This window comes from Desulfovulcanus sp. (genome assembly GCF_982781345.1).
In genome coordinates this window covers 1-57,671 of record NZ_CEYAEZ010000003.1, presented here as the reverse complement: position 1 = coordinate 57,671, position 57,671 = coordinate 1, and the positions used below count along the sequence as shown (strand labels likewise).

Below are 57,671 nucleotides of genomic sequence, written 5' to 3'. Positions count from 1 at the left end.
ATGGAGGGAAGCCTCAACCACAAGGCCAGGGTTATATGTCCCGGTGAGATTAGGCCTGGTGTGGAGATTAGTATTGGACCAGCTTATTATAAGGTAGATGATTTCTTACAAGATGTCTGTTTTTACTTTGAAGATGATGAGGTTAAATTAAAATCACCGGCGATGGATAACTAGTTGATAGTTGATGCTTAAGTACTAAGGGTTAAACTATGGATATAGGGACCTTAATCGGAATTCTATTGGGATTTGGCCTGATTATCGGCTCAATTATTTTGGGTGGAAGTCTGGGGGCGTTTATTGATGTTCCCTCTATTTTAATTGTTGTTTTTGGTACTGTAGCGGTTACCTTTATTATGTTCCCCATGGGCACAGTGTTCGGGGCTATTAAGGTTATGTTAAAGGCCTTTTTTGCCAAACCCCCGGATCCGAAGGCCATGATTAAAACTATTATTGATCTGGCTAATATTGCTCGCAGGGAAAGCTTAGTGGCTTTGGAAAAGGCCTCGGTTGAGGATCCCTTTTTAAAAAAGGGAGTACTTATGGCTGCTGACGGTACAGAGGAACAAACAGTACGGTCAGTTTTGGAAATTGAGATAGCCTTTATGAAGCAAAGACACCAGATGGGCCAGGAAATTTTTAAATCCATGGGCACTATGGCTCCGGCTTTTGGTATGATAGGAACCTTAATTGGTTTGGTTAATATGCTTCAGAGCCTAGATGATCCTTCTTCCATTGGCCCGGCCATGGCAGTGGCCCTTTTAACCACTTTTTATGGCGCGGTTTTGGCCAATGTTGTTTTTTTACCTATCGCTAAAAAACTTGAACAAAGAAGTGCAGAAGAAGTTTTGTTTATGGAGATAGCTGTTGAAGGAATCATTTCTATTTTGAACGGAGAAAATCCGCGCATTACTCAGGACAAATTAGAAGCCTTTCTGGCCCCTGCCTTGCGTGAGGGTAGTGATAGTTAGTTTTTAGAGGCAGTAAGTAGTGATTGGTTAAAGTTTGAGTTTTAACTAGTTGTTGGGAGTGATTACGTTTTATGCCCAGAAAGCAGGAAGAATGCAAATGTGAAGAAGGGTTGCCTGGTTGGTTAGCAACTTTTGCTGACCTTATGTCCCTGCTTTTGACTTTTTTTGTGCTTCTCTTATCCTTTGCCAATATGGACATACAAAAGTTTCAGGACATGTTAGGTTCTATTAAGGATGCCTTTGGTGTTCAGGTGCAAAGAAAGCAAGCTGATTATATAGCCTTTTCGCCCTCCCAATTTGAGCGTAAGGATATTTCTCTGGACCAAAATGCCCGATTGCTCTTGGGAATGGTCTTGCGAATCAAGGCCATGCTGGATGAAGATAGAGTTCTTAAAAAAAATGTGGATGTAACCCCCGACGATCAGGGGGTGCTTATACGGGTGAACAGCGGGCTTATGTTTGAGCCGGGGAGTGCCAAGCTTAAGCCAGAAGCAGCAAAGGTGTTGGAACGGGTGATCAAAATTTTAAAGGAGTACAATTTTGATCTTATAGTCCGCGGCCATACTGATGACCGGCCGGTTCGTTCAGGTAAATATCCGTCTAACTGGGAGCTTTCTGCAGCACGAGCAGCAGCAGCCTTGCGATATATAGTGGAAAAAGGCGGTATTAATCCTTCCAGGTTAAAAGCTGTTGGCTATGCTGACACCAGGCCTCTTGTGCCCAATAATTCCGAGAGTAATAGAGCCATAAATCGGCGAGTAGAGTTTTACTATCATCGACCCAAGGTTGAAGGATGGTAAGTCTAAAAAAGGATATGATATTAGGTGGCAAAGAGATAGAAAAAATTGTCTCGATTTATTAGGCTCTTTACTTTTGCCCTTTCGTCTAATCCCAACAAAAGCAACAAACTCAATGAACTCGACAAACCCAACAAACGCAACAGACTTTGACATTGTTGTTGATACTGGTGAGCAAAAGGTCTGCTTATTAGGGCCTTATGGATTTAAGCGGATGGAAGAAGAAGTCCGGCAGCTTGTAAAGCAAAAACAGGTGTTGCCTGTTTTGGTTGGCTCCGGCACAAAAGAAATTTTGCATACAATTTTAGAGTCTTGGTCCGGGCCTGTGGCAATTGTCGATAAAGAAGAAAAGATTCTGGTTCAGACTAAAGTTTTTGAGGAGTTTGGACAAAAAAAAAACATTTTTTGGGTACGCGAGCATAATGCTTCCAGAGCCTTAAAAAAATTGACCGCGTGGCAGATGGACCATGGCGGCCTCCCTTTTTACCCTCTGATAATACCTGCCTACTTACGTATTGATCCGAAATATTACAAACAAGTTGTGTCTTTTCTTAAAGCAAGCCAGCAATTTAATTTTTGGGAGAGAGTAAGATATAAAAAGTTTGCCAACGATCAGCCCAGGCTTCTGCTGATTACCAGCAAATATTTTTTAATGGGAGAAGTGATTGCGGCCTGTAAACGGCTTGGTATTCCCCATTATCTTTTGCAACTTGAGGACCAGAAGCTGGGGTGCGAAAAGTTTGTAAAGGATTTTTTACAAGCGGTTGTTGAATTTAAGCCTGATTTTGTTTTTACAATAAATCATCTGGGAGTTGATAGAGAGGGTATACTTGTTGAACTTTTAGAGAGGTTAGAATTACCTCTAGCTTCCTGGTTTGTAGATAATCCTCATTTGATTCTGTATATGTATAATAATCTGACCAGTCCATGGACGACTATATTTACATGGGATGCGGATAATATTGAGGAATTAAAGAGAAAGGGCTTTGAGCGTGTTTACTATTTGCCTCTGGCTTCTGATATTTTCCGTTTCAGGCCTGGGATAGCCAGCAAAGATAATCGTTGGCAAAGCGATATTTCTTTTGTTGGAAATTCAATGGTAGCCAAGGTGAGAAGTAAGTTAAAAAAGATAGCGTCTTTTCAAGGCCTGCTCAACGGATACCATAAGGTAGCAAGGGCTTTTCTGGAGAGTAAAAAGCGATCTGTGAATCTTTTATTAAAGTTAGAATTTCCGCACCTTTATAAAGAGTGGCAGAGATTGCCTGATATTGAAAAAAAACTTGAGTTCGAGGCCATGGTTACCTGGGAGGCAACGCGTATTTATCGTAAGCTATGCGTAAAGGAAATTCTGCCCTTTTCTCCTTTAATAGTCGGGGATAAGGGGTGGCAGGAAACATTTGGGAGCAATGACTGGCAATGGCATCCAGAACTTAATTATTACCATGATCTGCCCCAATTTTATCCCTGTTCTAAGATTAATTTTAACTGTACCAGTGCACAGATGAAAGGCGCAGTTAATCAAAGAGTTTTTGACGTGCCGGCTACCGGTTCTTTTTTGCTTACTGACTACCGCTATCAGATTGAAGATTTGTTCGTCCCTGAAAAGGAGGTTGTTTTTTATAGAGATGTTGGAGAAATTGGGGAAATGGTGAGGTTTTACCTGGCCAGGCCGGAAAAGAGAGAAAAGATTGCCAGGGCTGCTTATCTGCGAGTAAAAAAGGATCATACTTATGAAAAACGCATACAATTTCTTTGTGATAAAATGAAAGAAATATACAAATAGGATCAGGGGCTAAACTTTAAACTTGTTTATGGTTAAACCAATTTTAGTTTTACAGATGCAGCGCATGGGGGATTTGATTTTATCTTTCCCCCTTTTTTTATGGCTCTCCCGAACTTACCCCCATACTCCGGTATGGACTGTTGCCGAAGAGGATTTTTTTCAGGGTCTGATGCCGATTTCACCTCAGGTAGTATATATTCCGTGGAATAATTATTCTCATGTTTTAAAGAAAAAATATTCTCTGGTCATAAATTTAAGCCACAGAAAAGAGGCAGCATGGCTAGCCGGGCAGATAAAGGCTGACGAAAAAATCGGTCCTTATCTGGACAGGGATGGTTGCCAATATATTGCAGGAAAGTGGCAACTATACAGGGCGAGTCTCGTCCAAAGTAACAGGCATAATCGTTTTCATTGGGCAGACTTGAATGCCCTGGATGTGATTCCTTTTGATTTAATGCAAAGCACAATTTGGCCTGAGCCTAGGATATTACCTTCGAAGGAAAACAAGGTGGGTTTATTTTTAGGTGCCAGTGAGCGGAGTAAGCGCCCTTCAGCAAGGTTTTGGAGTCTTCTGGCTCGGAGGCTGATAGAGTATGGCCTCAGACCTGTATTTTTGGGCGGGAAGGCTGAGGTTGAACTGGCTAAAAAGGTCAAGTCTGACTTGGATGTCCGGGTCTTGGATTTGACCGGGCAACTCAGCCTGGACCAACTAGTCAGGATCGGCCAAACTTTGCAGCTCTTAGTTACTCCTGATACAGGCCCTATGCACCTGGCCGCATGGACAGGTTTAAGAGTACTAAATCTGTCCATGGGCCCTGTAAATCCGTGGGAAACAGGTCCGTATCAGCCAGGACATTTGGTGTTAAGAGCTAACTTAAGCTGTAGAGGATGTTGGACGTGCAAGTTTACTGAACCAAAATGTGGACAAAAATTTGATCCTCGGAAGATAGCTTTTCTGATTAAAGAAATTGTTTTCTACGAAACAAGCAGGCTGGGTAAAACCCGAATTAACGGTCTGGAATTATTTACTACCCAAAGGACGGGAACTCTTTATCATTTGCTGGCGATACACCAAAGATTCACCTTGTCAGACCTGTCTGGGCAGCTCTGGCGTTCTTTTTGGGGCTATCATTTTGGTTTGTGGGCCAGAGAGGAAGTCTTTTCTATTGCTAAAGAGATCAGAGCACAACACCCACTTTTTGCAAAGTCTTTTCAAGAAGGTCTGTTTTTAATATTAGATCAGATAAAAAGGGTAGTTAGAACAAGACAGATTCCTGAACCGGATTTCTGGTCCAACTCCCCTCCTATGCTCAGACCCTTGACCAGCTATATTCATCTCTTTTGGCAAAATACAAATTTTACTCCTGCCTCTTTAAAAAAGTCCTTGGATTTGGTGGAAGAGTTCTATTCGATGTTTGATGTTGGGTTCTAGGTGCTTGGGTAATGTTGTTCGAGTTAGTCCCTAGTTAATTTTTCCTGCCTTCCCCCGCATTTTCACTTTTCACTCAATTGGAACAGTAATTGAAGTCTTTGCCCTCAAGGAGGTCAGAGATGCAATTTTTTCCTCATATTTCCGCTTCAGAACAATCGTTTTTGTCTGGTATTCCGACAAAAGAGCTTCGAGGTCTAGGGCAAGGTTCTCAATTTGATCAAGTCTTTTCTTCCCTTGTATCTTCTGAAAATAATTGTGAAAGCTTAGCTCATTGCAGGGAGCAAACTTGTAGGGATGTTGAGCCAAGAAAGGATGATGCACAAAGGGGAGAGGATAAGAGAGTTTTTTGGTCTGACAAGCTGAGTGAGGAAGATTTTTCCTCTTTAAAAGATGTTTTGAAAAATTTTGGTGTAGAAAAGGAAAAAATTCAGGTCTTGGAGAAAAAGTTTCGGGAAAAGGGGCTGTCTTGGAAAGATGTAGTCCTTTGTCTGGGACTTGGTAGTTTGTTGACTAAGGATATTGGACACTTAAATGCAAATTTAAAAAGAGGATTAACTTCTTTTTTTCAGAAGATAAATTTCACTCCGCAAAAGAGTCAAGAACTGGTAGCTAAGCTTGAACAAAATAAAAAAATGGAAGTGTGGAAAGAAATTGCTGAAAAGCTCAAAGAAATGCCACAGGGGCGAAAGATATCTTTAACTAAGAATGAGATAAAAAGTCTTAAGGTGGCTTTTGGGGTAGAAAAAGACCAGTCTTTTTTATCTGGTTTTGCAAATAAAGAGTTAAGTTTGGGAGAATTAAAGAATTTATTGGCTGTAATAAAAAAAGAGGCAATGCGAACAGCACCTGAAATCAATGAAGATGTAATGCGGTCAGTCTCTGAGGAAAGAAAAGCGATAATGGTTGATGGCCAAAGTAAGGAAGTTTTGATGTTGAGGTCAATAAGGCAACTCGCCCAGAAGACAGAGAAGAAGGGTTTGAATAATGACCAAGGCAAAGAAGGCATAGAGAACAATACTTTGCTCAAGGCTAAGGACAATGGGGTACTACATCAAGGACGGCGTCACGAAGGCAAGTCACCTAATGTTAATAAAGAAAAGGAAAAAGAGAATAATGATGACCAGCGAAATTTCTTGGAACAACGTGTTAAAGTAAAAAACGGTAAAGATGCTCAAGGACAGTTTCACAAAGCAAATAATGTTCATGATGAAATAAATGTTTTTCAGGTGAAAAACGAGAGTGATTGGCAGACAAAATTTGGGGGTGGCAGGGAAAAGATATCGAGACAGGTAATGGAGCAAGTGCAAAACGGGGTGGTTCAAAATTTAGGTAACGGCCGGCGGCAGATTAGATTGCAATTAAGCCCACCTGATTTGGGACGGTTACATGTTGTTTTACAGGTCAAAAACAACGAGGTTAAGGCGCTTATCAAAACCACAAACCATGATGTCACTCAGATTGTTAGTGAAAATTTGAATCAATTGAAGACCAGTCTGGAACAGCAGGGGTTAAAAGTAGGAAAGTTAGAAGTGCAGACTCAGCTCCTTGATGGCCAGATGAGTACGCCCTGGCAGGGCTCTGACAAACATAATCAGGCTCAGGAGCATCTTCGTAAAGGAATAAACCTGGCCAGGTTACGGGGACTTAGTGAGAGCCAGGAAGAAAATTTGGCCCATGATGTGCAGAATATAGGGCATGGAGAAAATATTTCCCAGTCAGGGATAGATTTATTTGCCTAGCGAGGTAGAAAATGCAAACTAATGGTCTTGATTATTTGCTTGGCGGGTATGAGCGAGATTTCACTGGTCAGACTAGCAAAACTGGTGATGCCGCTCCTATGGGTAAGGATGAGTTTTTAAAACTTTTAGTTACCCAATTAGAGCACCAGGATCCATTGAATCCCATGGATGATCGTGAATTTACAGCCCAACTGGCACAGTTTTCCAGCTTGGAGCAATTGACTAGTATTTCTGAAGGTATCAAGAGCCTAAATGAAGATAGGGCCAGGCAGGAAATGCTTGGTGCGGTGAGTTTTATCGGCAAGGAAGTGCGTGCAAGTGGTGATAGTTTGAGTAAAGAAGGCAATAATGTTTCTACCGTGTACTATCATTTTGATGATGTGGCTTCAAAGGTATACATCAATATTTTTGACTCCTTTGGAAACCTTGTGCGCTCGGAAAACTTAGGCTCAAGGCAGCCGGGTGATTATGAGTTTGTCTGGGACGGTAAAACTTATACTGGCAGTTATGCCCCTGATGGTGTTTATTCAGTGAGCATTGCCGCAGAGGGTATCAATGGTCAACCAGTATTGGTTGACACTGAGGTCAGTGGCAAGGTGGCTGGCGTACAAAATCTGAATGGACAATCATACCTGCGCTTAGAAGATGGGCGACAGGTTAACTTTGTAGATGTTAAAGAGATTGTTAACCCTAGTAGCGATGATAGCCAGAATAGCTAGGAGGTTTGAATATGGGACTTTCAGCAGCATTATATTCAGGAACCAGCGGGCTTAGGGCTCATGGAGAGGCCATGTCTGTTATAGGCAATAATATTTCCAATGTGAGCACAATCGGTTTCAAAGGGTCTAGAATGCATTTCGAAGATGCCCTGAATCAGGAAATTACTACTGCAGTTGGAGTAGGACAGGTTGGTAGGGGGGTGGCTATAGGTACTGTTATGACAGATTTTGCTCAAGGTTCTCTGGAAACTACCACAGAGTCCACTGATTTGGCCATAGGTGGCAATGGATTCTTCATTGTTTCCCCAAAGGATGAAGAAACGCAATACTATACCCGGGCAGGAAATTTTCGTTTTGATAAAGATGGTTACCTGGTAGATCCCCACGGTTATGTGGTCCAGGGCTGGGAAGTGCTTCAGGAAGATACGTCAGCAGCAGCTACAGTTGAGCAGGCAGCTAGTCAGACTACTAGTATAAAGACAAAAGGAGTGCCCACTGATATTCGCTTGGAGAATTTTCAGTCTCCTCCTCAGCCTACATCTCGAGTTAGTATGGTTGTCAATCTGGATTCACAAAGTGAAGATAGGTCAACAGATACTAAGGATCCGTTTTTTGCCATGTTTAAAAAATGGAATGCTAATGCCAGCGTTCCTATTGGAGACACGGCTTATGCATATCAAAGTACTATTAAGGTTTATGATGAAAACGGCACATCACATAATTTAACAGTTTATTTTGATCCGGTCAGGGAAGATATTGCTGATACGGGAGGTAAACAGTATTGGGAATTTATGGTTACTGTTCCTCCGAGTGAAGATAACAGATCCTTTTGGAGTAGTAGCGTGACCAATACTGATAAAAAGGGAGTGTTAATGATAGGTTCCTTGACATTTAATACCGCCGGAGAAGTAGAAAATATGAGCGCGTTCACGTTGAATAACAACAACGTGACTCTTTCTAACCCCAGCAACCTAGATGAGTGGGAACCCGCTTTGTTTTCACAAAATGGATACCCCATATGCACGGCTAATTTTTTGGCTGCAACAAGTGCGGATTTTACTGATGAGACTAATGCCAAGAATATTGAGATAAATTTTGGCATTCGCAATAAGGATTTAAGCGATCCGGACGGTACCGGCCCTAAATATCCTGGTTGGTATGACCCTGATACCACCAATTACACTGACCCCAGCGAAATTGGCACAGATCAGACAAGATTAATTAGTTTTTTAGACCCTGAATACGGTGCTCTCTCGACAACTACCTATAGTACCGGTTCGACAACATTGTATCAATCTCAGGATGGCTATACGGCCGGATTTTTACAAAATATTAGTGTGGACCGTGACGGGGTGATAACGGGAAGATACTCTAATGGACAGATTTTACCGCTCTATGTTCTTACTCTTGCTGATTTTAACAATAAATATGCCTTGCATCGTGAAGGGGGCAATTTATTCTCACAGACGAGAGAATCCGGTCCTCCTTTGACGGGTTTGCCCGGTACAGGAGGAAAAGGTACAATAGCCTCAAATTCTCTGGAACAATCTAATGTTGATCTGGCGAAGGAATTTGTAAAGATGATTACAACTGAGAAAGGATTTCAGGCTAATAGTAAGACCATAACTACAACCGACCAAATGCTTTCCGTGCTTATTCAGCTAAAACGATAATCAATTCGTTTCTAAACAAAAAGCCCCGCTTAGCGGGGCTTTTTGTTTTATAGTGAGCGGTTTATAAATACTCCAACCATTTTTTCAATTGACGCGGCCAGGTTAAGCAGTTCATCTGGTGGAATTTTACGGATGATTTTATTGGTTTCCGGATTCACCACATCTACCTGTAACCTGTTGGTTTCCTTGTGGATATGAAATTTAAGTTTAACACCTAATGAATTGATATAATCTTCTATGGACCTGGCAAGGTTTTCTATTTTTTCAAATTCGTTTTTTGGGAGTTTATCAGTCTTCTCCCTGTTTCTGTTTATACTTTTTTCTATATTCTGTCCGTGAGAGTCAACTTTCTGCGGGTCCGGACGATAGTTGCTCATATCCTGATTATTAAGATTCAGTGTATCTTGGACTTTCATTTTTTTCTCTCCACATTTTTCTCTTCTTCCCTATCCTTATCGGAACTATTTTTAAAAACTTTAGCCTACTGTTGAGACTAACTAAAATTTCTATTTTAATCTTTTGGCTAACTTAAGTTGGTGCCTATGTGATTTACTAGGAAAAAATTGACAGTTTTTTTTTATAACCGGAAAAATTTGCTTGTTTTGATTTTGTAACATGCTGAAATGTTAGTATAAATTATTAATGGTACCTTGTTTGAAAGATAATAAAAAAAATAGGAGGTAAAGCTATGTCTTTGGTTGTCAATCATAACCTTATGGCCATGAATGCGTCTAGAAATTTGAGCATGGCCTATGGTCGACTGGGCACGTCCACGCGTCGTTTGTCCTCGGGGCTTAGAGTTAGCACTGCTGCTGATGATGCAGCAGGTCTGGCAATTCGCGAACTTATGCGGTCAGATATATCCGCTCTGCAGCAGGGAGTCAGAAATGCCAATGACGCTATTTCGCTGATCCAAACGGCTGACGGCGCATTACAGGTCATTGATGAAAAGCTTATTCGCATGAAAGAACTGGCAGAACAGGCTGCCACCGGAACCTACACTTCAGATCAGCGTTTGATAATTGACTCTGAATATCAGGCCATGGCGTCAGAGATTACTCGTATTGCCAATGCAACGGACTTTAATGGTATCTATCTATTGAATGGTAATTTGTCCGGTGCAGGCGGAGATCAATCAGCCTGGATCGATTCTTATAATGGTAGTGGCTTGGACAGTGTAGGACCTCTGCATGTTCATTTCGGAACAGGTAATGATTCAGCAGAAGATTATTACTATATTGCGATTGGCGGCGCCACTGCCTCTGCGTTTGGATTGGGCAATAATGCAGACACGTCCAGGTCAGACTATGTTGGCGGAGCTTCTATTTCCACACAGAGTTTGGCTCAGCAGGCCTTGGAGGGCATCAAACAGGCAATTGTGTCAAAAGACCATATTCGGGCCAGTCTAGGTGCTTTGCAAAACCGACTTGAGGCAACGATAAGCAATTTGACTATCCAGGCCGAAAACATGCAGGCAGCAGAGTCTCGCATTTCTGACGTAGATGTGGCCACAGAGATGACAGAATTTGTTCGGAATCAGATTCTGACTCAATCGGCAGTGGCAATGCTTGCCCAGGCCAATTCTCTGCCAAGGATGGCAATGCAACTCATTCAAGGGTAATGGCTATATATCATAATAGGCGGATTGGGAGTAAGCAGTATGAAGGAGAGAGTTCTTTAAAAGAACACTTTTTATGAGTTCCTGCTCGTTACTGCTTACTCCCAACTGCCTATTAAAACTTCATAGCCTTTCTTGGAGAAATTTAAGTCCTAGTTGGGCAGCCTTTTGTTCTGCTTTTTTCACACTGGTGCCCGTGGCTTTTAGGTTGGTCCCATCAGGAAGGCTGACCTGGACAAGATAGATTTTTGCATGTTCCGGGCCTTGGCTATCAACCAGGGTATAAACAGGGCGTTGCTTGAAAATTTTTTGGGTTAATTCTTGAAGTCTGGTTTTGTAATCCTTTGTGATTTTTTTGAGAGATATTTTTTTGGGCCAAAAAGGGCTAAAAATTTTATTTATGCTGGTCTTGACCTGTTCATAGCCTCCATCCAGAAATATGGCCCCAAAGATAGCTTCTAATGTGTCACTAAGCACCGAGTCCCTGTCTTTACCGCCCTGCATTTCCTCACCTTTTCCTAATAAAATATATTGGCCAAGCTTTAAAGATCTGGCTATTTGTGCTAGTGATACTTCATTGACCATACTTGCTCTAGCTTTGGTCAATTCTCCCTCTGATGCCATGGGAAATTGTTCATAGAGGGCTTTGGAGATACATAATTCAAGTACTGCGTCTCCTAAAAACTCCAATCGTTCATTGTTTTCCAGGCCATGTTCATTGGCAAATGAGCTGTGAGTCAAGGCCTGGCGGAGTAAAGCTTTATCATTGAATTGGTAAAAAATGAGTTTTTCCAGGTTGTTAATTTCGTGAGCAGAGAGAAAGTTTTTCATCCAGGTTATCTCCTGATTAAAGTTTAGGGCATTGAGTTTAAAAGTCAGAATTCAGAACTTTTAAAGAGGGGGCTAGCAGGGGATAAATTTTCGGTCAATCCCAACCAATTAATTCCCAAACTTTTCACCCCCCAACCCTCTTTACAATACATTTACATTGGTTTGGAATTATGTTTTAATAAATAAACTATGCTACTTCAACTAATGGTATCCTTTAGCGGATTCCTTTTACCGGCCAATTTGGCCCTTTCGCCAATAATCAGGTGAAATCTGGCCTAGTCGATTAATTTAATCTTTTTACCATGAATGAACACGAGAAATTTTAAAAAACTTTAAACTTTCCAGGAGGATAAAATGGTTGGAGTTTATATTGGCTCAACTGCAGGATATTCTGGCAAAAATATGATCGCTATGACATTAGGTCTTAGATTCCAAAAAGACGGATACAAGGTAGGGTATATGAAGCCCGTTGGAGCCATGCCTAAAGAAATAGATGGTAAGCTTGTTGACGAGGATGCTTTTTTTGTCCAGGAAATATTGGGCCTTTCCGAAGATGCAGAAAAAGTTACTCCGGTGGTTGTAAATCAAGATTTCAAAGTAAAAGCCTTCAAAGGTGAATATGAAAATTTAATGGATAAGATCCAGCAGAATTATGCAGAATTGAGTCAAGATAAAGATGTGATGATTGTGTCCGGTTCAGGAAGTATGTATTCTGGAAAATACTGCAGTGTTGATGGGGTTAGGGTGGTCAAGACTTTAGGCCTGAAATCATTGGTCATAGACCGTTATACCAAAGAGCTTAATTATGACTACCTGCTCGCTCTGAAAGAGACCTTGGGCGATCAAATGATCGGTGCAATTTTAAATGATATTCCAGACCATTTTATGGATGAACTGAACAACATGCTTGTGCCTTGTCTAGAGCGTAATGGTGTAAAGATTTTGGGTGTCATTCCCCACGATTCTCTTATGGGCGCAATAAAAGTAGCAGACCTGGCCGAGCGTCTGGGAGGAAGGATCATAGCTGGCTCAGATAAGGCAGACCGGGTCGTAGAGAGCTTCCTTATAGGTACCATGCAGGTAGAAAACTTTATGACCCATTTTAAGCGCCATAAGAATTCTGCGGTTATTGTTGGTGGAGATAGGTCAGACGTCCAACTGGTGGCTCTTGAAGGTAAATGTCAGTGTTTGATTTTAACCGGCAACCTTTATCCTAATGATATAATCATGAGTCGGGCCGAGGTATTGGAAGTGCCTATTGTTATAGTCCGCGATGATACTTATACTGTGGCCAAGAAAATGGAAAACATCCTTTCCAGGCATAAATTGAGGGATGTAATCAAGATTCAACACGGTGCACAGTTAGTTAATTCTGTACTTGACTATAATTATATTAAAGAGTCAATCGGCCTGAGTTAGTTGTAAGTCCTGTAAGGCAGAAAATTAAAGTCTAAAAAAAGGCACCTCTTTGGTGCCTTTTTTAATGTCTTGAAGATGGAAAGATTTATATAGAGCCTGTGGCCGAACCTCTTTATCAACTTAACTTCTATGGTTTATTCTAGTCTTGGTTTCTTTCATGCTGGGACAAAGACTAGGACTCATCTAAAACTTGCTTGCGGACAGAGCATAATGGGATACTTTGGGTAAACAAATATTCTTTTTATTATCGATAGTTATGGTCAACATCGCAAAGTGTTTAGCCCTTTCATCCCGATGCTCTGTTTTTCCGCAAGCTTCGTCAAGTTGGGTTACCCAAGCCGTTTGTAATGCATTCCATAAACCAAGACTTTCAATCGGCGGTTAAAATGGGGTTTGGCCACAGGCTCTATAATATATAATAAAAGTCTTGTTACCTTTTCCCGTCATTCTGAGCGGAGCGAAGAATCTCAGACAAAGGCGGGGTAAAGAATGACGTTAAGAGACGCAAGGGCAACGTCTTCTCTGATTCAACCAACATAATTGGTATCAATTAGCAAATTATCACTCTGAGCGGCCTGCTTGGCCAGGAGGTCGCACCTTTCGTTTTCTTCATCCCCGTTGTGACTTTTGATCCAGTGAAAATTAACCTGGTGTTTGTTTAAAAGAGGAAGAAGTTTTTGCCACAGGTCCAGGTTTTTGACCTGTTTTTTGCCGGAAGTTTTCCAGCCATTTTTTTGCCATTTTTTTATCCAATTCTGGGTGATGGCATTCGATACGTATTTTGAATCTGTATAAAGGTCCACCTGACATGGAAACTTCAATGCTTCCAGGGCCTTGATAATGGCCAGGAGTTCCATGCGATTATTGGTAGTTAGCTTAAACCCTTGGGAAAGTTCTTTGCGTTTGTCCTTATACTTTAAAATTGCCGCCCAGCCACCCGGTCCAGGATTTCCCAGGCTGGAACCATCCGTATAAATTGTTACCTTATAAGGCTGCTTATCCATTTTCGATTTCCATAAGTTTTTGGCCAATTAAACTTAATGCTTCACCTAAACCTTGGGGCCAGTTACCGTTTTCAAAATAGGGAACAAAGTGTTGCTCCTGCAGGTAACGCAGGAACTCTACACCCAGGACTTTCTCCACCAGGGGGGGAAACCTCACGATGACCTCTTTATACTTAGGGCTTAAGCCGATAAAAATAGTTTTGGAATCCAGCTGGGGAATGTATACTCGTTCTTTGGTTATTTTAAGCTGTAGGGTCAAACCATACCTTTTTTTTAGCAGGGCAGAAAAATTATAGATACTTTTTTTCTGCTTATCGGTTAAAGTTTTGGTCTGATCCCAAATGGACTGTCTGGACTGAATAGTTGTGATGGTACGATCATAATGTTTCCAGAAAAGTACTCCTACTGCCATGAATACGGCTACCAGGGCCAGGCCGCGGAAAATTTGCATGAAAATATTATCGTTTCTGCGTTTTATAAACATCTTCTTTTCCCGACTCTGTAGTTTTCAATTTCTATAATTTCCATACATCTACCCCATTAAGCTTTATTTACTCTTAAGCGCAGTAATGGGATTAAGGTTAGCTGCCTGGTTGGCTGGTTTTAGTCCAAAAATTAGGCCAATTAAAAGGGCCGATAGGCTCGATATCAAAAAAACTTTTAGAGAAAATTCTATTGGTATAATGCCTAAACCTGACAAAATTTGTCCTGTAAGTGTACCCAGGCCAAAGCCGCATATAGCACCCAGTATAGTTAAAATAACTGCTTCCGTCAAAAATTGGACTCTTATAGCCAATTTGTTCGCGCCCAGTGCTAATTTAAGTCCGATTTCATTTTTGCGTTCGTCAACACTTAAATAAAAGAGATTGGCCAGGACAAATCCGCCGACTATTACAGCTACCGCGGCAGTCACCCCCAGGAAGATTACCAGGCTCCCCTGGAGCATGGCAAGAAATTTTAAGATTTCTTTGGCCGATAAAATAGTAAAGTCATCTGCCTGACCTGGTCCTAGATTGTGCTCATATCTTAAAAGAGCCCTTAAGTTTTGTACATGCTCATCCATAAGTTCCGGGTGAAAAAATTTAACTCTTAAAGCTCGAAAATATTTACGGTCTAAGTTGAATCTTTGTGTTAAAGTTGTAATGGGCATGATAATGCGGTTGTTAATGGATCTTCCCCCTCCACCTGTAAAGTCTCGATAAGCCAGAACACCAATGACCTGGACAGCTAGATTATTGATAAGGATGGTTTTGCCTAATGGGTCGGCATCGGGAAAAAGTTGTTTGGCTGGTTCATCACCTAAAATGCATACTTTGCGTGCCCTATGTACGTCGTCATTGTTTAAGTCTCTGCCTAGGGCTAAGGGCCAGTTCCATCCCTCTGCATAGTTGGCTGTGGAACCAACAACTACAGAGACATTAATGTTTTTATGTTGAGCTTTTACCTGGACATCGTGAACAGCTCGCATGGGAATAACCATATAAGCTCCGGGCAGAGACTTTTCAATTTTTTTGGCATCAGCCCAGGTCAAGGTATTTACCCGTTGGCCAACTGCCCGGCTTTTAATGTCTCCCCCTAAGACAAAGACAGCGTCAGGGCCAAACCAGTGCACTACTTCCCGGGCTTTTTTCTGGGCTCCATCAATGGAGGAGATAATGATAGTTAAAGCTGCAATGCCTAAACTGATGGCCAGGACGACAAAAAGACTGCGTAGTTTATAGGCCCACACTGCTTTTAAGGCCAGTTCAAAATTACGCAGATAAATAATTGAATTATGTAGTTGCGATCTGTCCATCGATAATCTGGATGGTCCGCTGAGCAAAGTCAGCAGTAACCGGATCATGGGTGACCAGGATAATGGTTTTTCCCTGGGCATGAATTTTTTTGAATAAGAGCATGATTTCCTGGCTGGTTTTGGAATCCAATTGCCCTGTGGGTTCATCAGCAAGGATGAGCTGGGGATCGTTGATCAGGGCCCGGGCCAGAGCCACACGTTGTTGCTGTCCGCCGGAGAGTTGGCTTGGCTTAAACTTCATACGCTCTTTCAGGCCAAGCTGAGTTAGAAGCTCTTTGGCCCTTTGTTCCAACTGTTTTCTTGGCGTTTTACTGTATAAGCCGGGCAAAAGCACATTATCCAGGGCTGTTATATAGGGAACAAGGTAGAAGCTTTGAAAGACAAACCCTATGAGTGAGTTTCTAAGCTTACTTAATTCATCGTCGCTTAACTTGGACACATCTTTTCCCTGTAAAAGATATTGGCCTGATGAAGGAGCATCAAGAAGTCCGATGATATGCAAAAGAGTTGACTTGCCTGACCCGGAAACTCCCTGCAAGGCAACAAATTCGCCCTGCTCAATGTCCAGGTTAATGTCTCTTAAGACCTGTATTTCGTCTTGACCCTGGACAAAGTTTTTGTGGATATTTTTTAATTGAATAAGCATTCAACTCCTTAATTTCACTGCGCAATCAGCCAACTACTTAGCTTTCAAAACAACTTGGGTGGCAACGACATCACCCGGTTTTAGTCCGGAAATAATTTCTGTATAATTGAGTCCGCTTAATCCAAGTCTTGGCTTGACCTGTGAAACAGTACCATCAGGCCTTTGTACAAAAATAACCTGTTTCCCCTTGATCCATTTTAGGGCTGAATTAGGCAGGGCCAGAACATTGTTCTTGGTTTTTACCTCAATCTGGCAATGAGCGGTCATTTCAGGTCTTAAAAATCTGGCTTGTTCAGGGGTAATTCGGACTAGTGCCTGATAATAGACAATATTATCCCTTATCTCTGGTTGGGGATAGATTGTGGCTATTCGGCCGGTAAAGGTTTTGTTCGGGTAGGCATCTACGTTAAAGGACACCTTTTGTTTGGGGCGGATTTCACCCATGTCTGTTTCATCTATATATATCCACATTTCAAGGCGTGTAGGGTCTAAAACAGTAATCAGATTGGCTACCTGGAGGCCAGCGACAACAGTTTCTCCTTCTTGGGCTGTAACCTGGCTGACATAACCGGTCAGAGGACTGTAAATTTTAGTGTAGCTAAGCTTAACCTTTAAAGCATCTAGTTTGGCCTGGGCTTCTCTAACTTCTGCCCTGCTTTTTTTTGTTTCAAAAGCAAATTCCCTGTTTAACTCATTTAATCTGGCACTAGCCTGGTTAAAGTTTTGTCTTTCAACTGCTAGTTCTTTTTGGGCTCGCTCAAACTCATCTTGAGAAACAAGTTTTTCTTGAAAGAGTTTTTCGAGTTTATGGAAATTCGATCTGGTATAGTCTAATTTGGCTTTGGCTTGGTGCAACATGGCTTGGGCCTGAGCTATTTTTAATGGATAGGTGGCCTTGATTTTCTCCAGGGCCAGGCGGGCCTTTTCCAGCCGGGACTGTGCTTCAACCATGGCTGCCCTTATCTCTCGGTCATCAATTTCCGCCACAAGCTGAGCCTTTTGTACTTTATCGCCTACCTTGACCTTCATCTTGGTAATGACGCCGGTGGCTTGGGCCCCGATTTTGACTATGGCTCCTACCTGAGGTTTGATAATCCCGGTAGCCTCCAGGACTTTGCGCACCTGACCTTTTTTCAGGGTGGCTGTGGCCAGAATTTTAGGGCCTTGGTATGAATTTTTTTTCTTCCACCACCATCCTCCCCCGGCGATCAAGACCAAAACTAAGGTGAGAAAGATAAGTTTACGCATCTTGGGTCAGTTCCAGGATCCATTTCTTTAAAGGTTGTTCGATTAGAGCGCGAATTTCTTCCAGCCGTTTTTCCGATTCAGCCTCAAATCGAAGGACCAAAACCGGCTGGGTATTGGATGCGCGTAGCAGCCCCCAACCGTCATCAAAGATAATGCGAACACCATCTACGTCGACAATATTGTATTTTTCTCGAAAATAGGCCTGGGCTTTGCTGACAACCTTAAATTTAATTTCTTCCGGACAATCCATTCGAATTTCCGGGGTATTAAATGTCTTGGGCCAGTCAGATAAATAAGAGCTCAAGGGCATATCCGGCTGTTTGCTTACAATTTCTATCAGACGGGCAGCAGCATAGAGGGCATCGTCAAAGCCATAGTAGCGATCAGCAAAAAACATATGTCCGCTCATTTCCCCGGCGAGCAGGGCCCCGGTCTCTTTCATCTTGGCCTTGATCAGGGAGTGGCCTGTCTTCCACATTAGAGGCTTGCCCCCATGCTTTTCTATATCTTTAAACAGAAGGTGAGAACATTTTACTTCCCCGATTACGGTGGTGCCAGGGTTTTCTTCGAGTACCTGGCGGGCAAAAATGGCTAAAAGTTTATCTCCATAGACAATATGGCCTTTTTCATCTACAACACCAATACGGTCTCCATCACCGTCCAGGCCGATTCCAAGGTGGGCTTTTTCTTCTGTAACGATCTTGCTTAAATCCGTGATATTTTTAAGGACCGTGGGGTCTGGATGATGGTTAGGAAAGTCACCATCTGGCTCGCAGTAGAGGGGAATAACTTCTGCCCCAAGTCTTTTTAATAGTTCAACACAAACAAGCCCCGCGCTGCCATTGCCGCCATCTACAACCACTTTGATCGGGTTACTTAGTTTGGCCCGTTCGGATAGATGTTCCAGGTAGGCCGGGACAATGTCCAATTGACTGGCCATGCCTTCACCTTTAGCAAAATCGCCCCCCACCATTATTTCATAAATTTTTTGGATTTCTGAGGTATGGATAGTGCTTTCACCGGCCCAGACCTTGAATCCATTAAAATCAGAAGGGTTATGGCTGGCCGTGATCATGACACCGGCATTTAAGTTCAAGTTTTTGATGGCGAAATAAAATAAAGGGGTAGCCACCATATCCAGAAAAGTAACATCAACTCCGGTGGAAAGGAGGCCATCCATAAGTCTTTTCTGATATTCCGGTGAGCTGTGTCTACAATCATGTCCGATTACGGCATGGGTGTAGCCCAGAGATAGAAAATAAGTCCCGCAGGCTTTGCCAAGGACTTCTACCCAGTCACCATCAAAGTCTTTATCTACAATGCCGCGGATGTCGTAAGCGCGGAAAATTTCTCTTTTAATCTCTTTCATTGGGCCCTCCGTTTTTTGAAGTTTGGATTCTTGAATTTAAAGTTTGGAAATAAAAGTTGAAGGATATAATTTCTATTTTTAATTTTATCAATATGGGGAGAATAAAGAAAAGATTTACACTTGTAAAATCTTTTAATAGGTATATAGGTAGTGTTTCTAACGTACGAATATTTAGAGTTTAGAGTTTTTGTACTTGGTAACTATCATGTCATGCTCTAGGCTTTATATTTTGGGGAGGTTGAGTAAGTTTATGAATTGGGATTGGGATAAATTGCAAGAACGGCGGCAGAGACAAAATCCCGGGGGTGTCCCTGGGCCTGATTTTGGAGATTTTAATCAAAAATTGAAGCAGATCAAAGGAATAAAATTGCCCGGGGCCAAGGTCGTGGTCCTGGTGGTCATTGCCTTATGGGCCTTAAGCGGTATTTACATAGTTGATCCGGATGAGGTGGGGGTTGTTCAGCGTTTTGGTGAGTTTAACCGCATTACCGGGCCTGGTCCACACTATCACATTCCTTATCCCATTGAAAAAGTGCAAACGCCTAAGGTTACACGAATTAGAAGAGTTGAGATAGGTTTTAGGACTCTGCAGAAAAAGACTACTTTTGCTACCAACCAGTATCGATTGGTTCCTGAAGAGTCTCTCATGCTTACTGGCGATGAGAATATTGTTGATGTGCAGTTTATTGTACAATATCAAATAAAAGATCCAAAAGATTATTTGTTTAACATTTCTCAACCCGTAAAGACGGTCAAAGACGCGGCAGAGGCAGCCATGCGTGAGGTTATTGGGTATAATAAAATAGATTCTGCCCTGACTACTGGAAAGTTGTCCATTCAAAATGATACACGGGAGCTTTTGCAAAATATTTTGGACCGTTACCAGAGCGGTATAAAAGTAGTGGCCGTACAACTGCAAGATGTACACCCACCCAAGCAGGTGGTTGATGCGTTTAAAGACGTGGCCAGTGCTAAAGAGGATAAAAGCAGGTACATTAATGAGGCGGAAGCCTATCGTAATGACCTTCTTCCCAAGACTAGAGGTGAAGTGGCCAGAATCATCAACCAGGCCTTGGCTTACAAGGAGAGTGTTGTACGCAAGGCCAAGGGTGAGGCGGACAGATTCCTCGCTATATTGAAAGAATATAACAAGGCTAAGGATATCACTAAAAAAAGAATATATATTGAAACTATGGAGCAGATTTTGTCCAACCCCAGTGTGCGCAAGATGATTATTTCAGACAAGGCCTTACAAAGAGTTGTTCCTTATTTACCTCTAAATATGGAAGGCCTCAAAGGAAAATCAACTTCCCCAAAGGGTAAAAATGTAGGAGGGAAGAAGTAATGCCTTATAAAAAGAGCTCTGTGCTGGCTATAATTTTCATTATTTTGCTTTTGGTTGGTTCGCAGTGCGTGTTTACAGTTGATCAGACCCAGAGGGCCATAGTGCTCCAGCTTGGAAAACCTGTGGGGTCTGATCTGGGCCCCGGCCTGCATTTTAAATTGCCCTTTGTGCAGAATGTTATTTATTTTGATCGTCGGGTTTTGGAATATGATGCCCCGCCGGCAGAAGTTTTAACCAGAGACAAGAAAAATCTTGTGGTGGATAATTATTCCCGGTGGCGGATCAAAGATCCCCTGACTTTTTACCGCAGTGTCCGCACTATTTCCAGCGGTCTCTCTCGATTGGATGACATAATTTATGCTGAACTCAGGGTAGCCTTGGGTCAGTACTCGCTTACTGAGGTTGTTTCTTCCAAAAGAAGCGAGATAATGAGCCAGGTGACAAAAAAGTGTAATAGGCTTCTTCAAGAATATGGCATTGAGGTATTGGATGTGCGTATAAAAAGGACTGACCTGCCCCCGGAAAACCAGAGGGCCATATATGGTCGGATGCGAGCGGAAAGAGAGCGCCAAGCCAAGCAATACAGGTCTGAAGGTAGGGAGGAAGCGGTTAAAATTAGGACCACTGCAGATAAAGAGCGGAGCATTATGCTTGCCGAGGCCGTGCGAAAGGCTCAGGTGTTGCGTGGACAAGGTGATGCTGTAGCCACGGCAATTTATGCCCAGGCTTTGGCTAAGGACCCAAATTTTTACCAGTTTCTGCGCACAATGGAAGCATATAAAAAAGGCGTAAACGATAATACTAGTTTTGTGTTTACTCCGGATAGTGAGTTTTGGAGATTTTTAAATAAAAGTAGATAGGTTAAGAGGGCTGAAGTCCGAGTTTTCAAGGATAATATTGTATATTCCACAACTTAACAATTCAACTTTCGGATTTAAGCTACGAGCACATTTTCTTCAATGCTACCAAAGACTTGGATACATCTAAGGCTTGCTTGCGGGCTGTGCATAAAGGGGTTTTTTAGTTAAATGTTATTCAAAGTATTTTCTGTATTCATGATATATCTCGCAATTTTTGTGGGGTAGTCTCCCTATGCACATCTTTTCCGCAAGCTTCGCCAAGATGTGTTGCCCAAGCCGTTTGTAATGCATTTCAGAGAATGTGCTCTTCAAAAGTGTTGAAATTATAGTGAGTTAGACAACTCCGAAAGTTGAGTTAACAAGACGGAGCTAACATATGCGAGATGATGTTTCTTCTTTGACTTTGTTGGGGAAAAGCAAGACTGAGTATCCAACCCGGGTTGACCCTGGGATTCTGGAGACGTTTCCCAATAGATTCCCGGAAAGAGATTACCTTATTACCTTGGTTAGTGATGAGTTCACCTCTCTTTGTCCTATGACTGGCCAGCCAGATTACGGAACAATCATTATAAAATACATTCCTGATAAAAAATGCATAGAGTCCAAGTCGTTAAAGTTTTATTTATTTAGCTATCGCCAAGAGCCAACTTTTATGGAGACAGTGACCAACCGAATTTTAGACGATCTGGTCAAGGCTTGTGAGCCCCGGCAAATGACAGTTGTAGGTAAATTCAAGGCCAGGGGCGGCATAGTGATTGAGATTGAGGCAAGTTATGTTCGCTCAGATACCTAGATATTCTAAACGCCTGCATAGATAACCTTCCTTATTAAATGTATAGTGTTTAAGGTAACCTTAGACACTATATATTTATCTTAAATCTTTTATAAGAATAATGCACTTAGCCTATCACCGATCAACTTGCTTGAAACGATTGCCTAACATGCAATCTCATGGGTGAGTTGAGGCAATAAAAATCGGAGGAACTTATGATAGAGATGAATTTAGACAATCTGGAACAATTTTTAAACGATATTTTACCAGGGGAAGTAAAACTCACAGGTATAGGAGAGATTGGCTCTTTAGATGAGCAAGGAATGAAGGATTTCGGCTATGGAAAACCTATGCTTATTAGCTATGAGCAGGATGGTCAGCTCAAAGAGGCTGTTATCTCAGCAATGCGCGGGGATAAATATGGGCACCAATTCTACTGGGATCGGGCGGCTATTTTAATGTTTCAGTATGAAACCGGGGGCAAAATGGAGCGGCATGTTCGGCCCATTGCTTTGGGGTATATAGATAAGCAGGGTAAGCTTATTCCGGTCCGTGAGCCAAAAGAATTTGTTATTGTCAATGAAAAGGTCGAGGGCAGAGATTATTTTTTAGACCTGGAGCGAATAAAAAAAGGTGATTTTCGCCCGGAAGATCTTGAATTGGCTAAAAAGTTCGCCAGGTGGCTGGCACGTGTGCATAAAGAAAAAAAAGATGATGTAGATCTTTACCTTCGCCGGGTCAGACAGCTAATTGGCGATTCTGAATGTATTTGGGGACTAATCGATGCTTACCCTTATCCTTATGAGCACTTTAATGAACAAAGGTTTATTGCTCTGGAAAAAAAACTCATTGACTGGCGCTGGAAGTTCCGCAAGTTTACCCATCGATTAAGTGTCGTGCATGGAGACTTTCACCCCTGGAATGTGTTGGTCAGAAAAGGGGGAGAGTTTTCTGTTCTGGACAGGAGCCGCGGAGAATGGGGAGAGCCTGCGGATGATGTGTCCACGATGAGTTGCAATTATCTTCTTTATGGCCTCTATGATCAGCCTAAACTTGCTGGTCCATTTGAAAAACTTTATTTGACCTTTTGGGAAGAGTACCTAGAATATACAGGAGATGAGGAAATTTTAAAGGTTGTTGCTCCATTTTATGTGTTTCGGGGATTGGTTATTGCTTCACCAGAATGGTATCCCAACCATCCGTTGCAGGTAAGAGAGGGCTTATTTCGGTTTATAGAGAATGTGCTCGAAGACGAGAGTTTTGATTATAGGAATATTAATAAGTATATGAGTTGAGTGAATCGTTGTGCTTCGTGAGCCGTGACCAGTGAAGAGGGAAAGGTAAGAGCGAACTTCTAATCTTGTAAGGGTAAACATGTTACAATCTACTCAAAAAAATAATTCAACATCCAACATCCAACATTCAACATTAAAAGAGGGTTGGGCTGTCTGGTTTGTTGGGCTTCCCGGCTCAGGTAAGAGTAGCATTAGTAAGAGGGCGTACGAATATTTGCGGGATAAGGGGTTGGATGTGATCTATTTGCAGATGGATGAACGCAGAAAAGTATACTTCCCTAATCCAAAGTACACGCCTGAAGAAAGAAGAAAGGCCTATGAGCTCTTTGCCCTGGAAGCGGCTGAGTTGGTTCAAAAAGGGCATGGAGTCATTTTGGATGGCACTGCGCCTAAAGTGGAGATGCGCCGTCTGGCCAGAAATAAGATTGATAAGTTTGCGGAAATTTATGTTTCCTGTTCCCTTCAGACGGCCATGGAAAGGGAGAGCAAGAGGCCTGAAGGACTGGTTATGGCCGGACTTTATGCCAAGGCCCTGGAGCGGAAAAAAACAGGGAAAGAGTTTCCAGGTTTGGGACAAGTTATAGGCGTGGATATCCCTTTTGAAGAAAATCCACAGGCTGAGCTTGTGGTGAAAAATGAGGGGATAAGTTTGAGAGAGGCTGTTCAGGAGGTGACTAGGTTTTTAGATGGATGGCTTGGTCTATGAGTAAAAAAATGAAATTTCATATCTTTACCTTTGGTTGTCAGATGAATGTCTGTGATTCTGATTGGTTATGCAGGTCGCTGACAGCCATGGGTTTTGAACAAGGCACGGAGGAGGAAGCAGATCTGTTTCTAATTAATACTTGTAGCGTGCGAGAGAAGCCAGAACAAAAGATATATAGTTTGTTGGGACGGCTTAAATCTTATTGGAATAAAAACAAGGATGTCTTTGTTGGTGTCGGGGGATGCGTGGCCCAACAGGTGGGGAAAAAATTTTTTCAGCGTTTCCCGCATGTACGTCTGGTCTTTGGCACGGATGGCATTGCTATGGTCCCTCAGACCATTTTAAGGCTTATCAGTGAGCCTGAGCTTAGAGTAAGCCTTCTGGATTTTGAAGACTACTATCCGGAGAGGGAGAATAACTGGCCAGAAAAGATGCCTGCTCAAGCCTATGTAAATATTATGCAGGGTTGTGATAATTTCTGTGCCTATTGTATAGTTCCTTATACCCGGGGCAGGCAAAAATCGCGTTCAAGCAAAGCCATTTTAGACGAGTGCAGGACCCTGGTTAATTTAGGAGTTAAAGAAATCACCTTGCTCGGTCAAAATGTAAACAGTTACGGGTTGGACAAGTTTGGAGATGGAGTAAGTTTTGCCGAACTTCTATATCAGGTGGCAGCCATTGATGGACTCAAGCGTCTACGATTTACCACCTCTCATCCCAAAGACATTGCCGATGAGGTGATAAAAGCCTTTGGAGAACTTCCTTGCCTATGTCCGCAACTACACTTGCCTTTGCAATCCGGCTCCAACCGTATTTTAAAACTCATGGGCAGAAAGTATACCAGAGAAGAGTATCTGGATATAGTTGATAAGTTGCGCAAAGTTTGTCCGGATATTGCTCTGACTACAGACCTGATTGTTGGTTTTCCCGGAGAGACAGAAGAGGATTTTAAGCAGACTTTGGAAATGATCGAATTGGTGCGTTTTGAAAATTCTTTTTCTTTTAAATATTCAGATAGACCCGGGGTGCGAGCGGAAAAAATGCAGCCCAAGGTCTTAGAAGAAGTTAAGGTTAGGCGGCTTGCTGTTTTACAAGAGTTGCAAGAGGAGTTGACCAGAGCGAGTTATGCCGGGCGAGTGGGCAAAATAGATGAGGTGCTTGTTGAAGGTCTAAGTAAAAAGCAGGGTAAAGATACGAAATTTTGGCGAGGAAGAGATTCAGGTGGTCGGGTGGTAAATGTCCCCAGTTCAAGCGATAAAGACCTCACAGGAGAGATAATCAGGGTGAAAATTGTTCAGGCCAAAAAGCATTCGTTGATGGGTGAATGGGTTGATGAGTAAATGGGATGAAGAGTGAATGGGATGATTGGTGGATGAGTAAGAGACAGAGTTTTCTGCATGCCAGCACTAGTGCGGGTGGCGGGAGTTTATGCTCCCCCCCCCATACATCCTCAAGATTAACTTAATAAAATAAATCCATCTTCCCAAAGGAGAGGTAATATATGATGGTTGAAATGGAAGTGGTAGGTCTGGCTGTGGATGAAGAGACCAAGATGCCCTTAATTATTTTAAAAGATAAAGAAGAAAAATATATTTTGCCCATCTGGATCGGCGCATTAGAGGCGATGGCAATTTCTATCCCCTTAAACGGCATAAAAATGTTAAGGCCCATGACTCATGATCTGTTTTTGAGTACTTTAGAAAATCTGGGAGCAAAGCTTGAACATATCGAAATAACAGAAGTGAAGGATTCCACTTACTATGCGGAGGTTGTTCTTTTAAAAGGTGACGAGAAACTGCGTATTGACAGCAGGCCCTCCGATGCCATTGCTCTTGCCTTGCGAGCGAAGGTGCCGATTATGGTCAGCCAAAAGATTCTGGATGAGATTGAGGTGGAAAAGCGAGAAAAGTATCAGGTTGTTTTGGAGGATGAAGAAAGTAAGAAATGGGCCGAAATTCTAGAAAAATATGATTTAGAGGATATTAAATATAAGATGTAGGGTAGCGCACTATTTGCCTGTCCCACAAACCGGTGTTTGTCAAAGGAGATGTCGCCTGAGTTGGTTTTAAGAGCTTGTAGCCAAACCTTTTTATCAACTTAATTTGTTTATTCTAATCTTGCTTTCTTTCTTGCTGGTACAAAGACTTGGACCTGTTTTCAAAATTTGCTTGCGGCCAGAGCATAATGGGATATTTTGGTGAAGCAAATATTCTTTTATTACCGATGATGCAACTGCAATAATTAAAATTTTACAGTTCTGACAAACAACTTCACCTTGCAACCTATTCAAATAATTCAACATTTATCATTCAAAATTCAACATTGCCTGCAAAAAGGGACTTTTTGCAGGCGCATCATCGATAGTTATGGTCAATATCGCAAAATACAAGTTCATTCATCCCGATGCTTTGTTTTTCCTCACAAGTTGTTAACCGTTTTTAATCCTCAGGCGTGCAGATCTGTTTTGATGAGATCTTTGGTTGGAAGAAGGATAGTAAGGTTTTGGTGTTTACAAAGAAAAAAGCCTCTAATGAGTAAAGACGTTTTAAAACAAATTGCCAAGCAAAAAGTGCCAAACACGTTTTTAGGTGTTTTTATTTTTGGCATGACTAGTTAATTTTATTGGCAAAACATAACATTTACTTCCTGGCAATAGGCATACGCCAACCGGTGCCAAAGGCGCGGTCAGTGATTTTTAGTCCTGGCGGGGCTTGGTAGCGTTTGAATTCAGCCTTTTTAACCATATCAGCGATGCGTTTAACAAGTGACAGGTCAAATCCTTGGGCAGTTATTTGATCTATAGAGTGCCCTTTTTCAATATAAAGGTGCAGGATTTTATCAAGGATACTGTAAGGAGGCAGACTATCTTCGTCTTTCTGGTCGGGTTTTAATTCGGCCGAAGGTGGTTTTTGGAGTACAGAGGCGGGGATAGTGTCTTTGCCCTCCTGTTTGTTTAGCCAGCGGCAGAGGCGATAAACCATTGTTTTGGGTACATCGGAAATAACAGCCAGTCCGCCGGACATGTCCCCGTAGATGGTACAATAGCCTACGGCCAGTTCTGATTTATTGCCGGTGGTAATGAGCATGGCGTTATATTTATTGGATATGGCCATGAGCAAGTTTCCTCTTATGCGCGACTGGATATTTTCTTCAGTCACATCGGGAGGCAAGCCGGCAAAAACAGGTTGCAGCGTTTGATCAAAGCAGCGCATTAAATTTTCTATGGGCAGGGTTATGGTCTTTATGTTTAGATTATTGGCCAGGTCCAAGGCATCACGAATGCTTTGCTTGCTGGTGTATGGTGAGGGCATAAGCACTCCGAGAACATTTTCCGGGCCTATGGCATGGGCAGCTATGGCCGCGCATAAGGATGAATCTATGCCCCCGGATAGTCCGAGAAGAACATTTTTAAATCCGCATTTGCGTACATAGTCTCTGGTTCCCAGAACCAGGGCCTGCCAGGCCTCTGCCTCGGGGCTAAAGTCATCCTCCTCAATTCTGTTTTGCGTCCAATCTTCAATATTAACCATAAGGATGTCTTCGGCAAATGCTTTGGCCCTGGCCTGAAGCCGACCCTCATGATCAACTGCACAACTCCTGCCGTCAAAAATGAGGTCATCATTGCCGCCGACCTGGTTACAATAAAGGAGCGGCAGTTTATATTTGCTGGCTAGAGCTGCAAGTATTTTTTGACGGACGATTTGTTTGCCCAAGGTGAAAGGAGAGGCAGAGAGGTTGAGAATGATATCCACACCTTGCCCTGCTAGGGCCTCAACCGGATCATAAGAATATTTGCGTTCCTGCCAGAAGTCTTTGTCGTTCCAGATATCTTCGCAGATGGTTATACCAAGCTTTATTCCTTTAAAATTTAAGAAACCCGGTTGTGGATAGGGCAGAAAATAGCGTTGTTCATCAAAGACATCATAGTTGGGCAGAAGACTTTTGCCAAAATTTTGCCTGGGTTCTCCCTGGGAAATAAAAACAGCGCCATTGTATAGTTTATCTCTTTGTTCACTTTTTATAGGCAACCCCAGAATTAGAGGACAAAATTTTTCTATTTTCCTGGCAATTTCTATGGTTTTCTCCCAACAATTTTCGATTATACTTGTATTGAACAGAAGGTCTCGAGGCGGATAACCTAAAAGGGACATTTCGCTGGAAATACAAAGGTCAGCGCCATTTTTATAGGCCTTTTCCACAGAGGAAATAATTTTTTGGCTATTTAATTCCAGATGATTGACAGTTGGATTGAGCTGTAACAGGGCGATTTTCATAACAATATTTAAAACTTAGAAGTTAAAAAAGTTTAAAGTCCGTTTCGTATACGATTTTACTCTCATGATGCAGTGAGTCAAACTTGAGCGCTTAGTAAAATTACGAACCACTAGTGACGAATTTGTCAAGAACTTGTTTTATGGTCTCGCTGGTAAACGGCTTGAACAGAATTTCATTGACTCCTGCCGCATAAGCAGCTTCATTGTCCTGGACCTCATTTTGAGTAGTGACCATGATTATGGGTAAGTCAGATTTGCGGTAGATAGATCTGGTTTTGGCAATAAGGTCAATTCCGGTAATTTCTGGCATGTTAAGATCGGTAAACATGATTTGAGGCTTATTGTTTTTAAGCCACTCAAGGGCATCGGCCGGTTTATCGAAGAGAATGGGGTCACATCCCAATTCATACAGTGTTGACTTGTAGATATTTAAAATCATTTTAGAATCATCAACAGCCAGAGCCCTGATTTTGGCTTTATGAGTTGCAACTTCTTTACTCAGTTTCTGGGCCAGGTCTTTATAGCCATGTTTTTCCAAAAGTTTTTGAAAATAAGCGCGAACGTCCGGTGTAGCTTTTTTTTGGAGAAAGTTGATGACTAGTTCTTGAAAAACGGGTTCTTCTATGAGGGAAATAAAGATATTTGAGGCTTGGGCATTGATAATGGAGCGGATAATTTTAATTGTGTCCTCGTCTTTGTGGCGGACCATGTTTTTTATGCCTGCCACCAGGATTTCATTCAGGCTGCGGTCAATGGCCGAGGCAGCGGCTACCCGTACGTGCTCTTCCTCGTCTGTGAGTCCGGAAGCCAGTACATAAGCTCCTTTGTCTATGGGCAGCATCCCTAAAGCTTCGTAAGCTGCAAAGCGAACATTAGGATCATCGGGGTGATTGTGTAATAGTTTGCGGATAGGCACTATGGTAGAAGGATCGCCTATTTCCCCCAAAACATTTAAGGTGTGGATTAAAAGATCCGGGTCGTCATAGACTAGGTTTTGGATCAAGAGAGGAACAGCCTTGGCTCCGATTTGAACCAATTTACTTTTGGCATAGTTGCGCAAGTGAGCATAGTGTGAGCCAAGAGTTTCATTCAATTTTTGCAGGCTTATATTATCCTGGACTTGAGAAAAAATATCTAAGATGAGTACATCTAATTGTGGGTCTTGGCCTAGTTTTTCAGCCAGTCTTTGCATAGCAGTGGGCGTGCCAATTTGTCCCAGAGTTTTAATGGCCGCTATGGTCAGAGCCTTATTGTTGGAGTACAAAAATTCGCTTACAGCATTTGTGGCTTTGGGGTCCCCAATGAGTCCAAGGGCGGTAATGGTCTCTTTTAATATACTTTCATCTTTGGTGTTGACCAGAATTTTGATCAAGACGGGCAGGGCCTGTTCTAACCGGATTTCTCCGGATATTCGGATAAATAATTCCTTAGGTTGAATAGCATCGTTTTCTATAATTTTGAGCAAAAGTTCAGGAGCTTCCAGAGCCTTGGCAATTAGGGCGTTCTTGATTTCTGGGAGTTCATTTATCAAACTGGATTTTTTTTGAATTAAATCAACGATGAGAGGTATGGAAAATTCAGCAGGGCCCTGCTCCAGGATACGTACCAGTTCTTTTTGCGTATTTTTATCTACATCAAAGAAATAAGACAGGACAATATTTGCCTTGATTTTATCCTGTCGCTTAACATTATATCGCAGTTCATCAATTAAATGTTTGGGATTTATTTCTGTCATTAATTCAAGTCCCCTTTTTGTCGTTTGACTATCAGTTGGAGTTTATTCTTGGAATAAGATCTAAAAGGAGCGTGCTTAAAATCCTGTTTGCCTTCTTTGCCTGAGACAGGATTTCCTCATGTGAAGTTTCAGCCATACAGTCGGGCAGGTTTTTATTGGTCAGGCAGGAAAGGCCCAGGATGCGCATGCCCATATGCTTGGCCACAATGGCTTCCATAACCGTGGACATGCCAATGGCATCTGCTCCTAGAAATCTAAATGCCCTGGTTTCAGCAGGAGTTTCCAGGCTTGGACCGGGAATACAGAGATAGACGCCTTTTTCCAGTCGGATTTGCAATTTCTTGGCAGTGTCCAGGGCAAGTTGCTGGAGTTCAGGAGAGTAAACTTGACTCATGTCGGGAAAGCGAGGTCCCCACTCATCCACATTTGGACCTGTTAAGGGGTTGTTGCCGGTCATATTGATGTGGTCGGTAATGAGCATCAGTGAGCCGACGTCAAATTGGGGATTTAATGCCCCTGCAGCATTGGTTAAAATGATGTTTTTCATCCCCAGAACTCCAAGAACGCGTGTGGCAAAGGCTACTTCATAGGGGGAGTAACCTTCATAGAGATGTACCCGACCGGATAAGATAGCGAGGTTAATCTGGTCTACTTGACAAAGGTAAAAGATACCCTGGTGCCCCTTGATGGTCGACAGGGGAAAATGCGGGATCTGGCTGTAAGGAAGTTCGAGCATCGGGTTTAGGGACTGGATAAAGTCGCCCAGACCACTGCCTAGCACCAGGGCTACGTCAACGTGTTCAACCGGAAGATTTTCTTTAAAAAAATTACAGGTTTGATAGACCTTATTTTCTTTTTGCATAATTTTAAGATAATCGTTATTAAGGTTTTGTTCGGTTAAACTGTCAATGTATTTGTAAAAATAAGGTATTAGTTGAAAGAAAAGGCGAAGTCAGAAGATTGGTTTTGTGTAAAATTATTCGAAGCATTATCTTAGACTTTTTGTTGTGTAGTGGCGTAAAATTGATAAATCGATCGTACCCTTAAATCTTTATTTAAAGCGGAATTATGGATATTGCAACTTTTTTTGGGATCATTGCAGGGTTTTCCCTGGTTATCGGGGCCATATTTTGGGGTGGTGCCGTTGATGTGTTTGTTAATATACCGGGGATGATGATTGTCCTGGGCGGGACTTTTGCAGCAACCTGTATTAATTTTCCCGTGGAGGATATTTTCAAGGCTTTTCGGGCGGCCTTTTATATTTTTGGAAGTAGAAAAGTGACTTCCAACGAAGTGGTAAACACTATGGTCAGGGTGGCTGAGATAAGTCGGAGGGATGGTCTTGTGGCTTTAGAAAATGTCAAGACCGATAATATGGTGTTGAAAAAGGCCTGTCAGTTAATTGCTGATAATGCTGAACCACAAATGATTACCGAGACGTTGCGTATAGAAATTTCATCCATGCGTAAGCGCCATGCCATAGTTCAGGATGTCTTTAAAAAAATGGCGGCTTTTGCCCCTGGCTTTGGTATGATCGGGACTCTAATCGGTTTGGTTCAGATGTTGACAAGGTTAGAAGATCCTAAGGTTATCGGACCGGCCATGGCAGTGGCCATTTTGACGACTTTTTATGGGGCTCTGTTGTCCACTCTTGTTTTTCTGCCTATTGCCGGAAAGCTTAAAAGCCGTAGTCTGCAGGAAATCATGCATTTGGAAATTATTTTTCATGGGGCGAAATCTATTTTGGAAAACAATAACCCCGTGTTTGTCTACGAAAAGCTTTCTTCCTTTGTTGCTCCAGGAGATCGAAAATATGAACGAAGATAATTGGGATATAGAAGAACTAGAAGAAGACGAAAGTACGGCTTGGATAACCACTTTTGCGGATATATCCATGTTGTTGCTCGTTTTTTTTATTCTTCTCTTTTCCATGTCTTCCTTAAACGATGAGAAATTTTTGAAGTCTATCCATTCTGTGCGTCAGGCACTTGGTGGCAAGAGTGTTATTCCAAGCAGTGTAAAGATAGAGACAGGCAACGAAGGCGTGTTAGTAAATGAAGTAACAAAATTTCGGCAACTGATTAAAGCTCAACAAAAGATTTTTGCTGATCTCCAATATTACTATACCCAAAAGGGACTGGAAGGAATTGTAGGTGCCTATTTGGAATCGGGCAAAATTACTCTACGTCTTCCAGCCTCGGTCCTTTTTGATTCTGGAAAGGTGGAACTTAAGCCAGAGGGGAAAAAGGTGTTGCAGGAGATGAAAGATTTTTTTATCCGTCATCCGGACCAGAAGATCAATATCCGTGGTTATACAGATGATCTCCCACCAAGAGCGGGGTCTAGGTTTAAGGATAACTGGGAGATATCAGCCTTGCGGGCTATTAATGTGCTGCGCTATCTAATTTCCATTGGTATTGAACCTGAAAGACTAACTGCTACTGGCTTTGCTGATCTTAACCCTCTTTACCCTAATAATAGTGATGAAAATAGAGCTAGGAATAGGCGTGTGGAATTTGTCCTGGAAAAGATGATAGGAGGCTAACGGGCAATGCCTGATGATTTTTTAACCGATTATTCTTTGGAGTATCCTGGAGAACAAAATCAAAGGCGCCAAGCATATAGAGTTAGAGTGCCCGGGCTGAAGGTCTCTATTGGGGAAAAAGGTGAAGAACTTTTTTTTCCCGTTCTTGACCTTAGTGTAAAAGGAGTCGCTTTTGACCCTGTTGAATATGTGAGAGAGTTTGTCGAAGACACGGAAATTGAGCTTAGCTTATGGTTGAGGAATAAATTATATTTGTCCTTGCTTAAGGCTAAGGTAGTCCGAGTGGGAAATGGAATTGTAGCTTGTCAGTTTCAAAATTTGGATTATCGGCAAGAGTTGTGTTTGGATAAACTTGTTTTAGAAGTTCAGAAAAAAAATATCAGCCTTATAAAAAAGAGGAGAAATGCAAAAAATAAGTAATTTGCGAAGAAGGCATAAGGTTCTGATTGCTAATAGAGGCGAAATAGCTATCCGTATTCTCCAGGCCTGTAGAAGTTTAGGCCTGGATTTTGTTTGTGTGTACACTAAAGAGGATAGGGAATCGGAACATTGTACCCTGGCCTTGAAATATGGTGGAAAAAAGGCTTTGTACCGGATTAGCTCTTATCTTGATGCCAATGAGATTTTTGCAGTGGCTGATGATGCTGGAGCAACGGCTATTCATCCCGGCTATGGTTTTTTTGCAGAAGACTTTCGTTTTGCCCGCCGCGTGGTGCAAAGAAGTCGTAAGTTGATTTTTATTGGTCCTTCCTGGCGGGTAATCAAGGAGCTGGGTGATAAGATTAACACTAAAAGATTGGCCAGGAGCCTGGATGTTCCAACTGTACCCGGATCGGATAAACCTATTTTTAATGATTTAGAAGCAGAAGAACTGGCTCGTTCCCTATTCGAGTTTCAAGAGAAGCAGGGTATTGAAAATCCTGTTATTTTGGTCAAGGCCTCAGCCGGGGGCGGGGGAATGGGCATTGAAGAAGTAAATGATCTGGACAGATTCCGTACGGTCTTGCGTCGGATAAAAAGCTACGCCAAGCGTCAGTTCCGTGACGAAGGCGTACTCATTGAGCAGAGAATTTTTGATTTTAATCATCTTGAAGTGCAGATCGTAGCTGATCGTAATGGGAATGTCGTTCATTTCGGAACCCGGAATTGCACGATCCAAAGTATTGGTCGGCAAAAGCGTATAGAGGTCGCACCAGGATTTTATCCGGAGAAAATCCGCTATGCTTTTGACGCCAATAAAGTTCTTGACGATATTGTTAAATATTCTCTGCGAATGGCGAAAGAAGTAGGTTATGACAATGTAGGCACGTGGGAATGGATTGTCAGTCCCACTGGCCAGCCTTTTTTAATGGAAGTTAATGCCCGGATCCAGGTGGAGAATGGGGTATCGGCCATTATCTCTAAAGTTAGAGATAAAGAAGTGGATTTGATCCGGGAGCAGATTCGTTTAGCCTTGGGAGAGCCTTTGGGATATACTCAAAAAAATATTAATTTTGATGGAGTGGGGATAGAATACAGGATTCTAGCGGAAGACCCTGAAGATAGATTCACTCCTTGGGTGGGGCGCATTGAAAAATTTTCATGGACAGAGGCTCCATGGGTCAAGGTGTATACTCAAGTCCCAACCAACAGACCTTATGAGATCCCCACAGAATTTGACCCCAACCTGGCCCTAGCCATTATCTGGGGTAAAGATCTGGATCAGGCCATTGAGCGAGGAAAAAGGTTTTTAAACGACCTGGTTTTAGAAGGAAAAGACAAGAATGGACAGCCATTGAAGTCAAATATAAAATTTTTGTTGTCCAAGACAGATGATTTGCTCAAATTTTAGTGTTTGAGGGTATAGGAGTTTAGAGTCTGTGATGTAGGCACAGGTTAACTCGACAAACCTAAATAGACTCGGTCTCGCCTATGGTGGGACAGGTAACTTAATAATAAACCCAATAAACGCAGACTACTATGATAGATATCGAAAAACAAATTCAGGATTTACAAGAACGATTAAAATATATTGAAGATATATTTGGTTCAAAAGAAAATGCCAATATTGCCCTTTTGCGTTCAAAATTAAGTGATTTTATAAAACGTTATCCTAAATTAGAACTCAAAGATTGTAAGCGTCAAATTGCTTCGCTGTTGGATTTGTTCACTTTTTTGGAAAAGAAGCTGGAAAAACAGCTTACGCCCATGGACAAGGTGCGTATTGTCCGGCATCCTCAACGTATCTGTCTTAAAGATATTTTGGAGAATGTTTACGATAATTATACTGAGATTGGCGGCCAGGACGAATATAGCATAGACCCGGCTATGATTATTGCCCGCGCCTATATAACCCGTAAGGTAGGCAATAAAGTCTATAATCAGCCGGTTATGGTCATTGGTCAGGAAAAGGGGCATGGGCAGGAATTTAGAAATGGTGGGTCAGTAAAACCTTGGGGTAATGCCAAGGCTTTGCAATATATGAAAGTGGCGGAGACAGAAAATATTCCTATTCATACCTATATTTTTACACCTGGGTCATATCCGATTGAAGATTACCCAGGGGCTGCTCAGCAAATAGCCCGTAATCTATATGAAATGGCCGGAATTACTGTCCCTATTATTACGGTTATTTCTGAAGGAGGATCAGGCGGGGCCGAGGCTATTGGCTTGGCTGACATGCGATTGATGCTTTCTCATGGTTATTATTCAGTCATTTCTCCTGAAGGAGCAGCGGCTATAGAGGGGCGCATTAAGCCCGGAATGAGCACTACGCCGGAACTGGTGGAAAAGTGTGCTGCCCAGCTAAAGATTACTGCGGAAGATAATCTGCGAATGGGCTATATTGACCGCATTATCAAAGAGCCACCTTTAGGCGCTAGACCTGAAGATTATGATTTTTTTAAGCGGTTGCGTCAGGAAGTGATTCGTGCCACGGACGAGGTGGTGTTGAATGTGCGGGGAATAAAGTTTTTTCGTACTTTTGCTTTAAGAAAGTTAAAGAATCCAAATATTTATGTACGCTGGACTCTGGGTGCAAAATCTAAAGAACGACTCATCTGGAGACGGTATCGAAAATTTCGGGGGTTGAGCCAGCATGCATATATAGATAATCGACCTGCGTGGAAAAAGGTTCTCTCCAAGGGCATGGATTTAGCTTGGGCTATTTATTCATTCTTTCGTTATGATATCTTGGGACGTCATCAGCGCAAAATTTCTCAAGTTGTCGAAGATGTCCAGGGAGAGCTCCATGCTGCGTTGGGGAAAACTATACAGCAGGTTTCAAGGATATTACGTGAACTACCTTTTTTAAAAAAGGAAAAGGGTGAAACTAGCGAGTTAACCAGTTTGTCAACCTGGGAAAAGGGCACTTCCTCTCCCACGGATTGGATCTACATCAGCCCTCAGGCCAGGCAAGATCGGGCCATTACCTGCCCCAACTCTGAGAAGTACGGTTGTTTGGATCTCTGGGCCCCGGATCTATTTGGTGATTTTGCAGGTGTGTGCAGTTATTGTGGCCATCACTTTCCCATGGAGTATGAATGGTACTTATACAATGTCTTTGATCGTCGTTCTATTCACGAGTTTAATGAGGAAATAGAAGCTACGAATCCTTTAGATTATGAAGGGTTTGAACACAAGCTGGAGCAGGCCAAAAAAATGACCGGACATAAAAGCGGATGCATGACTTTTGAGGCATCTATAAAAGGCATCAAGGTGGTCGTGGCCCTGCTTATGGCTAAGTTCCGTGGGGGTAGTGTGGGGGCTGCTGAAGGAGAGAAATTTATCCGGGCTGTAGAACGAGCGAGGCTAAAGCACATGCCTTTCCTGGCCTATGTACATGGAACAGCGGGAATTAGAATCCAGGAGGGAACAAATGGAGTAATCCAGATGCCCAGATGTACCATGGCTGTGCGTAGATATCTGGAGGCCGGTGGACTGTATGTGGTCCTTTATGATACCAACTCTTATGCCGGACCAGTAGCCAGCTTCTTAGGTTGTTCACCTTATCAATTTGCAGTACGTTCGGCCAATATAGGGTTTGCCGGTCCGGGTGTAATTAAAGAGACAACAGGATTAGATATCCCCCCGGACTATCACCGGGCCTATCGGGCCTTATCCCGTGGACATATTCAAGGCATCTGGGATCGCCGCGAGGTAAGGAATAACTTATTTCAGGCCCTGGTAACTATGGGTGGAAGAAATCTTTATTATCGGCTAGGCTAAGTTCCTGCTATGATTTGGCGACGTGGAAGTAATGGTTCGTGGATGCCATTAAATTATGTCTTACAAGTTAACAGCTTGAATTAGAAGGAGCAAGATTCATTGCTTAATATAAAGACACTATTAGAAGATATTAAAAAGGCCCCTTATAGAGAAATTACTATATATTCTCCTCATTCGGGGAACATCGAGTTTGTGCTCAAAGATGTGGGGACAAAGGTAAAAGGGGTTTCAGGAACATGGAACGAAAAGCCAGGAACCTTACTGGCTTATTTAGTACGTGAAGGAAATAAAAAGCCCCTTTATGCGCCGGAAAAAGGCGAGGTGGTTGAATTTTGCGGCTTAAGAGATGGGCAATTTGTACAGGCAGGTACCCCGCTTTTAAAGATCAGACATTTTCTAACCAAGCAAGAAGTCATAGACATTATTTTACAAAAAGCCTTATCCTTGTTTTTGGCCCCGGAAAAAGGAAAGTATTATTTTGTGTCTGAAGTTGATAGAAAGATAAAGTCGAAGGGGTGCCAGGCGGTCAATGTTAAAGAAGGAGATGAGATCCTGATTTTGTCCAGAATGAAAAGAGAAACAATTATCCCATATCAGGGCCCGGAAGGTATTATCTATGCTCTTTATTTTAAGCCGGGTGAAAGTGTGGATGCGGGCAAGCCTCTGATTGGTGTCTGTCCCAGAGAGCAATTGGGACAGATTAAGGATGTTGTCGCTCGTATCCAAAGTGAATGGGAAGAAAGAGAGTAAATATGGGTCGAGTATTGCAAATTCGGGTTATGGCTTATACCTTTAGCGAAAAAGAAGTGGAAGAGGCCTGGCCAGGACTTTATAAGATAGCCTTTGGACAAGAAAAACTGTCAGGAATCGCGAGAGTTAGAGGGGTATTAGAACTAGTTGATACTTTGCATGATAGGGTTCGTTTTGAAGACCTGGATAAAAAAATGATAGATACTTTGAGCCCGCGTCTGAACAAGATTTTATCCATCAAAAAACAATTAGAGGAGGCTCTAGCTGACTGGCAACCTCAGATAGCCAATAAACTGTCGTATTCTTTGGAAGATGAACTGGATCAATTGGAAAAAGAAATCAGACAGTTGTAATAAAAATAGAGTTTAGAGTTTGAATTCAGCTTTGGTTCAGGACAGGAAAAGGAATTTGGTTCAAAGTTTTCCAGTTTAGAATAACCTAAAAATTAACTCTAAACTCTACTCTTCAAACTTATAACCTTTAAATGGGGGAATAAATGGCTGCGAGCTTGAATAAAGTGTTTTTGATTGGCCGACTTGGCCAGGATCCTCGACTTGCTTATACAGCTAGTGGAATGCCGGTGGTTAACTTTTCCATGGCAACGGATGAGGGGTATACGGACAGGGAAGGAAATAGAGTAGAGCGCACTGAATGGCACAGGATTGTTGTTTTTAATAAGCAAGCTGAATTTTGTGCCAACTATTTGACTAAAGGCAGGTTGGTTTTTGTGGAGGGTCGTTTGCAGACCAGAAAATGGCAGGATCAGCAAGGACAGGACAAATATACCACAGAAATTGTGGCTTCTAGAGTACAGGCTTTAGATCCAAAAGGACAGCAGGGCGAAACATATGCTACTGCCCCTGATCCAGTTCAAGAGAAAGCTAAAGAAAATAATGTAGAAGAAGAACTAGGCCCGGCATTTCCTTCTGAAGCCGGGGGCATGGATGACGCTCCGTTTTAATCTGGTTAAAGGGGCTAATGGGTGAATGTGCTTATTGGGTTAATGACCACCCATTTACTCATCCACCCATTCCTCCCAACTTCACATCTACCATTTATACTTCAAAAAGCATTTCTAAATCGTCTCTGGTTAGTGACTTCCAGGCACTCTGGCCGGGAATTATTGCTTCGGCTACACCTCTTTTTTGTTCTTGCAGTTTGAGGATCTTTTCTTCCACTGTATTTTCACAGATCATCTTGTAGGCAAATACTTGCTTAGTCTGGCCAATGCGGTGTGTGCGGTCTGTGGCCTGGTTTTCTACAGCAGGGTTCCACCATGGATCGTAGTGGATAACATAATCGGCTGAAGTCAGGTTAAGCCCGGTACCACCAGCTTTTAGTGAAATGAGGAAAATAGGTATATTTGGGTTATTATTGAACCTATCTACTTGTTCGAAGCGATCCTTGCTCGAGCCGTCCAGATAAGCAAAGGGGATTTTATTCATATTCAGCCATGAGCGGATTATGTGCAGCATCTGAACGAATTGGGAAAAGACCAGAACTTTATGTCCGTCTTCAATGATATTGGTGACCAGATCTTTAAAGGCCTCGAATTTACCTGATGGAATATTGGTGTTCACTCCTGGCATATCCAATTTGAGCAATCTTGGATGACAGCAGATCTGTCTAAGTTTAAGTAAGGCATCGAGAATGGACATTTGACTGCCAGCAATGCCTTTTTCGTCCACTCTTTGCATGACCTGTTCTTTGAGTTTTTTGGCCAGAGCGGCATAAAGTTCCATTTGTTCGTCAAGCAGAGCGCTGTAGTAGACATTTTCCACCTTGGGAGGCAGATCTTTGGCCACTTCGGACTTGGTTCGGCGCAAGATAAATGGTTTGACCCTGGCTCGTAAATATTCCAAGGTTTCCTGGTCACCGTCTTTGATAGGTTTGACAAATCCTTTTTGAAAGGCGTGTTGTGAGCCCAAAAAGCCCGGCATTAAGAATTCAAAAAGAGACCATAGTTCCAGCAGATTATTTTCAATAGGTGTTCCAGATAGACAGAGACGGAATTTGGCTTCTAACTTACGTACGGAACGGGCAGTGATAGTGTTGGGATTCTTGATGTTTTGAGCTTCATCCAAGATGATGGAATTGTACTCATACTTGATTAATTCATCCAGATCGCGGCGAAGAAGGGCATAGGTAGTCATAACCAATTCGGAATCCTTGATCTTTTTGAACATGTTTTCTCGCCGTGCTCCATAGATGACCAGCCTTTTCATATCCGGAACGAATTTTTGGGCTTCCCGCTCCCAGTTGGGTAGAACCGAGGTAGGAACAATAATTAGATTGGGACCTTTGAGCCCTTTTTCTTTCATATATTGGAGGAAAGACAGGGTTTGGATGGTTTTACCTAAGCCCATCTCGTCGGCCAGGATTCCACCGAACTTGTATTCCCTGAGAAAATTTAAGTAGCTAAGGCCTTGTAATTGATAGGGGCGAAGAGTCGCATTAAGGCCCTTTGGTGGGGAGACTTGTTTGATCTCGGTAAATGAATGGATTTTTTCCCTGAGTTCTGTCCAGAATGTATCAGCCTGAACATCATCGATGTCCTCAATGATTTTATCCAGGATAGGTGCTTCATGATTATGGAATTTTTTCTTGGGCGGTTTTTCAGGATCAAAACCCATGGCCTGGAGTTTGTGCCCCAGTTTTTTCAGCCAGGATTCGGGCAAACTGGTATAAGAACCATCCTTTAATTGGACATAACGTTTGCCCTGGGTCCATGCTTTCCAGATTTTTTCGATGGGGACTTGGATGTCCTCATATTCAACCACAATGTCCAGGTTAAACCATTTGTCTTCTTCTTTAGTCTCTACTTTGGCCACTACATTGGGCGGAGAGAGACGCACTTTATATCTGGTCAGGTTTTGTTCTCCAAAGACGCGGTATTCCTTGACGAGTTGTGGATAGTGGTCAAGGAGAAAATTAATGGCCTCTTCAGGCTCTAAAAACCACATGGAGTTGCTTCGGGCTTGGAACCCCATATCCACTAGTTTAGATAACAGTTCGCCTTCTTTGGCCTGGTCACGGCGAATAAGAAAAGATTTACCTTCGAATTGGTAACTGCCAGTTTGCAGGTCTTGGTCAGGGCCGCTTAAAGTAATTTCGCCGTGTTCTGTTTCATATATGTTTTGAATTTGTAAAGTTAAAAGACTTCCTTCTTCATCCAGGAACAATTTAGGATTGTATTTGGCCTGAACAAAGATAGGTGACATGCGTTCGAGGAATTCTTCCTGACCAAAGAGGTCTGAAGCGTGGATTTTAGTCCAGACCCGGTCCAGAAATTCAGAAATTTCACTGTGAGGGACTATTGGTGGCTCTACTGCCAACTCCTGGATCAGGCTTGGGGGAAGACCTGTCTGGACGGGATAAAAACAATGTTTCCAGTAAACCCATAATGGTAGCTGACCGTAGAAGAAGACTTTTTCTCCGGTTATAGAGAATGGGAGTTTTCCTTCCCGGCCAAGCATGATTTCAAAACTTAAACCGTCCTCGGAGAGAGTAGGTCTTAGCTGTAAGCGCATAGGGGTGCTGAGAACGCGAACAGGTTGTTCTGTCTCCTCAAAAAAGAGATAGTATTCATCACGAATGGTCCAGAAAAACCAGGTTAAGAGTCCATAGGGAATTTCAACGCGATGTCCATAATAGTCCAGATATTGCCCAATTTGTTCGGCAACTTTGGGAAGAGAGGGAGAGACTTCACACCAATTGGGATTACGGATTATTTGTTCTAATGTGATTGGGTTAAGGACGGTAGACAATCCTGACTTATTTTGCCTGGCTCGAAAAAATTCTACTTGAAGTCTTCCGTATTCCGGGAAGAATCGATAGACTAAGTAATGTTGACCAGGTTCGGGTTCGAGTTCAGTGGCAAAAAAGTGATAGAAATTATGCCGCCAATCAGTACGGGCTTTGGGGATTGCGTCCTGGCTGTCATCGCTTAAAGAAGATAAAAATTTTAGGACAGTAGCTGCAATATGTTTGCATATCCCGGAAAATGATTCTGGACAATTACAATAGAAGTTTACAGATTCTCCTTCCAGGTTCAGGCCTATTTCAGAATTGTACATCTGAAAATCGTCACCCTGGACATGACCCTCAATATCCCAATACTGGTCCCTTTTTTTTAAACTGACTTTTTGTACACCGTTTTGGGCAATCAACTCTTCCGATATTTCTAAAATATACTCAGGAATATTTTCTTTGACAAAGTTTTGAAGAATTTCTTTGACTTTTTTTTCTTCATTACTAAGCATTTCTTTCAAAGCTCCCTAAAAATCTCTAATTTTTTTCAATTGAATCCTGCTTGATCTATCGATCTTCTCTAATGCGTTGCCTTTATTGATTTTTTTTCTCTTTTAGGCAAAATTATAAGTTCTTATTAGTTTTTAGGTGCAACACCGCAAAAAGAACAACATACCCATTTAATCAAAGTTTTTGGATTTTGCAAGAGGGAATTTGATTTTTGTTGCTTGCTCGAATAATTTTTTCCTGTTAATAAAATTAGTAGGTTAAGGAAGGATGTATGTTTAAAAAATCTTTTTTAGTCGTTTTTTGTTTTATTTTTTTGGTGCTTGGATGTTCTGAAAGCAAAGTGGACCGAGATGAAGAAGATAATAAAGTTTACCTCCCCAAAAAAGAGCAGAAGCATATTCCGGTAACTCCAGAATTTGGAGGCAGAATTATTTTGGGCATAAGTGGTGAACCAAGCAATCTTATTCCACCCTTGGCCACGGATAGTGCCTCTCATGAGGTTGCTGATCTAATTTATGTAGCCCCTTTGAAATATGATAAAAATATCCAACTTAAACCATGGGCAGCTCAGGAGTTTAAGGTACTTGAACAAGGTAAAAAACTTTACTTTAAACTCCGGCCTGGTATTAAATGGTTTGATGGTCATGAGCTGACTGCCGAAGACGTCTACTTTACCTACCGTTTAATGATTGATCCAAAAACTCCTACAGCCTATGCTGAAGACTATAAAGCCATAAAAGAATTCAGGTTGATAGATAAATATGCCTTTGAAGTGGTTTATGACAAGCCTTTTGCCCGTTCTCTGGTCACCTGGGCCAATTCTATTTTGCCCAAACATATTCTGGAAAAGGAAGATTTATTAAAAACCAGATATAGTCGTGAGCCTATGGGGGCAGGACCTTTTAGGTTGGCTGCGTGGGAACCCGGACGTAAGTTAGTTTTAAAAGCCAATGAGGACTATTTTGAAGGCCGTCCCTATTTAGGTGAGGTTGTTTATAGGATTATTCCGGATAGCGCGACAATGTTTTTAGAGCTTAAAGCTCTAAACCTGGATATGATGGGCCTTACTCCTCAGCAATTTTTGTTTCAGACCAAGGGCCGGTTCTGGGAAGATAATTTCAAGAAGTACAAGTATCTATCTTTTAGTTACACTTATCTTGGTTATAACCTGGAGCATCCGCTTTTCAAAGATGTGAAGGTCAGACAGGCTTTGGCCCACGCCATAAATAAAGAAGAGATTGTTAAAGGTGTTCTTCTGGGCCAGGGCGTGCCTACGATAGGACCGTATAAACCCGGGACATGGGTCTATAATGATAAAATAAAAGATTATGTATTTGAGCCGGATTTAGCCAGAAAAATGTTGGCTGAAGAGGGATGGACCGATCATGATGGGGATGGAATTATTGATAAAAATGGCCGGCCCTTTTCTTTCACTATTTTGACCAATCAGGGTAATGACTTGCGGGTTAAAGCTGCAACAATTATTCAGCAACGGCTCAAACAGGTAGGGATCAAGGTTAAAATCAGGACTGTGGAGTGGGCTACTTTTATTCAAGAGTTCGTGCACAAAAGGCGTTTTGAGGCCTTGATTCTAGGTTGGAATATTGTTCAGGATCCGGATATTTATGATGTCTGGCATTCTTCGCGTACAGCTTCTGGAGGTTTAAACTTTATTGGTTACAAAAACAAAGAAGTGGATGAGCTTTTGGAAAAGGGACGCAGGACATTTGATCAGGAAAAGAGAAAGGCAATTTATGATCGCTTACAAGAGATTTTGCATCGCGACCAGCCATATTGTTTCTTGTATGTCCCTATGTCACTCCCAATTGTCCACCGCCGTTTTCAGGGAGTTGAGGCGGCCCCGGCCGGTATTACCCATAATTTTATCCGCTGGTGGGTACCAAAGACCTCGTCAAAGACGACGATCCTTGATTGATTAGGGAACAGATGCACTCAAGTCTCAGGGCATTAAATTTAGCCCAAGAGAGTTTTGCATCTTTTGTTGGCACCTGTGATTTTGAAGAGCATTATGAAAAATTTTATGTTGGGCTAATTATTAGGCGATTCAAATATCTAAAAATTGAACTTTAATAAAATATCTAGTTATCTTGATCTACTTCATACACACACGCCTTACTTCTTTCATATCGGTGTACCCTAGAAAAATTTTAGCAATGCCGTCCTGCTTCAGGGTGGTCATACCATCGGCTATGGCTTTGGTTCTAATTTCCTCAGCAGGGGCTTTTTTTTTGATTAAGTTTTTAATATCGTCATTATTAACGAGTAACTCATGAAAACCTATCCTTCCTTTGTATCCGGTGCCAGCACAAACGGGACATCCTTTGGGGCGATACAAAATTAAATCTTTAGTATATTTAATTTCTAGACGATCAAAGTATTCTTTGCCATATTCATTAACAATTTCTTCAAATTCTTCTTCATCCGGATGATATGCTTCCTTACACTCCTCGCACAGTCTTCTTCCTAATCTCTGTGACAAGACCCCTAAGAGAGAATCAGCAAAATTATAAGGATCAATATCCATTTCTAAAAGCCGCGATACAGTTTCAGGAGCACTATTGGTATGCAAAGTTGATAATACTAAATGTCCTGTTAAAGAGGCTTCCACACCAGTAGATGCTGTTTCTTCATCACGCATTTCCCCGATCATAATTACGTCAGGATCAGCTCTTAAAAAGGAGCGTAATACTTTGGCAAAAGTCAAACCTATTTTTGAGTTTATTTCAACCTGACGTAGTCCTTCTTGACTGATTTCAATGGGGTCCTCCGCAGTCCAAATTTTTCTTTCGGGGGTGTTGATGTATCCTAGCGCAGAATGCAAAGTAGTAGTTTTGCCCGAGCCAGTCGGTCCAACAACTAGAATTAAACCGTATGGTTGAGATATTATCTCTTTAAATTTAATTAAATTTTCCTCAGACATCCCTAGTTCATGAAGTTTTAAAGGCTTTCCACTTTGGAGTAGGCGCATAACAACATCTTCATACTTTCCAGAAGTAGGCAGGGTGGCCACACGAAGCTCAAGTAGCTTTTTGTCACTTTGTTTAAATTTAATTTTTCCATCCAAGGGCAATCTTTTTTCGGCAATATCTAGGTTGGCCATGATTTTTATTCTTGAAATCACAATCCTGGAAAAAGAATTTGGGATTTGAACATAAGGCTGACAAACGCCATCGATACGAAATCTTATATTTGTTATGTTTTTTGAAGGAGAAGGCTCAATATGAATGTCAGATGCATTTCTTTGCCATGCATCAATTATCATTTGATTAACAAAATGTACGACTTTGCTATCCTGGACCGTGGTTTCATTTTCAATAATTTCTTCATTGTTTTCTTCAAATTCTAAGTTTAACTCATCTATTATTTTTTTTATATATTCATTTTTTTGATTGTTTTGCTTAAAATAAAAATCTATAAAATTTTCAATATCTTCCTTGATGGCGACTAAAAAGTTGATTTCGTTATTGGGATATAATTTTTTGATTAAATCTTCACGTAATAAGTCATAAGGATTATCAATAACAATTGTAATCTGATTGTCATTTTTTTTGATAGGTAGCCAATGATTGTACTTCAGGTAATCATATTTTAAATTTTTAAGTAACTCTGATGGAATAGAAATGTTTTGATCAAATGAATAAAAAGGGCAACCATAATATAGAGATAATGACTCCGCTAAATCGTTTTTTAAAACCCCGAATTTTTTTAGCAATACGTATTCAATGCTCTTGTTTTCTCTTTTTGAAAGAGAAATAGCTTCTTGCAGTTTATCTTTTGTAATTATATTTTGTTGTAAGAGATAATCAAATTTTGTTCCGCCTTTGGCTCTTAACGCAATTGATTTTATCTTAATGTTTAAATCTTTAAAGTTTGATTTGTTTGTGATATCCTGAAGGAAAAATAAAGATTTTGCATAGGAACCTGTTTCTTCGTATAGTTTTGATAATCTATATTTTATGAAATCCTTTTGTTGTAATGTAAAGTTATTTTTGTTTAGTATTTGTTCTAGAAAGTTTATTGCCTTTACTCTTTGGCCTTGAGATTTATAACAATCTATAATTCCGTTAATTACATCTTCAAAATTGAAATTTTCATTTAAAATATTTTTATACTCATTTAAAGCTTCCTTAAATAGACCTAGATCTTTAAAAGCTAAGGCCTTTTCGTAAATTTCGTCTACGGTAAATTTGTTGTTTGCATTTTTATTTTGACCAAAATGATCCTTATTGTCTTTTTTGTTTAGTTTATTATAAACTTCTGTTAGATATTTTTTTTGAATTTCAACTTCTTTAGTGGCAGGCATTTGTTCTATTTCAGCCAGTAAAGAGGAATAGATCGTTTTTGCCTCATCCAGTAAGCCATGTTGAGAATAAATCTCTGCTTCCTTCAATTTTAAAGAGAATAAGGTCTGGTCTAAAACATTATTAGTTTTCATTTCTACACCTTACTCTACTGGCAGGGATTTATTAGAAAAGCTTTTTTTGTGCCTTCAATTACAACATGCCCCATAATGTCGTTTTCGTCTTTTTGTTCAATGCTAATCGGTAAATAAGCTTTTGAGCTCAATTCTTTGCCTACAAAAAAGACATTGTATTTATCACCACATTCGACAAGTAACGCATTGGAATAGTTAGTGTTTTCAGTAGCTAAGCTTATATTTTTGGAAAAAACCACAAGCTCCTTGAGCTCCTTTTCCTTTTTTTTGCGCAAGCTACCCCGCATATTTTTCTTTAATTTTTTCATAAATCCTTTAAGATATTTTAATTTAAATTGCTCTAGACTCAGTAATTTTTTTGCTTTCTCATCTGAAATGGAGTAGATATTTAAAACAGATTCATAAGGAAAAGCTACAAGTTTATCATCTAAGTGAAAAACGTATACGTATGGAATGATATCGTCGTTCTTAAATTCACTGTCATCATTTTCAGTATCTTTTATTAATTCTTCTCCAGTACGTTCATCATCAATTGTAATTTTGGTCTCATGTTCATTTTTATCAATGTTGTTTCCGTCATATTCTTCTTCAATGTCTGTTTTAATCTTTGTTGTAAATGAATTGTTGTCGTTGAGTTTGTGTATAAAAGATAATATTGTATCGATCTTTTCTTCTAAATTCTCAAGACGAGCAAAAATTTCTGTGTTAAATTCTAAGTTTGATATTTTATTATTAATATCATTAATGCTTTCCTCCAATTTTTTCATGTAATTATTAAAAATGTTTTTATCAAGTGCTAATGCTGTTTCTTGTGAATAATCAAATTGTTCTTTTTTGTCTTCTATTTTATTCTCTGTTGTTTCTTTTTTATATGCATTAGTTTTGCTTGCTGTATTTTCTTCTTTTGCTTTTGCAATAATATCATTTTTAAATTGTGCAAAAAACTTATATATTTTGCCTAGCTTTTCCTTTTTTTGTGTTGCATTTAAATTGTTAAAATTTATTTCCTTAAATCCTTTTGCAATTTGGGCTAATACAACAAGAGAATTTGATGGAGATTTTTCTTTAGCAGTCATTACAAATTTTGCTATATTGTCCATCATAGTTAGTAATGTTCTATTTATATCGTCGGTATATGTTTGTTTTAATGAATTTAAGATTTCACGTAGCTCAAAAAAATCGTTTTCAGAAAATTCCCAGTCCAGAGCTAAAATTTTTTCTTCTAGACGTACAACATTGTCGTCTTTTTTTTCTTCTTCAGAGAATATTTCATCTATAGCATTAAAAGCTGCTTCTTCCAAGTTTTGAAGATTAATTTTGTTGTCCATTGATAAACCTCATACCATTAGTTATCTTCGTATAAGTTATTTATAAAAACCTTTAACCTCTAATTTGTTAATAACCTCAAAAAGTTTTAAATCTTTATTAAGCACTTTGTCTTTAATTCTCTTCATTTCACTTTTTAAATTTTTTTTGGGGATATGACATCTCTTACAATCTGATGTTGGAACGTCAGCTTTAGAGTATTCCTCCTTTAATCTTTTATGACAACCCCAGCACTTCATATGATATGCATTAATAAGTTCAGCTTTACTACTTCCATGGCATTCAGAACATTTATGTACTTCTTGATCAGGGGTCCAAACATTTTTTCTATTTTTGTATATATGATGACAACTTGGGCACTTTATTTTATATTCATCAACATGAGTATCATGAGAAAAAAATACAGGAGGTTTTTTATACTTTCCAAATTTGGCAAAACCAGGATCACTAATTCTTAACAAATCGATATTTCGAGAAAGCGCAATTGAAGATAATAATAAGAATGAGATAAAACCTGCAACAAACAATTTGAATAATTTATACATATTTATTCCCTCTTAGATACCTTTTCTTCGTCTTTGTAATCTCTGAACAGCTTTTCGTAAGCTTGCTTGCATTCTTCTTAAAGCATCGGCCAAGTCTCCGATTTCATCAGTCGATGTAATTTCAATTGGAGCTTTTAGGTCACCTAAGCTAATTTTTTCTGCAACCTCGGTTAGGTGAACAATAGGTCGGACTAATCTTATCGCAAATAAAATCGCAACTAAGAATACAATCATACCGGTTGCAATTCCACCAATATTATATTGAATTATAAAATCTTTTCGCTTATCCAGAAATGATTTATTTAGGTTTCTTACAGGCTCTTCAACTTCTTCTGTTGAAATTTGTGCTACAACAAAAAATGATGTATTCGGGACTGGCGTAATAACCATGAAAATATTTTCTTCCTTACCGTTATTAAATATTTTGAAATATCCTTTTTCAGTCTTTTGCTTTAATTTGACGTTTTTAATTGTTCTTATAAAATCAATACTGTTTGGTATTGACTTTATATCATTGCCAATATACTTTGGGTTTGGATGTAAAAAAACTGTAAAATTATCGTTGTTGTTAAAAATTAAGTAAGTATACCCTGTTTTACCTATTGTTTGAATAGTTAATGAACTAAAATCAGGGTCATATTGTAATTCTTCAATCTCGAAGTTATCGTCATTTTCTTGCATGAAGCGCCTAACCAAAAACTCTACATTTTTAGATACATCGTTTGATTTTTGTTCTACTAATAACTCTGCCATTTCTTTTAGACTTTTACTGGTCTGCGAAATGGATAAATTACTAATCTCATTAATATGATAATAACCGGCTCCTCCAGCAATAATCAAAGGAAGCAATGAAATTAAAAGGAAAATTATAACAAATTTAATTTTTAAGCTCATCGGATTAAACCTCCTTGTTACAATCTTTTTAAAACTTCGAGCATCTTCTTTTGAAATACCATTCTTTGTGATGAGTTATCAATTTCTAAGGAAATTTTTTCAATAAAACCAGCTGCTTTTTGATAAGTAAAAGTTTCTTTATTCTCATTTAGTTCTTCTAATTCTTCCTCGATAACTGTACTTGCTATAGGGCCAATTATGGTAGATAGCTCGGTTTGTAATGCCTTCCAAAATAAAGTAGGCAATTTTTTAGAACCTTCACTTATTTCGGCCTCTTTCGAGATTATTTTTATAACCCCCCTTTTTTCTAACGACTTTAGAATTTTTGTCAGCTCAGTTATGTCGAAATTAATGTTTTTTAAAATATCATTAATTGACTTAAATCTTTGGCTTAATGCAATAACTATCCATTCTTTTCCATTTAGAGTGATATTAACTTCCCTTGGAACCAGGAGAATATTTTTTTCTAGCTCTTCTCTATCGTAATCTTTTCTCATATGAACCTCGATTATTGTTGATCATTTTAGTTGGTTACCATAATTTTATTTTTCTAAAGAAATTAAAACTTTTTTTCGATATTCTTTCCTGTACCAAAATATCGATTTCCATTTTTAAATATGAGAATGGATTGCTTTTATTTGCCCATACTATTATCCAGTAACCTTTATAATTTTGACAAATTAAATAGTCATTATCAAAAATACATCCTATCGATTTGTAATTGGAAAATTTCTCTATTACCTTTTTTAACTCATTTCGTACTTTATCCTTTGTATTTAAGTCGATTGGTATTTCAAACTCTTCTAAATAGTTTTTTTTGTTAATAATCCAAGCAGCCTTAACCTGTTCTATTTTTACGATATCTTTCAGGACTTCTTTCATAGTTAATCCACTTGTTTCAATATGTTACAAGTTCTTTTAAATCCATTTTATCTATAATTTGTTTATACTTGGAAGTTATCATTTTGATTTTATCATTCTTTGTTTTGCTAAAATCATAATCTTTATTTATATCCAAGCACAATTCTTTTAGTCCGCTTGTCAATTCGTTAATTTCAACTCCATTCCAAACTCTGATTTTCCCGGAACTATATTCAAATTCATCAGCAAATGGGTCCAGAAATTTATATTTATCTGCTTTTTTTAATGCTTTTTCTCTCCACAAAACAGAAAATTTATTTGTACCAATATTTTCTTCTAAAGATGACATATATTCTTCAAAGAAGTTTATAATGTTCTTAAGTAATTGCTCATCATTGTGACTTGTTTTCAAATTCTTAATTTTATAGACATAAAATACACCATTTTCAATATTGTTGATTATTTCATTTAATGCTCTCTCGCTATCGTTAAATTTCCACTTATTCCATGATGTAGATGTCCCAATAATTCTTCCGTTATTAAAATATACATAGCATGATCCTTTTATTTTCTTTTTAATATCTGTTTTTAGCCATCCGGTGTGATTTTCTTTTTTTAATTTGTCCAACAGCTTATCAACATTAATAAATTCTGTAGTTAGGTTTTTGTACAATGGTTCAGAAAAGAATATTTTGACAAAAAAGTTTAGCTGTTCGTCTGTTAACGAATAAGTATTAAGAAAATTGTTCTTGTTTACATTTTCAAGAATGCTATAAATTTGTATTGTATTTACTTTGTTTTTATTTATTTGGAAACAATTAAGAACTTCTCCCATTGTGAGAAAAATAAAATATTTGTTATTTTCAGAAATAATTTGAATATATCCATTAAAAAGTTCATTTTTCAAAAATTCCATGTAACTTTCTAGATTTAGATAATATAAGTTTAAATTTTCATGATACGTTCTGAAGCGCGGCAGAATCATTTATACCTCCTTTAACAACTTTTTTATCTCGCAAAAGGCATCTTCTATTATTGTTTGTTTTTTAAAGTCAAACTCAATAAAGTCGTTTTCGCTTGTCTTCTTTACAATCATTTTTGTCTCATCATCATCCTGAAGCCATGCGCAGACTAAGTTTCCTGACTCCAGTTCATCTCCAATCGTACTTAAACTGGATATTAAATCGTAGTTATCGGGTACTAAATGAATCTCTTTAACATCATATTTTTTATTAAGTTTGTTAAAAAGATTTTCTTTAATCTTTTTTTCTTCATCTTGCTTACTCATTGCTTCAAGAAGTAAAAACTCGCAGCTAACGTCTATTTCAGGTTTTATATCAAAATTTTTTATTAGAAAAACAAAATCGCCTTCTTTTAAATTAAAAATTTTTTTAAACGCGTCAATGCCTTTTAATTTCCCAATACGAGCAGCAATTATTTCTCCGTTCTTAAAAAAAATTTCTCCTATTTTATTTTCGTTTTTCGAAATTTGTAGGATTCCATTTTTTTGGTCTTGGTTGCACAACTGAATTATGCTTGCTATTGAAACTGAGTCTAATTTTCCTCTAAGCATATTATATTATTTCTCCATTTAATCGATTTTTTTCCCATGCTTTTCCAATGTCAAAAAGTTGATATTCTCCAACCAATGTATCAACAGAGTTTCCTATAATTTCTCCCTGTATTGGTTTGTCTGAATAAACACTTTCTACAAAAATTACTCCTAGTTTATCTTTATCCGGTAGTTTAACAAGAACTGCTTTGTTGTAAGTATGGTTACTATCAGTAGTAGCAAATAAGGGATCTAAAACATGCAAAAACAACTTGCTTAATTCTTTTTTATTTTTTTCACTCAGTTCGTTTTTTAGTCCTTTAGTAATCGGAGAAAATAAGCTACCTAGCTGGCTAAAGCGAATTATTGATTTTTGGGCCATTTTTTTTGCTTTTTTGGGAGATATTTTATAAATATTGAATACACTTTCTTTAGGCAAAGCAAACTTATTGTCGCCTATTTTACAAACATAAAACTCGCCGGAAATTTCGTCTGCTCCTTTAACTACTTCTGATTCTGTATTTTTGCCTTGATTAAGGTTTCCTAAAGCTAGTTGATGTAAAGTCCGCTGATTTTCTTCGATCTTTATATTTATTTCATGTAGTTTGCTTTCTAAAACTTGAGTAATCTTGTCGATAATTATCTGATGACTATCATTTTTAATTGTTACGTTATGTTTGGATTTCGGTGTTAAATCTAAATACTTTTTATAGATTTCATCGACTACTTTTTTTTTCTCACTTATATTTGAGCTTTTTAAGAAAAGTGATAAATAGTCAGTCATTTGAATGCCCAGGTTTTTTATCGGATCAATTTTTAAGGTAGCCTTAACTAAGTTTTGCAATATATTTAAAAAAATCTTTGTTTCATCATCTTGTGCAACAAGCTTATTTATTTTTTCTAATATTTCAGGACCAGAACTTTTTTCCTTTTCTAGGAATAATCTCTTTAATTGCGAATTCAGATCATCTGTATTTTCGTCCTCGGCCTCAGGTGTATCTCCAACCTCTACAATTTTTTCTAAAAAAGAAAGTCCTTCATTTATTTCCTTTTCCCATTCTTCCAAAGAAATGCTTTCTATCTCATTTTTTTGCATTTTATCCTCCAATGGCCATTTTCTCGTCCCCATTAGAACCTAAGAGTTTGCGAATTACAGACTTAACTGTTATTTTGGCTGCAACATTTAAAGTTTTAAAAACATTATCTCCTCGTAAGGCACTTGCAGGAAATGACGGAAGATTTAGTTCTGAATTTAAGTCTTTCTCAAGTACCTCTATATCTAATATGGGAATTCCTTCTTCAGCCAAGTCTCTTTTATTCCACTGAAAAACCATCGCAACCTCAGATAAAGAAAGATTATAGTAAGATAAATTCTCTTGTAAATTTTTAAATGATTCGATATTAGCTTCTCTTCTAGAAGAGAGCGAATCTGCAACAAACACTATTCCGTCAACACCTTTCAAAACTAACTTGCGAGTAGAGTTATAAATAATCTGGCCTGGAGTAGTATATAATTGTAACTTTAAATCTAGACCTTTTATCTTTCCCAATCCAATTGGAAAGAAATCAAAAAACAAAGTCCTTTCTCCTTTTGTGTTGATTGTAATTAACTTGCTAGACAGCTTATTCTTTATTCTCTCTTTTAATTTGTTATATGTGTATACCAGATTTGTTGTTTTTCCACTTCTACCTGGCCCATAGTATACAATTTTTACTTGTATAATGCCTTCTCGTAGATTTATAATTGCCATCATTAAACCTTTAAAATGTCTTTGATTTCATTTTTTACACTATTTACTTTCAACCTTAATAACCCCAATGACAAATATGGTTTAAACAGGACAATCAAGAGAATATCCGGAGCTACTCTTGTAAAATGAATATTTTCTGTTTGTCCTCGATGAAATAGAAGGGAAAATTCTTTTTCCCCAATCAGCGACGCTATTTCTTTTGTCGCGGCATAATTTGCTGCAGATAGGACAGCTAGGGAAGTTCCGTCAATTGAGTTCTCACCTACCTTACAAAGTAAGTTTCCTCCGGTATCGGTTAATAGGGCATATGTCGCTCCTCCTTCATCAATAATTTTGTTTAAAATTTTTTCTAGATTTTCCACCTGTTCTTCCTTTAAAACAAAGCTCATCTATACTGTCCTCCTAATATTTTTTTAGTTTACTTTACTCAACTAAAATATCTTTGTAAAGATATTCTAAAAAACAAGTTAAAAGATTTTCAAAAAAATAAGTTGATTTTTCCCGTAATTTTCAAAAACTTTATTTCTTTTAGAGTTGAATAGATTTTTTTGAGCCAGATAACTACATGATATAAAATATTTTTTTCCCAGGTCATTAGGACAGATTAGCTAGGGGCTATCGCAAACCACATAGATTACGTTGAGACAAATGAAGAATAACTCTCAAGATTATATATTTTTTTTCTTACTTTTATAGGTTTTGATGAAGGCAAGCTTTTGAGGTTGACTTTGATATGTCTTATACTAGGTAGGTTTGGCAACAGATTAAGCTAAGTGTTTTAGATCATTTATTGAAGTTGCGAAAAAATTAGAGTTGGATTTTAAATAGGCCAATAGGTACCTATAGATTCAGGCCACCATTTTTTTGTTCGATAGTATAGTCTGCTTTGCTTGGTCGAAATATGTCCCTCCTGGCGTTTACAATGACTTGTTGGAATCGATAGCTTTTCTCTTTTAATCGTCCTTACATATTGGCGCGACGAATGGGCGTGAGATAACAAGTGTGGATCTGATAGCTGCACTTTGGTTGAGTAAGTTGAGTAGGGTAGTGGTTGAGTGGGGGGCATCTGATAACAAATACAAAGGAGCCAATTGAACAATCTTTGTACCTAAACTTGGTGTGCTCAAAGAACAGAACAACCGGCAGACCCTAGCCTTCCCCGGTTTAGAGGAGCAGGTAGGCGGTTGAGAGTAATTTGTTCGCTGCTTCTTATCTATTTGGCGACATTTGCTTTTATTTTGGTACTTGGTATGTTTTTTCAGTGCGTTTTCTACCTTTTGGGTAATATTTCCTCTTTTTTGGTTTTCTTTAAATCTTTCTTTATATACATTTAAACATTCCCCAATAGTTGTTTTTTTTGTATAAAAATATGCGCGATTAAGATTATTTAGGAAACAACGAGTAACTAATAAAAAATAACCTTTAACTATTAGCCTTGAATGTTCAAAATTAAGTCTGAAAATTGAGTTAATTAAACCAATAGAATAAATCCATGAAGTATAATCGCCTACAGGATTTGCCACCTAAATGGGCCCATTTTTGCTTAAATATTCAAAATTTTATTCAGTACAAGCTGAAAATAGATCTCCACGAAAAGACTCTTCTAGTGGCCTTTTCTGCTGGCCCTGATTCTATGGCCCTGCTTAGAGTCATGCATTTTTTAAGTTCAAGACTAGAATATAACTTAATTGCCGCCCACTTAAATCATGGTTTGAGAGCTGAAGCCAGGGATGATGAACAAGTGGCCAAAATAACCTGTCAGAAATTGGGTATTCCAATATACATTGGGCGAAGTCTTGTTGGTGTCTATGCTCAAAAAATGGGGTTGGGTATTGAGGAGGGAGGCCGAAAGATACGCTACAGGTTTTTGCAAGGGTTAGCCCGGAAACTAGAAGCAGACTTTATCCTCACCGCCCATCAATTGGATGATTTGGCCGAGGATGTGCTTATGCGTCTTATGCGAGGTGCAGGATGGCCAGGACTCTCTGGCATGAAAGCCTTTGACCAGGAGAGCAAAATCTTAAGGCCACTTCTTCTTACTCCAAAGACAAAGTTACTTGAGTTTTTAAGAGAGTTGGACCAGGAATATGTCCAGGACAAGTCTAATTGGGACCTGACTTTTTTACGCAACAGAGTGCGTTTAAAAATTATACCTTTACTTAGGCAGGAAAACAAAAATATATTTCAAACAATCGCCCGCCTTTGGGAGATGGGAAGAATAGATCGGGAATTTTGGCAAGAACAATTAGAGAGGATAAAGGTTGAGACAAATGGAGGGGAGATTATAGTTTCAAGTGCAGAGTTAGCCGGGATGCATAAAGCTTTGAGATACAGGCTTTATAAAAAGATTCTGGACCAGTTAGGGCCGGGTCAAGTTTTAGGGGACAATCTTTTTCAACTGGATGACGCTTTTGAGAGTAGAAGAATAGGCAAGAGGTTTCAGTTTCCGGGAAACAAAATAGCCATGATAGCATCTCAGGGAATAGTTTTTTATAGAGAGTCGAAGGCTAAAAGGTTGGGCGAGTCAATCGAGACGGACGAGTAGGAGGCCCAGTATCGATTAACCTTATCTGGTATTTCAACCCAGTAAACTCGATTCCCCTTATGGCGGGGTAACAAGTTCGATGAGCATAATAAATTCAACAAACGCATGGGTGCACGGGGTATTTCCCCAAAAAATAAGTTTTGTCCATTTGATGGATAATTTGCCCATAGGCGTCGTTCTCTTATCCAAAGAGAGGCGTGTTGTGTATATTAATTCGGCCATGGAAGGCCTGACAGGTTTTGAACGTTCACAGGTTTTGGGCAAAAAATGTGCACATTTTTTGCGTGGTAATCAGTGTATGATTGGCTGTCTTTTGGCTCAATTGGAAAATGAACGAGAAAGCCTTGTTTTCGAAGGGAATATCATTGACCATAATCGTCAGAAAATCGAAACTAGACATACTTTGGCCCGTCTTGTGGATGCCTCTGGTGAAACTCAAGGTTATATTGAAGTCGTAGAAGATTTAAGGACCATCAAGCGAGCAGGAAGGCAGGAGATACGTACTGAATTTTTGGGTAATATCCTGGGTAACTGTCCGGAAATGCAGAAGGTTTTCAATCTGGTCCCGGTAATTGGCCAGACTGATTCGTCTGTGCTTATCACCGGTGAGACCGGTACTGGAAAGGACCTTTTGGCAGAAGCCATTCATCAGCATTCGCCTCGGGCCAAGGGGCCTTTTATTAAGGTTAATTGTGGGGCCCTGCCTGAAACTTTGTTAGAATCCGAACTCTTCGGACATAAGAAAGGGGCGTTTACCGGAGCTACCCAGGATAAGCCTGGGTGGTTCAAGCTGGCCAATAATGGGACTTTGTTCTTGACCGAAATTGGAGATTTACCCCTTTCTCTGCAGGTCAAACTGTTAACCTTTTTAGATGATAAGGTCATTTATCCCTTGGGCAGTACCAAGGGGGTGCAGGTCAACGTGCGGGTTATTGCGGCTACGCATAGAAATTTGGAGGAGATGGTAAGGCTTGGGACATTCAGGCAGGATCTGCTATTCAGATTGAATGTGATCAGGGTCCATCTGCCTCCGCTCAGGGAACGAGGCGATGATGTCCGCCTTCTTTTGTACCATTTTCTGAATCAGTTTAGTGAAGAACTTAAAAAAGATGTGCATACATTTTCCCCCCAGGCTTTAAATGTTCTGTTAAATTATACCTATCCCGGCAATGTACGAGAGCTTAGAAATATTGTAGAATATGCTCTGGCTATTTGTGATGGCAATCAGATAGGCCTTGAGCACCTGCCTGCATACTTGCGCTCATCCAGTGAACCGGCTCTTAGTCCGCTTAACAACTTAAACCAGCCTCCGTTAGTGGATTCTGGTACGAACTCCTGTGCAGAAGCAAAGGCAAAGACCTGGTCTGATATGGAAAAGGAGATGATCTTGAAGGCCCTGGTTGAGGCTGGAGGGAAGAAAGCTTTGGCAGCCAAAAGGCTGGGCTGGGGCAGAAGTACTTTGTGGCGAAAAATGAAAAAATATAATCTGGATTAAAAGCATGGAAAAGATTTTAATGCCCATATTTGAGCACGATATCGCTCCACGTTTTGACCTGGCTACAGAAGTGATTATTGTTGAACTGGATGAACACAAGAAAATCAGAAACCAAAAGACAATCGTCATGCCTCATGCTTCAGCAGAAGAGTTGTGTGCCCTGATCTTAAAGGAAGATATCAATGTAGTGTTGTGTAATGGGATTGAAGATGAGTATTACCAGTACTTGCGCTGGAAAAAGATTAAGGTTTATGACTCAATTATGGATAGCTATAATAACGCCTTGAATGCCTATATTTTGGGTGAAAAGCTTGGTGGGTGATTGGTATCAGGTATACTTACTCAACTTTCTGAGTTAATTTGCGAGCGCATTTTCTTCAATGTTAACAAAGACTTGGACATATCTAAGGCTTGCTTGCGGGCTGTGCATAATGGGGTTAGTCAATAGAATATTATT

General features: G+C 40.1%; 52 protein-coding genes (1 of these 52 running past the window's edge). 29 read left to right on the top strand and 23 right to left on the bottom strand.

Features of this window, described 5'->3' with window-relative positions; genetic code table 11:
- The 8 genes from AC3WVG_RS01025 to AC3WVG_RS00990 form a co-directional block, all read left to right on the top strand.
- A protein-coding gene (locus AC3WVG_RS01025) for a flagellar assembly protein A (RefSeq protein WP_488796315.1) crosses the window boundary here: on the top strand, positions 1–174 show its 3' end. It extends 939 nt beyond the left edge of the window; 174 of the gene's 1,113 nt are visible here — the last part of the coding sequence; the start codon falls outside the window, past its left edge; it ends in the stop codon at positions 172–174.
- Positions 175–209: 35 nt separating this feature from the next.
- Positions 210–968 carry a motility protein A gene (locus AC3WVG_RS01020; RefSeq protein WP_488796314.1) on the top strand — a complete coding sequence of 253 codons (759 nt, stop codon included), beginning with the start codon at positions 210–212 and terminating at the stop codon, positions 966–968.
- A 71-nt stretch (positions 969–1,039) separates the two neighbouring features.
- Positions 1,040–1,768, top strand: coding sequence for an OmpA/MotB family protein (locus AC3WVG_RS01015; protein ID WP_252381340.1), 729 nt, complete (start codon positions 1,040–1,042; stop codon positions 1,766–1,768).
- Positions 1,769–1,880: 112 nt separating this feature from the next.
- Positions 1,881–3,548: a CgeB family protein gene (locus AC3WVG_RS01010; RefSeq protein WP_488796313.1), complete on the top strand. Its 1,668-nt coding sequence runs from the start codon at positions 1,881–1,883 to the stop codon at positions 3,546–3,548.
- Between the two features lie 28 nt (positions 3,549–3,576).
- Positions 3,577–4,980 carry a glycosyltransferase family 9 protein gene (locus tag AC3WVG_RS01005; RefSeq protein WP_488796312.1) on the top strand — a complete coding sequence of 468 codons (1,404 nt, stop codon included), beginning with the start codon at positions 3,577–3,579 and terminating at the stop codon, positions 4,978–4,980.
- A 119-nt stretch (positions 4,981–5,099) separates the two neighbouring features.
- A complete protein-coding gene (locus AC3WVG_RS01000) occupies positions 5,100–6,719 on the top strand; it encodes a flagellar hook-length control protein FliK (protein ID WP_488796311.1) in 1,620 nt (539 codons plus the stop codon).
- A gap of 11 nt (positions 6,720–6,730) precedes the next feature.
- Complete coding sequence (locus tag AC3WVG_RS00995; RefSeq protein WP_488796310.1) at positions 6,731–7,438, top strand: flagellar hook assembly protein FlgD; 708 nt, start codon at positions 6,731–6,733, stop codon at positions 7,436–7,438.
- An 11-nt stretch (positions 7,439–7,449) separates the two neighbouring features.
- Positions 7,450–9,111, top strand: coding sequence for a flagellar hook protein FlgE (locus AC3WVG_RS00990; protein ID WP_488796309.1), 1,662 nt, complete (start codon positions 7,450–7,452; stop codon positions 9,109–9,111).
- Positions 9,112–9,158: 47 nt separating this feature from the next.
- On the opposite strand, the gene AC3WVG_RS00985 is transcribed toward AC3WVG_RS00990, so the two are convergent.
- Complete coding sequence (locus AC3WVG_RS00985; protein WP_488796308.1) at positions 9,159–9,527, bottom strand: flagellar protein FlaG; 369 nt, start codon at positions 9,525–9,527, stop codon at positions 9,159–9,161.
- A gap of 272 nt (positions 9,528–9,799) precedes the next feature.
- Between AC3WVG_RS00985 and AC3WVG_RS00980 the strand changes: the two genes are divergently transcribed.
- A complete protein-coding gene (locus tag AC3WVG_RS00980; RefSeq protein WP_488796307.1) occupies positions 9,800–10,732 on the top strand; it encodes a flagellin N-terminal helical domain-containing protein in 933 nt (310 codons plus the stop codon).
- A 120-nt stretch (positions 10,733–10,852) separates the two neighbouring features.
- Here the strand turns inward: AC3WVG_RS00980 and rnc are convergent, their stop codons facing one another.
- Positions 10,853–11,560: a ribonuclease III gene (gene rnc / locus AC3WVG_RS00975; protein WP_488796306.1), complete on the bottom strand. Its 708-nt coding sequence runs from the start codon at positions 11,558–11,560 to the stop codon at positions 10,853–10,855.
- A gap of 354 nt (positions 11,561–11,914) precedes the next feature.
- Here rnc and AC3WVG_RS00970 point away from each other — a divergent pair, with 354 nt between their 5' ends.
- Positions 11,915–12,979: a phosphotransacetylase family protein gene (locus AC3WVG_RS00970; protein ID WP_488796305.1), complete on the top strand. Its 1,065-nt coding sequence runs from the start codon at positions 11,915–11,917 to the stop codon at positions 12,977–12,979.
- Positions 12,980–13,506: 527 nt separating this feature from the next.
- On the opposite strand, the gene rnhA is transcribed toward AC3WVG_RS00970, so the two are convergent.
- The 6 genes from rnhA to AC3WVG_RS00940 form a co-directional block, all read right to left on the bottom strand.
- Positions 13,507–13,983, bottom strand: coding sequence for a ribonuclease HI (rnhA, locus tag AC3WVG_RS00965; RefSeq protein ID WP_488796304.1), 477 nt, complete (start codon positions 13,981–13,983; stop codon positions 13,507–13,509).
- Positions 13,976–14,467 carry a TPM domain-containing protein gene (locus AC3WVG_RS00960; RefSeq protein WP_488796303.1) on the bottom strand — a complete coding sequence of 164 codons (492 nt, stop codon included), beginning with the start codon at positions 14,465–14,467 and terminating at the stop codon, positions 13,976–13,978. The genes rnhA and AC3WVG_RS00960 overlap by 8 nt, the downstream gene beginning before the upstream one ends.
- 63 nt (positions 14,468–14,530) lie before the next feature.
- A complete protein-coding gene (locus tag AC3WVG_RS00955; RefSeq protein WP_488796302.1) occupies positions 14,531–15,778 on the bottom strand; it encodes an ABC transporter permease in 1,248 nt (415 codons plus the stop codon).
- Positions 15,756–16,424, bottom strand: coding sequence for an ABC transporter ATP-binding protein (locus AC3WVG_RS00950; RefSeq protein WP_488796301.1), 669 nt, complete (start codon positions 16,422–16,424; stop codon positions 15,756–15,758). The genes AC3WVG_RS00955 and AC3WVG_RS00950 overlap by 23 nt, the downstream gene beginning before the upstream one ends.
- 33 nt (positions 16,425–16,457) lie before the next feature.
- Complete coding sequence (locus AC3WVG_RS00945; protein ID WP_488796300.1) at positions 16,458–17,672, bottom strand: efflux RND transporter periplasmic adaptor subunit; 1,215 nt, start codon at positions 17,670–17,672, stop codon at positions 16,458–16,460.
- On the bottom strand, positions 17,665–19,041 hold the full coding sequence (locus AC3WVG_RS00940; RefSeq protein WP_488796299.1) for a phosphomannomutase/phosphoglucomutase: 1,377 nt from the start codon (positions 19,039–19,041) through the stop codon (positions 17,665–17,667). The genes AC3WVG_RS00945 and AC3WVG_RS00940 overlap by 8 nt, the downstream gene beginning before the upstream one ends.
- Before the next feature lie 250 nt (positions 19,042–19,291).
- Between AC3WVG_RS00940 and hflK the strand changes: the two genes are divergently transcribed.
- From hflK to AC3WVG_RS00905, 7 genes are all read left to right on the top strand, one after another.
- Positions 19,292–20,386, top strand: coding sequence for an FtsH protease activity modulator HflK (gene hflK, locus AC3WVG_RS00935; protein WP_488796298.1), 1,095 nt, complete (start codon positions 19,292–19,294; stop codon positions 20,384–20,386).
- Complete coding sequence (hflC, locus tag AC3WVG_RS00930) at positions 20,386–21,246, top strand: protease modulator HflC (protein WP_488796297.1); 861 nt, start codon at positions 20,386–20,388, stop codon at positions 21,244–21,246. Before hflK ends, hflC begins: the two co-directional genes overlap by 1 nt.
- Before the next feature lie 376 nt (positions 21,247–21,622).
- Entirely contained in the window at positions 21,623–22,039 is a 417-nt protein-coding gene (gene queF, locus AC3WVG_RS00925; RefSeq protein ID WP_488796296.1) for a preQ(1) synthase, read from the top strand.
- A gap of 194 nt (positions 22,040–22,233) precedes the next feature.
- Positions 22,234–23,313: an aminoglycoside phosphotransferase family protein gene (locus AC3WVG_RS00920; RefSeq protein WP_488796295.1), complete on the top strand. Its 1,080-nt coding sequence runs from the start codon at positions 22,234–22,236 to the stop codon at positions 23,311–23,313.
- A gap of 79 nt (positions 23,314–23,392) precedes the next feature.
- Positions 23,393–24,019, top strand: coding sequence for an adenylyl-sulfate kinase (locus AC3WVG_RS00915; RefSeq protein ID WP_488796294.1), 627 nt, complete (start codon positions 23,393–23,395; stop codon positions 24,017–24,019).
- A gap of 8 nt (positions 24,020–24,027) precedes the next feature.
- Positions 24,028–25,359, top strand: a complete 1,332-nt coding sequence (gene miaB, locus AC3WVG_RS00910; RefSeq protein ID WP_488796325.1) for a tRNA (N6-isopentenyl adenosine(37)-C2)-methylthiotransferase MiaB — start codon at positions 24,028–24,030, stop codon at positions 25,357–25,359.
- Positions 25,360–25,520: 161 nt separating this feature from the next.
- The gene (locus AC3WVG_RS00905) at positions 25,521–26,018 is read left to right on the top strand and encodes a bifunctional nuclease family protein (protein ID WP_488796293.1); all 498 of its coding nucleotides are present in this window, start codon (positions 25,521–25,523) and stop codon (positions 26,016–26,018) included.
- Positions 26,019–26,658: 640 nt separating this feature from the next.
- Here AC3WVG_RS00905 and AC3WVG_RS00900 read toward each other — a convergent pair.
- The 3 genes from AC3WVG_RS00900 to AC3WVG_RS00890 form a co-directional block, all read right to left on the bottom strand.
- Complete coding sequence (locus tag AC3WVG_RS00900) at positions 26,659–28,293, bottom strand: NAD+ synthase (protein WP_488796292.1); 1,635 nt, start codon at positions 28,291–28,293, stop codon at positions 26,659–26,661.
- Between the two features lie 100 nt (positions 28,294–28,393).
- Positions 28,394–30,028 carry a HEAT repeat domain-containing protein gene (locus tag AC3WVG_RS00895; protein WP_488796291.1) on the bottom strand — a complete coding sequence of 545 codons (1,635 nt, stop codon included), beginning with the start codon at positions 30,026–30,028 and terminating at the stop codon, positions 28,394–28,396.
- Positions 30,029–30,059: 31 nt separating this feature from the next.
- Positions 30,060–30,890, bottom strand: coding sequence for a purine-nucleoside phosphorylase (locus tag AC3WVG_RS00890; RefSeq protein WP_488796290.1), 831 nt, complete (start codon positions 30,888–30,890; stop codon positions 30,060–30,062).
- 206 nt (positions 30,891–31,096) lie between these two features.
- Between AC3WVG_RS00890 and AC3WVG_RS00885 the strand changes: the two genes are divergently transcribed.
- The 8 genes from AC3WVG_RS00885 to AC3WVG_RS00850 all read left to right on the top strand — a co-directional run bounded on the left by AC3WVG_RS00885 (position 31,097) and on the right by AC3WVG_RS00850 (position 38,490).
- Positions 31,097–31,855 (top strand): motility protein A, encoded by a 759-nt coding sequence (locus AC3WVG_RS00885; protein WP_488796289.1) that lies wholly within the window; start codon positions 31,097–31,099, stop codon positions 31,853–31,855.
- Positions 31,842–32,573: an OmpA/MotB family protein gene (locus AC3WVG_RS00880; RefSeq protein ID WP_488796288.1), complete on the top strand. Its 732-nt coding sequence runs from the start codon at positions 31,842–31,844 to the stop codon at positions 32,571–32,573. Before AC3WVG_RS00885 ends, AC3WVG_RS00880 begins: the two co-directional genes overlap by 14 nt.
- 6 nt (positions 32,574–32,579) lie before the next feature.
- Positions 32,580–32,993, top strand: coding sequence for a PilZ domain-containing protein (locus AC3WVG_RS00875; RefSeq protein ID WP_488796287.1), 414 nt, complete (start codon positions 32,580–32,582; stop codon positions 32,991–32,993).
- Entirely contained in the window at positions 32,977–34,404 is a 1,428-nt protein-coding gene (locus AC3WVG_RS00870; protein WP_488796286.1) for an ATP-binding protein, read from the top strand. The genes AC3WVG_RS00875 and AC3WVG_RS00870 overlap by 17 nt, the downstream gene beginning before the upstream one ends.
- A 131-nt stretch (positions 34,405–34,535) precedes the next feature.
- Positions 34,536–36,779 (top strand): carboxyl transferase domain-containing protein, encoded by a 2,244-nt coding sequence (locus tag AC3WVG_RS00865; RefSeq protein ID WP_488796324.1) that lies wholly within the window; start codon positions 34,536–34,538, stop codon positions 36,777–36,779.
- A gap of 99 nt (positions 36,780–36,878) precedes the next feature.
- Positions 36,879–37,529, top strand: coding sequence for a biotin/lipoyl-containing protein (locus AC3WVG_RS00860; RefSeq protein WP_252380899.1), 651 nt, complete (start codon positions 36,879–36,881; stop codon positions 37,527–37,529).
- Between the two features lie 2 nt (positions 37,530–37,531).
- Positions 37,532–37,882 (top strand): hypothetical protein, encoded by a 351-nt coding sequence (locus AC3WVG_RS00855; RefSeq protein ID WP_252380898.1) that lies wholly within the window; start codon positions 37,532–37,534, stop codon positions 37,880–37,882.
- Positions 37,883–38,025: 143 nt separating this feature from the next.
- Positions 38,026–38,490 carry a single-stranded DNA-binding protein gene (locus AC3WVG_RS00850; RefSeq protein WP_252380897.1) on the top strand — a complete coding sequence of 155 codons (465 nt, stop codon included), beginning with the start codon at positions 38,026–38,028 and terminating at the stop codon, positions 38,488–38,490.
- 94 nt (positions 38,491–38,584) lie between these two features.
- On the opposite strand, the gene AC3WVG_RS00845 is transcribed toward AC3WVG_RS00850, so the two are convergent.
- Positions 38,585–41,791 carry an SNF2-related protein gene (locus AC3WVG_RS00845; RefSeq protein WP_488796285.1) on the bottom strand — a complete coding sequence of 1,069 codons (3,207 nt, stop codon included), beginning with the start codon at positions 41,789–41,791 and terminating at the stop codon, positions 38,585–38,587.
- Between the two features lie 269 nt (positions 41,792–42,060).
- Between AC3WVG_RS00845 and AC3WVG_RS00840 the strand changes: the two genes are divergently transcribed.
- Complete coding sequence (locus AC3WVG_RS00840; protein ID WP_488796284.1) at positions 42,061–43,725, top strand: peptide-binding protein; 1,665 nt, start codon at positions 42,061–42,063, stop codon at positions 43,723–43,725.
- Positions 43,726–43,902: 177 nt separating this feature from the next.
- Here the strand turns inward: AC3WVG_RS00840 and AC3WVG_RS00835 are convergent, their stop codons facing one another.
- The 11 genes from AC3WVG_RS00835 to AC3WVG_RS00785 are packed head-to-tail and all read right to left on the bottom strand — an operon-like array spanning position 43,903 to position 53,563.
- A complete protein-coding gene (locus tag AC3WVG_RS00835) occupies positions 43,903–46,245 on the bottom strand; it encodes an ATPase, T2SS/T4P/T4SS family (protein ID WP_488796283.1) in 2,343 nt (780 codons plus the stop codon).
- Positions 46,246–46,259: 14 nt separating this feature from the next.
- A complete protein-coding gene (locus tag AC3WVG_RS00830; RefSeq protein WP_488796282.1) occupies positions 46,260–47,573 on the bottom strand; it encodes a hypothetical protein in 1,314 nt (437 codons plus the stop codon).
- A gap of 36 nt (positions 47,574–47,609) precedes the next feature.
- The gene (locus AC3WVG_RS00825; RefSeq protein ID WP_488796281.1) at positions 47,610–48,116 is read right to left on the bottom strand and encodes a cytochrome c3 family protein; all 507 of its coding nucleotides are present in this window, start codon (positions 48,114–48,116) and stop codon (positions 47,610–47,612) included.
- 12 nt (positions 48,117–48,128) lie between these two features.
- On the bottom strand, positions 48,129–49,010 hold the full coding sequence (locus tag AC3WVG_RS00820) for a HAMP domain-containing protein (protein ID WP_488796280.1): 882 nt from the start codon (positions 49,008–49,010) through the stop codon (positions 48,129–48,131).
- Between the two features lie 17 nt (positions 49,011–49,027).
- Positions 49,028–49,507, bottom strand: a complete 480-nt coding sequence (locus tag AC3WVG_RS00815) for a DUF8082 domain-containing protein (RefSeq protein ID WP_488796279.1) — start codon at positions 49,505–49,507, stop codon at positions 49,028–49,030.
- A 34-nt stretch (positions 49,508–49,541) separates the two neighbouring features.
- Positions 49,542–49,892 carry a hypothetical protein gene (locus AC3WVG_RS00810; RefSeq protein ID WP_488796278.1) on the bottom strand — a complete coding sequence of 117 codons (351 nt, stop codon included), beginning with the start codon at positions 49,890–49,892 and terminating at the stop codon, positions 49,542–49,544.
- Positions 49,893–49,908: 16 nt separating this feature from the next.
- Positions 49,909–50,856: a DUF2226 domain-containing protein gene (locus AC3WVG_RS00805; protein ID WP_488796277.1), complete on the bottom strand. Its 948-nt coding sequence runs from the start codon at positions 50,854–50,856 to the stop codon at positions 49,909–49,911.
- Positions 50,857–51,444, bottom strand: a complete 588-nt coding sequence (locus AC3WVG_RS00800; protein ID WP_488796276.1) for a DUF4388 domain-containing protein — start codon at positions 51,442–51,444, stop codon at positions 50,857–50,859. It abuts the gene before it with no gap.
- A gap of 1 nt (position 51,445) precedes the next feature.
- Positions 51,446–52,519 (bottom strand): hypothetical protein, encoded by a 1,074-nt coding sequence (locus AC3WVG_RS00795; protein WP_488796275.1) that lies wholly within the window; start codon positions 52,517–52,519, stop codon positions 51,446–51,448.
- Position 52,520: 1 nt separating this feature from the next.
- Entirely contained in the window at positions 52,521–53,177 is a 657-nt protein-coding gene (locus AC3WVG_RS00790) for a GTP-binding protein (protein WP_488796274.1), read from the bottom strand.
- The gene (locus AC3WVG_RS00785) at positions 53,177–53,563 is read right to left on the bottom strand and encodes a roadblock/LC7 domain-containing protein (RefSeq protein ID WP_488796273.1); all 387 of its coding nucleotides are present in this window, start codon (positions 53,561–53,563) and stop codon (positions 53,177–53,179) included. Before AC3WVG_RS00785 ends, AC3WVG_RS00790 begins: the two co-directional genes overlap by 1 nt.
- 1,103 nt (positions 53,564–54,666) lie before the next feature.
- Between AC3WVG_RS00785 and tilS the strand changes: the two genes are divergently transcribed.
- The 3 genes from tilS to AC3WVG_RS00770 all read left to right on the top strand — a co-directional run bounded on the left by tilS (position 54,667) and on the right by AC3WVG_RS00770 (position 57,536).
- Entirely contained in the window at positions 54,667–55,719 is a 1,053-nt protein-coding gene (gene tilS, locus AC3WVG_RS00780; protein ID WP_488796272.1) for a tRNA lysidine(34) synthetase TilS, read from the top strand.
- A 79-nt stretch (positions 55,720–55,798) separates the two neighbouring features.
- Positions 55,799–57,214, top strand: coding sequence for a sigma-54 interaction domain-containing protein (locus tag AC3WVG_RS00775; protein ID WP_488796271.1), 1,416 nt, complete (start codon positions 55,799–55,801; stop codon positions 57,212–57,214).
- Between the two features lie 4 nt (positions 57,215–57,218).
- Positions 57,219–57,536 (top strand): NifB/NifX family molybdenum-iron cluster-binding protein, encoded by a 318-nt coding sequence (locus AC3WVG_RS00770; RefSeq protein WP_488796270.1) that lies wholly within the window; start codon positions 57,219–57,221, stop codon positions 57,534–57,536.
- Positions 57,537–57,671 lie beyond the last annotated feature (135 nt).

Coding starts and splice junctions, on each gene's coding strand:
- AC3WVG_RS00970 (WP_488796305.1), top strand. CDS start 11,915: ATGGTTGGAGTTTATATTGGCTCAACTGCAGGATATTCTGGCAAAAAT.
- AC3WVG_RS00915 (WP_488796294.1), top strand. CDS start 23,393: ATGTTACAATCTACTCAAAAAAATAATTCAACATCCAACATCCAACAT.
- AC3WVG_RS00920 (WP_488796295.1), top strand. CDS start 22,234: ATGATAGAGATGAATTTAGACAATCTGGAACAATTTTTAAACGATATT.
- AC3WVG_RS00835 (WP_488796283.1), bottom strand. CDS start 46,245: ATGAAAACTAATAATGTTTTAGACCAGACCTTATTCTCTTTAAAATTG.
- AC3WVG_RS00775 (WP_488796271.1), top strand. CDS start 55,799: ATGAGCATAATAAATTCAACAAACGCATGGGTGCACGGGGTATTTCCC.
- hflK (WP_488796298.1), top strand. CDS start 19,292: ATGAATTGGGATTGGGATAAATTGCAAGAACGGCGGCAGAGACAAAAT.
- AC3WVG_RS00900 (WP_488796292.1), bottom strand. CDS start 28,293: ATGAAAATCGCCCTGTTACAGCTCAATCCAACTGTCAATCATCTGGAA.
- AC3WVG_RS01010 (WP_488796313.1), top strand. CDS start 1,881: ATGAACTCGACAAACCCAACAAACGCAACAGACTTTGACATTGTTGTT.
- AC3WVG_RS00895 (WP_488796291.1), bottom strand. CDS start 30,028: ATGACAGAAATAAATCCCAAACATTTAATTGATGAACTGCGATATAAT.
- tilS (WP_488796272.1), top strand. CDS start 54,667: ATGAAGTATAATCGCCTACAGGATTTGCCACCTAAATGGGCCCATTTT.
- AC3WVG_RS01020 (WP_488796314.1), top strand. CDS start 210: ATGGATATAGGGACCTTAATCGGAATTCTATTGGGATTTGGCCTGATT.
- AC3WVG_RS00815 (WP_488796279.1), bottom strand. CDS start 49,507: ATGAGAAAAGATTACGATAGAGAAGAGCTAGAAAAAAATATTCTCCTG.
- AC3WVG_RS00870 (WP_488796286.1), top strand. CDS start 32,977: ATGCAAAAAATAAGTAATTTGCGAAGAAGGCATAAGGTTCTGATTGCT.
- AC3WVG_RS00845 (WP_488796285.1), bottom strand. CDS start 41,791: ATGCTTAGTAATGAAGAAAAAAAAGTCAAAGAAATTCTTCAAAACTTT.
- AC3WVG_RS00980 (WP_488796307.1), top strand. CDS start 9,800: ATGTCTTTGGTTGTCAATCATAACCTTATGGCCATGAATGCGTCTAGA.
- AC3WVG_RS00990 (WP_488796309.1), top strand. CDS start 7,450: ATGGGACTTTCAGCAGCATTATATTCAGGAACCAGCGGGCTTAGGGCT.
- AC3WVG_RS00830 (WP_488796282.1), bottom strand. CDS start 47,573: ATGGACAACAAAATTAATCTTCAAAACTTGGAAGAAGCAGCTTTTAAT.
- AC3WVG_RS00890 (WP_488796290.1), bottom strand. CDS start 30,890: ATGCAAAAAGAAAATAAGGTCTATCAAACCTGTAATTTTTTTAAAGAA.
- rnhA (WP_488796304.1), bottom strand. CDS start 13,983: ATGGATAAGCAGCCTTATAAGGTAACAATTTATACGGATGGTTCCAGC.
- AC3WVG_RS00795 (WP_488796275.1), bottom strand. CDS start 52,519: ATGCAAAAAAATGAGATAGAAAGCATTTCTTTGGAAGAATGGGAAAAG.
- AC3WVG_RS00805 (WP_488796277.1), bottom strand. CDS start 50,856: ATGATTCTGCCGCGCTTCAGAACGTATCATGAAAATTTAAACTTATAT.
- AC3WVG_RS00985 (WP_488796308.1), bottom strand. CDS start 9,527: ATGAAAGTCCAAGATACACTGAATCTTAATAATCAGGATATGAGCAAC.
- AC3WVG_RS00770 (WP_488796270.1), top strand. CDS start 57,219: ATGGAAAAGATTTTAATGCCCATATTTGAGCACGATATCGCTCCACGT.
- AC3WVG_RS01015 (WP_252381340.1), top strand. CDS start 1,040: ATGCCCAGAAAGCAGGAAGAATGCAAATGTGAAGAAGGGTTGCCTGGT.
- AC3WVG_RS00955 (WP_488796302.1), bottom strand. CDS start 15,778: ATGGACAGATCGCAACTACATAATTCAATTATTTATCTGCGTAATTTT.
- AC3WVG_RS00945 (WP_488796300.1), bottom strand. CDS start 17,672: ATGCGTAAACTTATCTTTCTCACCTTAGTTTTGGTCTTGATCGCCGGG.
- miaB (WP_488796325.1), top strand. CDS start 24,028: ATGAAATTTCATATCTTTACCTTTGGTTGTCAGATGAATGTCTGTGAT.
- AC3WVG_RS00885 (WP_488796289.1), top strand. CDS start 31,097: ATGGATATTGCAACTTTTTTTGGGATCATTGCAGGGTTTTCCCTGGTT.
- queF (WP_488796296.1), top strand. CDS start 21,623: ATGCGAGATGATGTTTCTTCTTTGACTTTGTTGGGGAAAAGCAAGACT.
- hflC (WP_488796297.1), top strand. CDS start 20,386: ATGCCTTATAAAAAGAGCTCTGTGCTGGCTATAATTTTCATTATTTTG.
- AC3WVG_RS00840 (WP_488796284.1), top strand. CDS start 42,061: ATGTTTAAAAAATCTTTTTTAGTCGTTTTTTGTTTTATTTTTTTGGTG.
- AC3WVG_RS00950 (WP_488796301.1), bottom strand. CDS start 16,424: ATGCTTATTCAATTAAAAAATATCCACAAAAACTTTGTCCAGGGTCAA.
- AC3WVG_RS00875 (WP_488796287.1), top strand. CDS start 32,580: ATGCCTGATGATTTTTTAACCGATTATTCTTTGGAGTATCCTGGAGAA.
- AC3WVG_RS00850 (WP_252380897.1), top strand. CDS start 38,026: ATGGCTGCGAGCTTGAATAAAGTGTTTTTGATTGGCCGACTTGGCCAG.
- AC3WVG_RS00880 (WP_488796288.1), top strand. CDS start 31,842: ATGAACGAAGATAATTGGGATATAGAAGAACTAGAAGAAGACGAAAGT.
- AC3WVG_RS00905 (WP_488796293.1), top strand. CDS start 25,521: ATGATGGTTGAAATGGAAGTGGTAGGTCTGGCTGTGGATGAAGAGACC.
- AC3WVG_RS00825 (WP_488796281.1), bottom strand. CDS start 48,116: ATGTATAAATTATTCAAATTGTTTGTTGCAGGTTTTATCTCATTCTTA.
- AC3WVG_RS00790 (WP_488796274.1), bottom strand. CDS start 53,177: ATGATGGCAATTATAAATCTACGAGAAGGCATTATACAAGTAAAAATT.
- AC3WVG_RS00855 (WP_252380898.1), top strand. CDS start 37,532: ATGGGTCGAGTATTGCAAATTCGGGTTATGGCTTATACCTTTAGCGAA.
- AC3WVG_RS00800 (WP_488796276.1), bottom strand. CDS start 51,444: ATGCTTAGAGGAAAATTAGACTCAGTTTCAATAGCAAGCATAATTCAG.
- AC3WVG_RS00810 (WP_488796278.1), bottom strand. CDS start 49,892: ATGAAAGAAGTCCTGAAAGATATCGTAAAAATAGAACAGGTTAAGGCT.
- AC3WVG_RS00940 (WP_488796299.1), bottom strand. CDS start 19,041: ATGAAAGAGATTAAAAGAGAAATTTTCCGCGCTTACGACATCCGCGGC.
- AC3WVG_RS00960 (WP_488796303.1), bottom strand. CDS start 14,467: ATGTTTATAAAACGCAGAAACGATAATATTTTCATGCAAATTTTCCGC.
- AC3WVG_RS00995 (WP_488796310.1), top strand. CDS start 6,731: ATGCAAACTAATGGTCTTGATTATTTGCTTGGCGGGTATGAGCGAGAT.
- AC3WVG_RS00820 (WP_488796280.1), bottom strand. CDS start 49,010: ATGAGCTTAAAAATTAAATTTGTTATAATTTTCCTTTTAATTTCATTG.
- AC3WVG_RS01005 (WP_488796312.1), top strand. CDS start 3,577: ATGGTTAAACCAATTTTAGTTTTACAGATGCAGCGCATGGGGGATTTG.
- AC3WVG_RS00785 (WP_488796273.1), bottom strand. CDS start 53,563: ATGAGCTTTGTTTTAAAGGAAGAACAGGTGGAAAATCTAGAAAAAATT.
- AC3WVG_RS01000 (WP_488796311.1), top strand. CDS start 5,100: ATGCAATTTTTTCCTCATATTTCCGCTTCAGAACAATCGTTTTTGTCT.
- rnc (WP_488796306.1), bottom strand. CDS start 11,560: ATGAAAAACTTTCTCTCTGCTCACGAAATTAACAACCTGGAAAAACTC.